We start from the raw sequence: 54,106 nt of genomic DNA, 5'->3' as shown, positions 1-54,106 counted from the left end.
CCGGCAAGGCCTGCCAGCTTTTCCACGGAGCGCCCCGTGGCCACAATCTCCCCGGCAGGGACGTTGCGCTCCAGCAGGGCCTCGATGACGTGGCGGCCCAGCTGGCCGGTTGCTCCGGTGATGACGATGCTCATGAAATTCCTTTCGTAGGGTGTCTGACATGAAGCACAACCACACGCACTCCTGATTACTTCCTAAAAGAGAGTACGCACTTTAAGGTAAGGTACTCACATGAAAGTTAGTGCCAACAGCCGTGCGCCCCAAGCGGCGCCCCTCCCGGTTGACCTTGCCGACGGCGTGTTCCCGGCCGGCTGCCCCAGCCGGACTGTGCTGGACCACGTCACCAGCAAGTGGGGCGTCCTTATCCTGCTTGCGCTTTCGGAAGGCGAGCAGCGGTGGAGCGACCTGCGTCGCCGGGCTGAAGGAATCAGTGAAAAGATGCTGGCGCAGACCCTCAAGACTCTGGAACGGGACGGCCTGGTCCGCCGGGATGCGCAGCCGGTTATTCCGCCCCGCGTGGATTACAGCCTTACCGAACGCGGCTATGAGCTGAGCGCACTGCTGGTTCCGCTGGTGGCATGGGCCTTCGAGAACGCAGAGGACATCGTCAACGGCCAGCGTTGATTCGTTGACGCAAGAGGCAAGTAGCGGGTCCGGCAAAAGCGAGTACCTGTTACTGGTGTGACTGGTGTGAATAGTGCATAGCTTTTACGTAAGGTGCCAGCCGGAATGTGGAGGGCCGCCCTCTGCTGGGAACATTCCGGTTAACCTGCACCGCGAGTGAGCGGCCTGCGCCGCTTCCGAGGAGTTGGTACACATGGCCAAAGCCGTTGTCCGGGACCCATCGAGCATGGGCCGGCCCGTCAGCCTGACCAAGGTTGCAGCCCAAACATGGAACCGCATGCTGAAGCCCTTCGCCCCGCGGTCACCCTATAGAATCGGCGACGCCGTGGTGGCGGATGACCCTTTCAAGGGCCGCCGCGAGGGATTGGTGGTTTTCCAGCAGGGAACATCAGTGGGCGTGGATACCGTCCACGGCGTGTTCTTCTACGACCACCGGCAAATCAAACAGCTGGATTGAGTTTTTGTCCAGATATGCAGGGCTGAAGGCCGCGGACGCCTGCATATCTGGACAAAAACTCCTGTGCCGGGCGGCTAGCGGGCCGACCAGCCGCCATCCATGGTGTAGCTGGCGCCGGTCACCATGCCCGCGTGGTCCGACGCGAGCCATGCCACAAGTGAGGCCACCTCTTCGGGCTCCACCAAGCGTTTCACGGCGGACTCGGTCAGCATGATTTTGGCCAGGACCTCCGATTCCGGGATTCCGTGGACCTTGGCCTGGTCCGCGATCTGCGACTCCACCAGCGGCGTGCGCACATAGCCGGGGTTGATGCAGTTGGAGGTAACGCCGTGCTCCCCGCCCTCCAGCGCCGTCACCTTGCTCAGCCCCTCCAGGCCGTGCTTGGCGGAAACGTAGGCGCTCTTGAAGGGAGAAGCCCGGATCCCGTGCACCGAGGAGAGGTTGATGATCCGGCCGAAATTGTTCGCATACATGTGCGGCAGCGCGGCCCGGATCAGCAGGAACGGCGCTTCCAGCATGAGGGTGACCAGCCGGCGGAAATCGGCTGGCTCGAAGTCCTCGATGGGACTGATGCGCTGGATCCCGGCGTTGTTCACCAGGATGTCGCAGTCAAGGCTCAGGGTGGCGAGCGATTCCACGTCCAGCAGGTCAACGGCCCAGGTGGTGCCGCCCACTTCATCCGCAAGTGCTTCCGCAGCGGCCGCGTCCACGTCCGCGATCACCACCTTGGCACCCCGGGCGGCGAGGGCCCGCGCGCTGGCGGCCCCGATCCCGCCGGCTCCACCGGTAATCAGTGCCTTGCGGCCGTTTAACGTGTTTTCCATGGCAGTCCCCTCGGGCTTTCTAACAGATTTTCCGGTCGCTCATGCAGCGCAGCGCCTACCGGGGCAGGTCCGGCAGCACTATCTGCCGGGCGCTGTCCAGCGCTCATGGGTTTCTCCTCCGTGTCCACGGCGACACGCGCTGTGATCTCCAGCACTAATGGCTCCACTGAGTCTTACTGCACGGACATGCGCCTTCAATAACCAAAGCAGCACGCACTGTGTGCAGAATTGCAGATATGAACGTCAATCCGGATGACCTGCTGGTACTCCTGGCGGTGTCCCGCACCGCCAAATTCACGGCCGCCGCGCAGGCACTGGGCCTGAACCACACCACCGTCTCACGCCGGATCGCCTCCCTGGAGAAGGCACTCGGCGGAAGGGTCCTGGCCCGCGCCCCCGGAGGCTGGGAGCTGACCGACCTCGGAGCCCAGGCCGTCCAGGCCGCTGAACAGGTCGAAGCGGTGGTGGGCGCCCTCGGACCCGCCGGACGGGCACCCGACCCAATTACCGGCGTCGTACGCATGACTGCAACGGACGGCTTCAGTGCCTATATCGCCGCACCCGCCGTGGCGCGGCTGCGGCGGGACCATCCCGGACTGAGCGTTGAGGTGGTGACCATGACGCGGCGGGCGCTGCAGCAGCGCTCCGGCCTGGACATTGAAGTGGTGGTGGGCGAACCGCAGGTGCACCGCGCCGAGGCCATGCGGCTGGGCGAATACATGCTGGGGATGTACGCCTCGCGCGCCTACCTGGCCGAGCACGGCACGCCAGCCACGGTGGCCGAGCTCAATGACCATCCGCTGGTCTATTTCGTGGATTCGATGCTGCAGGTGGATGACCTGGACGCACCCCGCCGGCTGGTGCCCGCCATGCGCGACGGCCTCACCTCAACCAACGTCTTTGTCCACGTGGAGGCAACACGCGCCGGAGCGGGGATCGGCTTCCTGCCCTGTTTCATGGGCGACCTCCACCCTGACCTGGTCCGCCTGCTGCCGGCCGAAATCGCCGAACTGCTGCCCTACTGGATGGTGCTGCGGCCGGATTCGCTGCGCCGTCCGGCAGTGGCAGCGGTGGTCCAGGCGCTGCGGGAACAGATGGCCGAACACCGGGAATGGCTGCTGGGCCGGGGAAAAACCTCGCCGGCTGCTCCGTAACTGTCGTTTTCGGGGGTGAGAACGACAGTTACGGAGCAATCGATGGGGTTGCAGGCGGATCGTGCCGCACCGGTGACCCTGCCGCGAAAGCCCGGACCTGGGCGTCGTCCCACAGGTGTGCCGGGACCGCGCCGCCCAGGAGCCGCCGGTGGAGCTTCGGGTCGTCGCCAAACGGGGTGTCGCTGCCCGCCATCACCATGTTTCCGTAGCGCCGGCCCTTCAACATGGCGGGGTCCGCGATGATCACGGTGTGCTTGAAGGAGGCCGCGATGGTGGCGGCATCCTCCCGGGCGTTCTTCAGGTCCGGCGCGTCACCGGAGTTCACGACGTAAATCCCCCCGGGTGCAAGGACGCGCTTTACGTGCCGGGTGAATTCCGCGGTGGTCAGGGGCCGCGGGGTAAGGGCCCCGGCGAACACATCCCTGATGATGAAGTCGCGGGTGTCCGCCGTCAGGGTCTCGGTAACCTCGCGGGCCTCCCCCACACGGAGCCGCAGCAGGGGCGCCTTGGGCAGGTCGAACCAGCCGCGGACGTACTCAGCCAGCTTGCCGTCCAGCTCCACCACCACCTGCCGCGCATCCGGGTAGGCAGCATGGAAGTACCGCGCCAGCGAGCAGGCTCCGCCGCCCAGGTGAAGCCCGCGGAGCTTCGGCCCGGAGGACGCTTCCGACGGCGGCCAGCGGGACTCGATGAGCGCCGCCATCCACCGCATGTACTCAAAGTCCAGGAACAGCGGGTCGGCGAGGTCGATGTGGGAGCTCATGACGCCGTTGATCTTCAGGAGCCAGCCGGTGGAGTTATCCTGGTCCGCGATCAGCTCGCAGTCGCCGGTATCGATGTAGTAGACGCCCTCAACCGGGCCGTCCGGCCGGGTTCCTTTGGGAACCTCCACCACGCCCGCCGTGGCACGGCTGCCGCGGCCTCCCGGCTTCCCGCGTTTCGCCATTACCCGTGCCCCGCTTCATTCAGCCCAACCAGTCCAGCTCTCAACCCTAGTTGGTCTGCACGGCCCCTTCGCCGTCCCGGATCTTGTTCACCACAGCCGTGGTGGAACGGTCGGCCACGTAGTCCAGGATGGCCACGCGGCCGCCGTACTCCTCCACGGCCGGGGTCTCTGCCAGCATCTCCGGGGCGTAGTCCCCGCCCTTCGCGTAAACCTCGGGACGCAACTGCCGGATCAACGGAGCTGCGGTGGGTGTATCAAAAACGGTCACGTAGTCCACGCAGCTCAGCGCCGCCACCACGGCCGCCCGGTCCGCCACCGCATTGATGGGACGGCCTTCACCTTTGAGCCGCCGCACGGAGCGGTCACTGTTAAGCGCCACCACCAGGATGTCCCCCAGCTGTTTGGCCTGGTTGAGGTAGCGGGTGTGGCCGCTGTGCAGGACGTCGAAGCAGCCGTTGGTCAGCACGATGCGCTGGTCCTGGGCGCGGTGCAGCTCCAGCTGCCGTTCAAGCTCGCCGGCGTCCAGCGCGGTGTCCGCGAACGCCTTCAGGTAGCGGCTGAGCTGCGCCGTACTGCAAACCGACGTGCCCGGCTGGTGCACCACGACGTCGGCGGCTGACTGCGCCAGGTCCAGGCTGGCCGTGAGGGGCAGGCCTGCCGACCTCGCAAGTGTCAGCGCGGCCACGAACGTGTCACCGGCTCCCGACGCCTGCTTCTCGGCGGCCGGGCGTGCCCACGTCCGGTGCGTCACGCCGTCGGGCCTCAGCAGCACCGTTCCGTCACGGTCCAGGGTGACCACCACGGCCCCCGCACCCGTTGCCTCCAGCAGCGCCTCGGCGTGCCTGCCCACCTCCGCCACCCTGTCCCGGCCGTCCGGGAGCCGGATGTCCAGCATCCGCGCCGTTTCCTGCGCGTTGGGGGTTACCAGGTCCGGGTGGAGCGGCGCCCACGGGCGGGGGTCGTGGGAGTCAACCACCAGCAGGGGCCGCCCGCCCGGCTCCCCGCGGCCCCTGCCCGCGAGGGCGTCCACCAGGGCCCGCCGGACGGGATCGGCCAGGACGCCGGTGCCGTAGTCGCAGACCATCACCGCCTGCTGGTGTTCGACGGCGGACCGCACCAACGCCGCAAGTTCGGCCAGCGCTGCGGCGGGCACGGAGCTGGCGGAGTCATCGATGCGAAGCATCACCTGGCCGCCGCTGCTGATCCGGATCTTGGTGGTGGTGACCATGTCCGGGTGGTCGAGCAGGTGCGTGACATCGATCCCGGCTGCCACGAGCTGGTTGCGGAGGTCCACGCCGGCGTCGTCGGTGCCGATGATGCCCGCCACCGAGACACGGGCCCCCAGGGCAGCCAAATTCATGGCTGTATTGGCCGCTCCGCCGGGCACCGACTCGCGGCTCTGCACGTCCACCACCGGGGCGGGGGCCTCCCGGCACAGCCGCTCGATGCTGCCGTTCCACCAGCCGTCCAGCATGACGTCGCCCAGCACCAGGATGGCCGGCCGTTCCGCTGCGATCCGTCCCGGCAGCCACTCCGCAAGGGCACGCTGCTGGGAAAGATCTGCCGCTTCCGGCGACGTAGTCACGGCTGGTCCCTGACCAGGGCAGCCGCCGGCGGCGCCGCAATGTGCACCACTTTCACCCGGCTGAACTCATCCAGGAGTTCGGGACCGTACCCGAAGCCGGCACCGCTGATGCCCCGCGGCTGGGCAGCCCCGCCAGGGGCCCCGCCGAAGACCTCGTTGATTTTCACGGTGCCAACGGGGAGGGCGGCCACTGCCTGCTGGATGTGGGCGATATTGGCGGACAGCACCGTGGCGGCGAGGCCGTACGTGCCGCTGCACGCCAGCCGCAGGCCGTCGTCGAACGATGCCACCACCTGGACCGGCGCAACAGGTCCGAACGTCTCCTCCGTCATGACCTCCATCCGCTCCGTGCATCCGGTCAGCACCGTTGCCGGGTAGAAGGAGCCCGGACCGTCCGGGAGCGTCCCGCCTTCCACCGCATGTGCTCCCTGCTGCAGCGCATCAGCCACGTGGGCGTGGACCGCGTCCCGCATCCGCCCGTCCACCAGCGGGGCCACCGTGCCGTTGCCGTTCCGGAGTGCTGCCTCTGCCTCCAGCGCGGCGCAAAACTCCGCGGCGATGGCTTCATGGACATAGATCCGTTCAACCGCCACACAGATCTGGCCGCTGTTGCTGAAGGCGCCCATGGCGGCCTGTTCTGCCGCCCATACGGGATCGACGTCGCGGTCCACCAGCAGGGGATCGTTTCCTCCGTTTTCCCGGATGACATGTGCACCGGACTGTGCCCCTGCACGGGCAAGATGGGCACCGGCAGCACTGGATCCGACGTGTGCGATGACGTCCACGTCAGACTGTGCCAGGAGCGCGCCGACGCCTGCTCCCCCGGTGATTGTCTGGAACACCCCGGGCGGGAACGCCGGGGCCAGGACCTCCCCCAGCGCCTCGCCGAGGCGCGGGCAGCGCTCGCTGGGCTTGTGCACCACCGTGTTGCCGGTGACCAGCGCGGCACCGATCAGTCCGCAGGCAACAGCGACGGGATCGTTCCAGGGGGTCAGGAGCGCTGCCACTCCCCGGGGCTCCGCCACGGTGTAGTCCGACGCGAGCTGGCTTCCCCGCAGGCTGAGGCCGCGGTGGACAGGGCCAAGCTCGGCATACTGCTCCAGCGTGGACACACCGGCCGCGATCCCAGCCAGCGATTCGTCCACCGGCCGACCCGTTTCGCTGGCGTTGAGCCCGGCCAGTTCCCGGGCGGCGGCATCGAGCGCCCGCGCGGCGGTCCGGAGCGCGGCGCCCCGCTCCGACGGAGCGGTGGAGGCCCAGTCCGAAGCTGCGCTCCGGGCAACGTCCACGGCGCGGGCTACGGTTTCCGGTCCGGCCTCCGGCACGGTCCACAGGACGTCGCCGGTGCGCGGGTTGCGGATGGTGATCCCGTCTCGTTCTGCTGATTCGGTGCCTGTGATTGTTTCGACTGCAGTAGTAGGCATGGTGTTCCTCCCGTCGGTTTCCGGTCTGGTGGTCTGTTGCCTTTAGGGCCAGGAGCCCTCTTCCTCATGGCAGATCAGCATCTCCCGGACCTCGCATCCCGTGGGCTGTGACAGGGCAAAGAGGATTGCCTGCGCCGTATTGGCGGGATCATTGAGGCGCGAATCGTCCTGCGGCTTGTACTGCTCCGTGCGGTCATCGAAGAAGCGGGTCTTCATGCCCCCGGGGATCATGGTGGTCACACCGATTTCCCCGCCCGTTTCTGCTGCCAGCGCGTGGCTGAATCCCACCACGCCGAACTTGGAGGCGCAGTACGCGGTGGCATCGGCGACGGCCCGCTTCCCCAGGGTGGAGGCGACAGTCACCACCCGGCCGTGGCTGGCCTTGAGGTAGGGCAGGGCAGCCCGGACCACAGAGACCGTGCCCATGAGGTTCACTCCGATGACCTTTTCCCACTCCGTGGCTTCGACGTCCGCAAGTTTGCCGCAGCGGTCGATTCCGGCCGCGGTGACCACGGCTTCCAGTCCCCCCAGCGACTCGGCGGCTTCCTTCACCGCCGCTTCCACGGCCGCGCGGTCCGAGACGTCCACTTCGAAGGCCTTCACGGCGGAAACGCTGCTGATATCGCGGTCCAGCACCACCGGCGTGCCGCCTGCCTTGAGGACGGCGTCGACGACGGCGGCCCCGAGTCCGGAGGCACCTCCGGTAACGAGCACGCGGCCGGGGGTGTGGGTTGCGGGCGCATTCACTTCTGCAGTCATGGTGTTCCTTTCAATGGGGAATACGAAAAACCTGGGGCGGAGCGGCGGTCAGCCCACCTTGGCGAGGGCGTCGGCGAGGCCTGTGGTGGAACGGGCAGGGTGGAACGGTACGGTCAGGCAGCGGCCGCCCCACCGCTCCACGAGGTCGGCCTCCGGCAGGCGGGCGCCCTTGTAGTCCCCGCCTTTGACCCAGATGTCAGGGCGGAGGCGCTCCAGGACGGCGACCGGTGTGTCGTCGTCGAAGATCATCACCGCGTCCACGCATTCCAGGGCCAGCAGCAGTTCGGCCCTGTCCTGCTGGCCGATGATGGGACGGTCCGGCCCCTTGAGCCGGCGGACGGATTCGTCGGAGTTGAGGCAGACGATCAGGCAGTCGCCCAGTTCGCGGGCTGCGGCGAGGGACCGGACGTGGCCGGCGTGCAGCAGGTCGAAGCAGCCGCCGGTGGCCACCACTGTTCCGCCGGCGTCCCGCACCGTGCGGGCCAGCAGCAGTGGTTCGCGGGGGCGGCGCCTCGGCGCTGCCTGGTTGTGGGGCGCGGCCTGGTTCAGGGGATCCTGGGCGGGCGCACTGGAGGAAGCGTGGTCCGGCAGTGCGGACACTCCACCGTTGGCGAGGAAATCTGCCGCGTCATGGACTGCCAGCCCCGCAGCCTCGCCGAGGTCGCGGCCGGCCAGGAGGTGGACCGCCAGGCTGGCTGCAAGCCGGTCTCCGGCCCCGCAGGGATCACCGGCTTCCACCCGGGGCGCCGGCACCGCTTGGGGGGAGCCGCTGCCCTTCCGCAGCAGGACCGCTCCCTGTTCGCCCTTGGTCACCAGGACGGCGCGGCTCTGCCACTGTTCCAGCAGGATCCGGCCGGCCTGGGCTGCGGGGTCCTGCAGCGCTGGATCGTGTGTCACTGGATCCTGGAAGCTGGCGCAAGCCTGCGCAGCCTTGCTCGCCTCGGCGGCGTTCGGCGTCACCACGGCCACTCCCGGGACGGGGTCCGGCCCGGATGGATGCGGGTCCCAGATGATGGGAACACTGCCGGCCAGCCGGGCCAGGAGGTCCCTGAGCTGCGGATTTGCCGCCAGTCCCCTGCCGTAGTCGGCCACGATGATCACGCCTGCCTGCTCAACGGCGCGGAGCATGGCTGGGCTGGCATCCGGAACGGGTGCCTTGCCGCAGCCCTGGTCAAAGCGCACTACCGGGTGCGATCCCGCCCTGACCCGGGTCTTGACCGGCGAGGCGTGGCCGCTGGGGCCGGAGACAAGCCGCACCCCGGCGAGGTGCGCTTCAAGCTGGCGCCCGGCGTCGTCATCGCCCAGGACAGTCACCAGGGTGACGGGCCAGCCGTCCTCCGCGAGCATCCGCGCCACCAGGCCGGCGCCGCCGGCGCGGCGTTTGACCCCGGAGACGTCCACCACCGGAACGGGCGCGTCGGGGCTGAGCCGGGTGGCCTCCCCGGACAGGTCCACGTCCAGCATCACGTCGCCCACCACCACGATCCTCATGACCGGCCCCGTCCCTGGAGTCCGGCGTCGGGAGTGCTGCGCCGCCCCACTTCCAGGTCGAAGGCACGGCACATGGCGTGCAGGGCGATCAGGTGCCCTTCCTGCGCGTTGGCGTTAAGGGCGTCAATCATCACTGCCTCGTCACACGCGTCGGATAAGGGGTTGGGGCCGGCCCCGGTGAGCGCCCAGGTGGTGATGTTGAGCCGGGACGCGACCTCCGCGGCCCGCAGCAGGTTGGGGCTCTTGCCGCTGGTGGACAGCAGCATCAGCACGTCGCCGGAGCGGCCGTGGGCACGCACCTGGCGCGCGAAGACGTCGTCGTACCCATAGTCGTTGGCGATCGCCGTGACGGCCGAGGACTCGGCATGCAGGGAGATCGCGGAGAACGGGACACGCTCGCCGTCGAACCTGCCCACCAGCTCGGCAGTCAGGTGCTGCGCCTCCGCGGCTGAACCGCCGTTGCCTGCGGCAAGGAGGCGTTGCCCGCGCAGCAGCCGGTGCGCCAGGTCCACGCCCCACGCGGCGAGGCGGCCGGACTGGCGTCGCAGCGAATCCAGCGCCGGCAGGACGTTGTCCAGGTGGGCCTGCACGATGTCCGCGGTGGCCGGGTCCACAAAGCCGGAACCGGGCAGGACGGCCGGCAGCGCCGGAGGGGCGGCCAGGGTCCTCAGGCCCGCGTCGCGAAGGGACCAGTCCGGAGTCACAGCGCCGCTCCTTCCATTGGGGCAACACCGGCAGGAGCTCCTGCCACCGCCAGCTGGTAGGCCTTTTCGGTTTCGGCGGCCACCCGGTCCCAGGAATACCGGGTGCGGGCGCGGACCTTTCCCGCGTTGCCCAGTTCCGTCCGCAGCGACGGGTTGCGTAGCAGCATGGCCAGGGCGGAAGCGATGGCTTCCGGATCGCGGGGCGGCACGTGCAGCCCCGTTCCATGGTCCACCACGGTGTCACGGAGACCGCCGACGGCGGCAGCCACCACGGGGACGCCGCAGGCCATGGCTTCAAGCGGAACAATGCCGAAGGGCTCGTACCAGGGGGCACAGACAACGGCATCGGCGCTGCGGAAGATCCCGGGCATCTCGCCGCGGGACACCTGGCCCTGCAGCCGTACCTGGTCCGCCACACCGAGTTCGGCGGCAAGGTCCAGCAGGCGGCGCACCTCCGGGTCCGCGTCAAGCACCCCGGAGTCCCCGCCGCCGCCCACGATCAGGAGCTCAACGTCTTCGAACCCTGACTCACGCAGGTAGGGAAGCGACCGGATCACCAGGTCAACACCCTTGCGCGGCACCAGGCGGCCCACGGAGAGGATCCGGCGGCTTGCTGTCCGCGCAGCCGTGGGACCCTCGGCGGAAAAGAATTCCAGGTCCACGCCGCAGGGGGCGATGGAAATCTTCCCGGTGTCGATGCCCATGGCTTTGAGCTCGAACACCTCGTCCGAGCAGGTGGCGATGATCCTGTCCGCGGACCGGCCCACGCCGGGTTCCAGCCAGCGGCGTTCCTGCGGGCTGGTGTCCCCGGCGCCCTGGTGCCGGCGCTTGACCGTTCCCAGCGCGTGGAACGTCTGGATGACCGGGATCCGGTACCCGGAGGCAGGGCGCCTGGCGGCGTCCAGGGCAGCCAGGCCCGACATCCAGAAGTGGCCGTGCACCACGTCCGGGGGCCGCTGGCTCCAGTCCCTGGCCACACCGTCAGCGAGTTCACCCATGAAGGGCAGCAGCCCGTCCTTCGGAACGTGGCGTGCCGGTCCGGCCTCCACGTGGACCACTTCCAGGCGGTGCCCCACCCGGACCCGGGCGGGAAGCTCCGTTGCGTCCCTGCGGGTGTAGACGGTGACGTGGTGGCCGCGCCTGGCCAGCGCTTCGGACAGTGCCGCGACGTGCACGTTCTGCCCGCCGGCGTCCACTCCGCCCAAGGCCGCCAATGGGCTGGCATGTTCTGAAATCATCGAGATTCTCATGGCGTCTTCCTCTCTCGCGCCGGAACAAGGATCCGCTCGTCCGGGCCGTTATTGCCGGCGGCCAGCGGGCGCCGGGGATGGCCGGCCAGGTCCCCCAGCAGCTCGTCCCAGCGTTGCTGGAACCTGGCCAGGCCATAGCGTTCAAGTGCCGCCTCGCGCGCGGCGACGCCACGTCGTCGTGCTTCCTCCGGATTGGCCACCAGCCGCCGCGCACAGCGGAGCAGCTCGTCGATGTCGGCGGACACGGCGCCCGCTTCCGGCGGCACGGCCCGCGGCGCTTCGGTGGTTGCCAGGGCAACCACGGGCATTCCCAGGTGCATGGCTTCCAGGAGGGACAACCCCAGCGAGGTCCAGCGCATCGGGTGCACGTAGACGCGGCATCGTGCCAGTTCGCGGTGCAGTTCCTGTGTCCTGAGGTCGCCGCGGGAGGTCATCCGGGATGCGTCAATGCCGGCGGCGGCAGCCAGGCCGTCCGTCTTCATGCCGAAGACCTGCAGCGGCGCCACGGAGGCGAAGGCCGGCAGCAGGTCGGTTCCGGTGACGCGGCCGCGGCGGACAGGCTCATTGACCACCACGCCCAGCTCCGCCAGCTCGCCAGTGTAGAGCTGGCCGGGGTCCGGTATTCCGTGCTCGACCACCGTTGACACCGCAGATCCGTTGTCCCAGGCGAGCCGGTTGAAGTGCGTTACGTGGACCAGCGGGATGCCGCGCTGGTCCGCGAGCGGGTGCCTTGTGAAGGGGAAGTCGCCCTTGGGGGTGTTGTGCTCCACGTATACGGCCGGCAGGTCCGCGCCGGGCCGGCGGCCCAGGACCCGCGCAACTTCGTCGATCTCCTCCGGGCGTTGCAGGACGACGGCGTCCACGGCGTCGGCGTCCAGCGACGCCAGCTCCACCTCCCGCGCTGATGCGGGCCAGTCCCTGCCGGCACGGCCAAGCCCCCACGGCCCACCGCCGGCCAGGACAGGGAGCAGATACTCGTGACGGCCGCGCACAAAGGCGTCCGTCCAGGAACCGTGGACATGCCAGAGCAGGATTCTCATCTGTTGCGGGCCTTTCTACGGGTACTGACGTGGGTACTGAAAGAGCTCACTCCGCCCATCAGCCGTTCCACTGCTGCCACCACTTCCTCGGGCGAGACGGAGTCCAGGCAGGGATGTCCCGGAACCGGGCAGACGCGGGCGCGGGTCATCCGGCAGGCAGCGTTCTGGTCCCCCAGGAGTTCCAGCGGAACCCCGTAAGGTGCCCAGCGGATGGCCGGCACCACCGGGGAGAAAAGGCAGGCAACGGGAGTGCCGACGGCGGCCGCCAGGTGTGCGGGACCGGTGTTGCCGGTGATGACTGCCCCGGCTCCCGCCATGACGCCGGCCAGCGAGGTGAGGTCCGTCCTGCCGCCCAGGTCCAGCGCCGAGGGACCCGCCACCGTGGCTGTCAGGGACGTTTCGCCGGGACCTCCGGTGACCACCACGCGGTGCCCCGCACCCTGGAGGAGTTCGACGGCGGCCGCGTGGTGCAGCGGCGGCCAGGCCCTTGCAGGGACGGCCGCGCCGGGATGGACCACCACGTACGGGCCGTGCCCCACAAGGTCCGCGACATCGGGCACGGCGGCGAGGCGGAGCTTGCCGTCGTCACCTGCCGGGAGCCTGAACCCTGCCGCCTTCGCGATGCCCAGGGCGCGTTCGGCCTCAGGCTGGTCCTCGGGAAAGTCCTCCCCCGGCTTCAGCCGGACATCAAGGAGGGACCCGGCGTAATCGGTGGACGCCCCGGTAATGCGCTCAACACCCGCCAGCCGCAGCAGCAGCGCCAGAGGAAGGGGTGACTGGTGGAAGGACGTAAGGATGACGGCTTCGGTGATCCTGGAGTTCCGCACATAGTCGATAAGCCTGTCCGCGTGCGGGCCGGTCATTGCCGGTGCCGGGTTCATGATCCACGGGCTGTCCCAGCTGTACACCTCTGCGGCCCCCGGCAGCATGGCTGCGGCAGCTTCCCCCTGCCTGCCGCAGAGCATCAGAACGTGGTTGGGCCTCCTGCCATCCGGACTCCGGCCGTTGGCCACGGCCCTGACGGCAGGACCGGCCAGCAGGACATCGCCCATGCTGTCCAGGCGCGCCACCAGGACGCGGCCCGTCACCGCCCCTCCTGCAGCAGGCGCACGGCGCCGGCCAGGTCCTGCGCCACCAGCGGCGCTTCAGCCACTTCCGCTGCAAGGGTTACGGGAGTGGGGACCAGGACGCCCGTGGCACCGGCTGCTTCCGCAGCCCTGACGTCAGCGCCGATGTCGCCGATCAGGGCAGCCCCGGACTCCGGTATGCCGAGCTTCCGGCACGCGCTGTGGACCATGCCCGGCGCCGGTTTGCGGCACAGGCAGCCGTCCTGCTCAGCGTGGGGACACACTTCCCATACGTCGAAGGGGCCAAGCAGTTCCTCCACCCTGGCATTCACCCGGGCGACGTCGTCGGCGGAGATCATGCCCCGGGCGATGCCGGACTGGTTGCTGACCACCCCGGTGGCTATGCCTGCGGAACGCAGGGCGTCAAGCACCCCTTTGGCGCCGGGCATCGGCCGGACAAGGTCCGGATCCCCGTTGTACGGCACATCGACCACCAGGGTTCCGTCCCGGTCGAACAGCACAGCCCTGAGCCTGGATGTTTCGGTGCTTACCATGCCCTCCCTGTTCCCCTCTGCCGATGTCCCTAAACAGGGCCGGATGGTTTTCTGGACTGTCGTTTGTTATTCGTCCCTGGGCGCTGAACAGGGAAGATAGGGCCGTGGTGGCCTGTGCTTACCTTGAGGTTTTCGCAGTGGGGTGCGGGATGCAGAGGCCCAGGATTCCTGTGCTACGGATTCGGGGTGCTGCGGATTGGTGAGCCCAAGGGAGCCTGTCGGCTAGCTCGCCCGCTTTCGGGCAGTCTTTCCGTGCGAAGTGTTTCCGCGCGCTTCGTCCCCTGATACCGGGAGCGCCCCGCCCTCCAGCCTGCGCTGGAGAGCCACCAGCACCCGGGCAAGCCGGCGCGAGACCTGCATCTGGGACATGCCCAGCCGCTTTCCCAGCTGCACCTGGGTCTCCTCGCAGAAGTAGCGGCGGTACAGGAGCTCCCGGTCCGCGGGATCCAGGTCCTGGATGGCGTCACGCAGGCAGGCGAGTTCCTCCAGGCGTTCCAGCGGCGTCTCGGGGCATGCCAGGACCTCGCCGATCGACGGCGCATCGGAGTGCGGGTTGACGGCGTCCAGCGAGTCCGGGTGCATGCTGCTTGAGGCCGAGATTGCTTCCTGCACGGCGGCGGGATCTTCGTCCAGGGCCCCCGCCAGCTCGGCCACGCTGGGATTCCTTCCCAGCGACTGGGTGAGCTCCGGCTCCGCCCGGAACATCCGGGTGCGTAGGTCCTGGATGTGCCGGGGCGGGCGGACCACCCACGTGCGGTCGCGCAGGTACCGCTTCAGTTCCCCCGTGATGGTGGGGGCAGCATAGGCAGGAAAGCTTTCCCCCTTGGACTGGTCAAAGCCGCGGGCAGCCTTCACGAGCCCCAGGTAGGCCACCTGGTTGAGGTCCGCGCGTTCGCGGCCGCGGGCCTCAAACCGGGCGGCCAGGGCTTCAGCCAGGTCCAGGTAGCGGAGGACCAAATTGTTTTCGAAGGTCTGGTGCAGCCGTCCCGACTTGGTGCCGGGAGGGCTTGTTTCCAAGTGTTCTGGCTGGTGGTGGTGGACGGGCATCGTATCCACGGCAAGTGCGGGAAAGTATTCGGGCATTGTCGTTGGTTCCCTCGGGTAGGGGTCCGAAAGCCTGCGGCAAGACTTAGAAGTAGGAAATCATAAGGTTGCTTATAAAACAATGGTTCCCGGATATAGGCTCGGTATGTCAGCCGTACCGAGAGGCCACGCGGAGGAGTCCCTGCCATGCACATCGCCATCACGGGTGCCAGCGGAAATGCTGGAACAGCACTGCTCCGCAAGCTGCAGGCCCAGCTGTCCGAAAAGCCGGGAAGCCTGAAACTGACGGGGATCAGCAGGCGCCTTCCCGACACTGGCCACGAACCCTACTCCGGCGTTGAATGGCACACCCTGGATATCGGCCTGGATGGTGACCGCACCCAGCTTGATACCGCCCTGGAAGGTGTGGATTCCGTGGTCCACCTGGCCTGGCAGATCCAGCCCAACCGGGATTTGGAAGAGCTGTACCGCACCAATGTGACGGGCACCAGGAATGTGCTCGCGGCAGCGGCCAGGGCCGGGGTGAAACAGGTGGTGTGTGCTTCTTCCGTCGGCGCCTACAGCAAGGCATCCAAGGATCAGCGACGCGACGAATCGTGGCCGGTCCGCGGCATGGCTGGCTCGCACTACAGCCGGCACAAGGCGGAGCAGGAAGCAGCCCTGGACGCGTTCATGGCAGCGGAGCCGGGCATCTCGGTGGCAAGGCTCCGGCCAGGGCTGATTTTCCAGTCCGATGCCGGAAGTGAGATCGGCAGGTATTTCCTCGGCCGGCTCCTGCCGCGTCTGCTGCCGGGGAAACTTCGGATCCCGCTGCTGCCCGCCCCTGACAACCTGGTCTTCCAGGCGGTGCACGCTGATGACGTGGCGGATGCCTACTGGCGTGTGATCGACCAGCGCGCCTCCGGAGCCTTCAATATTGCGGCAGAGCCGGTACTGACGCCCCAGGAACTTGCCCGCATTCTGGGCGCCCGCAGGATCCTCCCCATTCCCATGGGACTGCTTCACAAGATCGTCGGCCTGACGTGGCGGCTGCGGCTCCAACCCACGGACTCCGGATGGGTGGAGATGGCCGCCGGCGCTCCCATCATGGACACCGACCGGGCCCGCCGAATCCTGGGCTGGGAGCCGACGATACCGGCCACGGATGCCGTCCGGGCCGTACTCCAGGGCATGGGAACGGGGGAAGGAGTAGCTCCCTCCCCCGTGCTCAAACCAAGGAAACCGGTACCGCCCGTGGACTAGATGCCCGAGCGGGGTTCCTCCCGGTCACGGCGGCTGCCGCGGGCCGGGTTGGCACCCTGGCCGGGGCGGTCATTCTGCACCCCTTCGTCACGGACGCCGTCATGGGCTACGTCCTTCCGGACGCCGTCGTGGGCCACGTCGTCCCGGACGCCATCCCGGGGCTCGGCCCCGCGGACGCCCCGGTCATCAGCGCCGCGGGCCGCGTCAGTGGTGCCATCCCCCACGCCCTCGTGGCCGGCCCGCTCGCGGTTGCTGCGGTCCCGGCGGTCCGGGTTCACATCACCGCGGCGGTCGCCGTGAACATCGGGGTCGAGCTCATCCGCTTTCCGCGCCCGTTCATTCACATCGTCGCGGAGTGCCTTGGCCTCCATTGCCTGCTGGTCAGCCTGCTGGCGCAGCCTGGCTGCGTCCACCTGGGCCTGCTCTGCATCCGCTTTGGCACGCGTCGCTTTCGCTTCACGCTCCCGGGCGTCAAGTTCCTTCGCCTCGGCCTCGCGGCGGATTTCCGCAGCCTTCTCCCGGTGTTCGTCGTCACGCTTTTGCTGGACCGCCTTCCGGCGCCTTCCGCTGGCCAGCAACAGCAGCACTATCAGCACCACCACAACTACGGCAACGACTACCCAAACCCATGTAGCTGTTTCCACACTACCCACCACTTTCCACTTGACGTGACCGGACCGGCCTGCGCCCTTCCGGCTGACTCTGTTGGAACCGTTTAGAACTCGCTTAGCAAGGGTACTTACCTTTTATTAGTAATCATGCTTATTATTTTACGGCCAGTACTGCTGGTTCTTGATCAACAACCGGCCTTCTTGGAAAGAGAGAGCGAAGATGACAGAGAACCAATGGCCCGAGGATCCCGCTACCACGGCTCCACCGGCCTCTACAGGAATTCCGGGTGAGCGGTCCGCCGCCACTTTCCCGTCAGCCGCCACTCCCCAGTACGGTGCAGGCCAGGCCGGCGACGGCACGGGGACCTCCCGCAAGGATGCGGCCAAGGAAGAAGCGGCTGACGTCGCCCGCACGGCGAAGGGCTCAGCCCAGAACGTTGCCCAGACCGCCAAGGAAGAAGCCGCGAATGTGGCGTCCGAGGCGAAGTCCAGTGCGCAGGATCTTCTGCACCAGGCGAAGTCGGGCCTGACAAGCCAGGCAGGCACCCAGCAGCAGAAGGCCGCAGAAGGCATGCGCAATATCTCCAGCCAGCTGCACAGCATGGCCACCGCCCCGGACCAGCAGGGCATGGCCAGCGACCTGGTCCGGCAGGCTGCGGAGCGCACCTCCTCAATGGCGTCCTGGCTCGAAAACAAGCAGCCGGGCGACATTCTCGGTGAAGTCCAGCGGTTTGCCCGCAACAACCCCGGCACTTTCCTGCTGCTTGCAGCGGGCGCAGGCGTCCTGGCCGGCCGGCTCACCCGCGGCCTCACCGCCGGGGCACCGGAGTCGTCATCCTCCATCGGCACCACCGGCACCACCGGGCTCTACTCCGGTACGCCATACGGCGACCGGGACACCGAATCCTATGTGCCGGCGGGCGGCACCGTACCGCCCCCTCCGGTGCAGCTTCCCAGCCCGGCCACCACAACGGCAGGATACGACGGCGGCGCGCCAGGCAGCAGCTATTCCGACCCCACGCGTCCCGCCAGTCCCCTGGACAGCCCGCAACTGGTCGAAGAACCGTGGTCCGGCAACCGGATTGCCGAGGACCCGCTGGGTGACCGCGACCTTGCCGACGATCCCATGGCAGGCGATCCCCTTACCCGGGACCGTTTCAGGGATGGCCAGTCTGGCGGACTGTGATGAGTAGTTCCATTCCAGAACCTGCTCCGAGTGCGGCGCACCAGAAGGCGGATAACGCCTCGCTGGGTGAGCTGCTCGGGGATGTGACCCGTGACCTGTCCACGCTGATGCGCCAGGAAGTCGAGCTGGCCAAGGCCGAACTGAAGCAGTCGGCCACGAAGGCCGGCAAGGGCTCGGGCATGCTCGCCGGGGCAGGGGTGGCAGGACACTTCGTCCTGGTCTTCCTGTCCCTGGGCCTGATGTTCGCCCTGGGCGCCCTGATGCCGCTGGGCTGGGCCGCCCTGATCGTCGCCGTGATCTGGGGCATCATCGCCGCGGTCCTGGCCTCGATCGGCCGCAAGGAACTCAAACAGGTCAAAGGCCTGCCCCAGACCGGGGAAACCCTGTCCGAAATACCCCCAACCCTAAAACCAGGTGAGGTAAACCGATGAGCGATAACCCGGACGCAATCCGTTCAGACATAGAAGCCACCCGCGCACGCCTGGGCACCAACGTCGACGCCGTGGCCGACAAAGTCACCCCGTCCAACATCGTGAACCGCCAAACCGACAAGGTAAAAGACGCCGTGAGCGGGGTCAAGGAGAAAATCATGGGCGCAGCAGACCACACCACCACCCGTGTCCAGGACACCATGCACACCGGCGCCGGGCACACCGGCAACGCACTGCACTCCACCGGGGACACCCTGCACGGGGCCAAAGACACCGCCGCAGCCAAACTCGGCGACGCCGGAACCGCGATCTCCAACGCACCGGACCAGGTCAAAGCCAAAACCCAGGGCAACCCCCTGGCCGCAGGCCTGATCGCGTTCGGCGCCGGCATGCTGATCTCCTCCCTGATCCCGGCCAGCCAAAAGGAACGCGAGGCCGCGGACCAGCTCAAAACCGCCGCCCAGCCCCTGGCCACCCAGGTCACCGACGCCGCCAAGGACATGGTCCAGGACCTCAAGGAACCCGCCCAGGAAGCCATGGAAAACGTCAAGGCCACCGCCACCGACGCCGCCCAAAACGTCAAAGCCGAAGGCCAACACGCCGCCACCGACGTCAAAGACCGCACCACCGACGCCGCAGGCAACGTCAAAAACACCTAAGCGGCATCCAGTACACCGCGGCACACGCAAGGCACCCAGCACCACCTGACAGGCCGGCCCCGCCAACCGCGGAGCTGGCCTGTCCGTTTTTCGCCCCTTATCGAGAGGACACCCCATGGCCACTCATGACGCATCCGAGAGCAGCACCGCCAAAGCAGGCCAGGCCCCGGCACCCGATGATTCCCGGAAGCCGGAGAGTCCGAAAGACCTCGTCAAGCCGAACTGGAAATACATCACCAAGAAGACCTTTCGGGAATTCAGCAAGGACCAGTGCCCTGACCAGGCCGCAGCCCTGACCTACTTCGCGGTCCTGTCGCTGTTCCCGGCCATCCTGGCACTCATCTCAGTGATCGGGCTATTCGGCGACCCCCAGAAAACCACCAGCGCCCTGCTGCAGATCGTGAGCGGTTTTGCCCCCGCCGAGACGGTCAACACCGTCAGCGGGACTGTCGAAGAATTGGCCAGCGCACCGGCCGCAGGACTGACCCTTGTCCTTGGCCTTGCCACGGCCCTGTGGTCCGCCTCAGGATATGTTGGGGCGTTCGGCCGTGCCATGAACCGGGTCTACGAGGTGGATGAGGGCAGGCCCTTCGTCAAGCTGCGCGGAACCATGCTGGTGGTCACGCTCCTGGCCGTTGTCATCGTTGCCATCCTGGCCGGCATGCTGGTCCTGAGCGGCCCGGTAGCAGAAGCGGTGGGTGGCCTGATCGGCCTCAGCGGCGTCTTCCTCGCTATCTGGGACATCGCTAAATGGCCTGTCATGGTGGGACTGATTATCGTGATCATCGCCGTCCTCTACTACGCCACCCCCAACGTCAAGCAGCCCAAATTCAAGTGGATGAGCCTGGGTTCCGGCATCGCCCTCTTCATCTTCCTGCTTGCATCGCTGGGTTTCGGCTTCTACGTCGGCAACTTCGGCAACTACAACAAGACCTACGGCGCCCTCGGCGGCGTGATCGTGATGCTGCTGTGGCTCTGGATCCTCAACATGTCGCTGCTTTTCGGTGCAGAGTTCGACGCCGAGATGGAGCGCGGCCGGCAGCTCCAGGCGGGCATCAAGGCAGAGGAAACCATCCAGCTGCCGCCAAGGGACACGAAGAAGAGCGAAAAGCTGCAGAAGCAGGAGGAAGAGGACATCCGGCACGGGCGGGAAATCCGTGAGAAGTACAGTGCCGAGAACGGCGGGGATGAGTCCCCGGACGAGGGCCGGGACCAGGACGGGGACCGCGACTCCGACGAGCCCCGGGAACCGCACCGGGACCGGGTCCGGGACAAGGTACGCGACCGCGCCCTTGGCGGGAACGAAGACCGGGGCGGCAACGACGCCCGGTAGGGCATTCCGCGGGGACTAGGCAGGACCTTCAAGATGGGAGAAAATTGTCTTGAAGGTCCTGTTTAGTTTTCCCGGGTTTTAACAAGGGACCCGGGAGCAGGCGGGGCCGGCGGTGAGATGGCCTCTTCTGAGACCGAGGCCAGTCCCCCCAGTCGCCGTCGGCCCCCTCGATCCGTTCGGTCCAGCTGCACCCACGGGCCCAATCAACCGCTGTGACCTCCCCGCCGGCAAGGTTCCCTGCCGGCTGGCATTGCCTGTCCAGGCTGGGCAGCCTGACTGGACAAAGCGAGCCGCCCTGCCATACCTTCATGATTACTCTGTTGAGCCCCTCCGGGGCCGGCAGGGCCGCTGAAGCAGATACGGCGGCATCAAGGTCGAGCCCGAATGAGCGAACATGCCTGCTACACATTTTGAAGATTTTCTTGCCGAAGCAGTCGTCGCGGACAGGGAGCCGGGGCTGGGCCTCGGACGCGATGAGCTATATGGCCTCTACACCAGCTGGTGCCTCCTCCATAAAGCCCAGCTTCAGCCGCCGGAAGCACTGTGGGTGGCGCTGGGAGAACACGGTATCAACCCGGACAGCAACAACCTGTCCATGACCGGTCCTGCCGCAGCGGATTACATCGTCGCAAGCGCCCCCGACCTGGTCTGACAAACCCGGTTTTTCCCTCCTGCCACAGCTCCTCTGCTGCAACCAGCCATCTGTTGAAGCAGCCCTTGGCTGGCTAGCATGGGAGCATGACCTGCGTATCGCCGCAGGTCACCAGCCGAAGGGAGAAATGCCATGGGTTTGGACGACAAGATCGACAACGCCGCCGAGAAGATGGCCGGCAAGGCCAAAGAAGCGACCGGCAAGGCGACTGATGACGAAAGCCTCCGGACCGAAGGCCAAATGGACCAGGCCAAGGCTGACTTGAAGCAGGCCGGCGAGAAGGTCAAGGACGCTTTCCGGAAGGACTAGTCCTGCCGAAAGGGGCTGCTGCCCAACCGCAGCAGCCCCTTTCCCGTTAAGCCACGTTCCCGCATATCCTGCCGCCCTAGGACTGCCCTTCCGGCGCCAATGCGATCTCCCTGCCGAGCGTCCGCAAATAGGCCCCAAAGCCCTTCGGCGCGCGGGCCTGCGTGCGGCCGGACGTCCGCACGCGGATTGTGTCAGTGGCCCTTACATCGAACCCGTGTTCCCGCAGCCGCCCTGCCAGCACCCTGTCCTCATGCGAGAGGTGCCGCGGGAACCCGCCCACCACAAGGTACGCCGAGCCGCGGACACCAAGATTGGCTCCGAAAACATGCGGATGGTCTTCCCCGAAGGAGTGCATCGACTGCCAGCGGCTGAGCAGTTCGGGTGCCATCCCTGCAGGGTCCACCTCAACAGACCCGAGCACTGCATCGGCTCCCGCCGCAGCCAATTCAAGCTGTCCAACGAGCCAGTTGTCCGGAACCACCGAGTCGGCGTCGGTGTTCGCCAGCCACAACCCGGCCTCGGCGCCAGGGCTTGCATCTGCCCCTGCACCCAGGGCCTGCCAGTTTCCCGCCCGCCTGCTCCTTCCCACGCTTCGAAAGGCGACCTCAAGGACAGAGAAGCAGGCGTTCCGGGCGGTGTACGCGGAAGCGATGGCCGCAGAACCGTCCGTGCAGGAGTCAAGGACCACGAGGACCCTGACATCGGTTCCCGGCTGGACCTGCCGGAGTGTCGATGCCGCGGCCTCCACGCCGGCGAGGGCGCGGCCTAGGTGTTCCTCCTCATTGTGGACCGGAATCACCACGGCCACCCTGTCAACGGGAGTCAAGGCGCAGGCACCGCCGCACTGGGCGCAATCAGGGTCTCAAGCAGGAAGTCCCGCTCCCGGTAAAGGCCGGCGGTGGGCCATTTCAACCCGTCACGGACGCGGGTGTGGACTGCTTCGCCGTCCAGCTCCCAGCCGGAAATGGGGTGGCGCCAGTGGCACAGCAGCAGGGTGCCGCCCGGAAGGATCGAGTCCCTGATTTTTTCGACCACGGCATCGAGCTCACCGGCGGCGAGGTAGTACCCCACCTCGGACACCACCACCAGGTCGTAGTTCCCGGCAGGCCACTCGGCGGGCAGCGTCAGCTGCCTGGCGGTGACGCCCGGGAATGGGGCCAGGCGTTCCGCTGCCTGCGCCAACGCTGCACCGCTGGCGTCCACCGCCAGCAGGCTGGTGCACCGCGGGGCAAGATCTTCCGTCAGCGTGCCGATGGAGCAACCGATCTCCAGGGCCGCGGAATAGTGTTCGGAAGGCAGCGCTGCGAGTGTCAGAGCGCGCTTCCGCCGCTCATACCAGCTGGTGGTGTACTTCCAGGGGTCCGGCTCCCGGCTGTGGATGCCGTCAAAGATGCCCTGTGCTTCCCTGCTGGTGCGCGGCATGGTTCCGTGGCCACCTGGTTTTCCGGGAGTGAACTCCTGCGGGGCAGTCCAGGCGAAGGTTTCAAAGGGGCGGGAGAAGTGCCGCAGGAAGGACTCGCTCAGGAGGACCTCGTCACCGGGATGCGGAGAAAGCGGCCTGGTCTGGCTGGCATGCTCCTGCATGGCCCGCTCCTTGACGGACTGTTCTGCGGGCTCCAGCGGAAGCCTCACCCAGGATTGCCATTCGGGGTGCCCGGGGGTGGCCCAGTGCCAGTACCAGATGGGGTATTCCAGCAGTGCGTAACCGTTGTCGGCGGCAACAGCCGCGGCTACGGTGCCGAGGGCGTCGTGGTCGGCATGCCCGTCGGCGCGGTACGGCGCAACAATGGCGAGCCGCCCGGCAGGACCGGCCAGCGCTGCGGCGGTTTCGCTGACCGAACGGCTTATGCCGGCAGTGCGCTCCGCCAGGCCGCTGTCCGGCAGGCCGAGGTACCGCCAGCGGTCTTTCAGCCCCATGCGGTCCAGGGCCGCGGCGAACTCCGCCAGGCGCCTGGCAGTCAGTTCTTCCCGGGAGACGGTTTCCGACCCGGGATGCGAGGCCTCCCCTGCAGTGCACAACAGCACCTGCACCTCTGCGCCGAGGGCGTGCAGCCGCGCCATCAGGCCGCCCGCTCCGAGGGTCTCGTCGTCCGGGTGGGCGGCAAGGACCAGGAACCGCATGGCGGCAAGCTCCTCCGGACCGAGCGGGAGCTCAGGAATGACCGGAAGGCCCCGGGCGGACCAGGCCGACTCGTCAGTCCCCTCGTCAGTGTGCAGGAAGGTCACCATGGCGCGTCACCTTTCAGGGTCAGGGAGCCCAGCTGGGCGTCGTCACGCATGCCGTGGTGTTGGCGGACGTACAGTGCCAGGTCAGCCATCCGCTTGGCATACGTCCGGTCGAAGGCCAGCGGTCCCGGCCCGCGGTTGCTGCCCACTACGGACATCACGCGTTCGACGGCGGCGGCACAGGTTGCGCGCACGCGCAGCGCATCGCTCCAGGGCGTAACCCGCCCGGGATTCCACTGTTGAGGAGACCCCTGGTCAGCGGGCACCTGTTCAGTGGACACCTGTTCAGTGGACGCCTGTCCCTGCCGGTCGATGCCTTCCGCGGTTCCTGCAAGGTACTGCAATGCGGAGGTCAGGGTGCGGTCCAGCTCTCCCAGCGAGGCCAGCGCAACCTGGTCCGGCTCCCGGCCGGAAAGACGTCCGGCACGGAGGGAATCCCGGTAGTCCCGGGCGATGCCCACGGCTCCCCCGAGCCAGCACGCGGCCACCCCCATGCCGCCCCAGGCGAAGCCAGGCCGGCTGAAGTACCAGTTGGTTCCCTGCAACGGCTCAGCGGGGACCCGGTCGAACCGAACGGTTCCGCTGGGGATTTCCTGCAGCCCCCTGGCCACCCACTCCGGTTCCTCGCAGGTCACGCCGGCGTGGCGCAGGTCAACGGCGAAAGCTGCACGGCCGCCGTCGTCCGTGTGGGCGGTGACCACCGCGTGATCAAGCACCTGGGCGAGGGAACACCACGGCTTGGCGCCGCTCAAAAGCACCCCGGAACCGTTGCTTTCGGCAGCGAGCCGCATTCCTGGTCCTTCCGCTGCAAAAACACCCCAGGCGCCGCTGGCACGGGCGGGGTCATGCCCTGCCTGGGCCAGGATCGCCAAGGCATCCAGGTGCGGTTCGAAGACCCGGGCAGCGGCAACGTCGAGGGCGGCAACAGTGGCCAGGAGCTCCCAGAGAAGCGCGGTGTTCCCTTCGCCGGGCCGCGGCCACTCTTTTCCGGCTTCCTGCGCCAGGCCGAGCAAAGCCGGCACGTTGCCGGCGCTGGCGGAGACTGCCTGGAACAAAGGATCCAGGCCGTCCGGGCCTTCCCGGGCGGCGGAGAGCCGGACCACTGCCTTGGTGCCGGGCACCGCGTCCCCGGCGGATGGTGCGCTGTGTTCTTTGGAGAGTTCCTGCATCGTGATGGCGGCGCCTACGTGCCGGCCGGCTCGGTGACGGAGGCCGTGGGTGCCATGGTTTCGGCATTGACCATCCAGGCCAGCTGTTCCAGCCGCTCGATGGCAGCGTGGAGCAGGTCGGCGCTGGTGGGGTCTTCCTCATCCACCTCATCGTGGACATCCCGCATGGTCTGGACTGTCCGCTCCAGCCGGGCGGTGATGAGTTTGACGGTCTGCTTCGTGGAGGTCAGGCCTTCGGGAAACCCGTCCAGCCGGGTGCCGGCGGACACGGTGCTGCTGCGGCCGTCCGGAAGGGCGTGGAGCGCGCGCATCCTCTCCGCGGCCTGGTCCGCGAAGAGCCGGGCGGCAGCGATGATCTCGTCGAGCAGCAGGTGCAGGTCGCGGAAGTTTGTGCCCACGAGGTTCCAGTGCGCCTGCTTTCCCTGCAGGTGCAGCTCAATGAGGTCCGTAAGCACCGTCTGAAGATTGCCGGCAAGGGTGGGTGACGCTTTCATCAGTTTCCTCCACTGCTGCTGTTGGTCCGGCTGATCGCCAGCCGGATTCTGATTCTAAGCATACTTAGCAGTTTGATGGGCAGGAAGTTTCCCCCGGCACGGGTGCTACCGGATGCGTGCAAGCGCGAAGCCGTCCCAGCCTTTGGAGCCAACGGTCTGGATGACGGTGGCGTCCAGCCGCGGGTGCCCGCCCAGGAGCCTGAGTGCCTCAATGATTCCCGGCGCGTTGACCGGGTCCATTCCGGGGTCCAGGATTGCACCCTCCCAGACGGCGTTGTCCAGGACCACCGTGGCCCCCGGCCTTCCCAGCCGGACGGCCCAGTCCAGGTAGCGGCTGTTGTTCTCCTTGTCCGCGTCAATGAAGATGAAGTCGAAGGGCTCCCGGCCTTCCTCCTCAAGTGCCGCCAGGGTCTCCAGCGCAGGCCCCAGCCGGATCTCCACCTTTTCGCCCAGGCCGGCGGCATCAATGTTGGCCCACGCGACTTCCGCGTGCTTGGGCAGGAATTCGCAGGTGACCAGGGTCCCGTCAGAAGGGAGGCCACGGCCCATCCAAATGGTGCTGAAGCCGGCGAGCGTGCCAATTTCGAGCACGCGCCGGGCCCTGGACAGCTGGACCAGAAGCTTGAGGAGCTTGCCTGCGTTGGGAGACACTTCGATGGCCGGCATCCCTGCCTCGGCGGCGGAACTGATGGCCTGTTCCAGCGCAGGATCCGGATGGACCACAACGCGGGACAGGAACTCTTCCGCCGCAATCCACTCCGGACGGGGATGGTGCTCAAACATTGCCACAGTTTGGCACGGGGTGGCGTTGGAATCCAGAGAAGTTGGGTGCCGGCCGAAGGCGGGTGCCGGCGGACAACCTGGTGCCGGCGAAAGGCCGACGGCGGGCCGGGGGCTGCGCAGGTCAGGAACCGTCTGCGAGCGCTTCTTCCAGGCGGTCCACTTTTGCGGTCAGTTCCCCTGTGTAACCCGGCCGGATATCAGCCTTAATCACCAGGGAGACGCGGCTGCCGTACCGTCCCACTGCCTCCGTTGCCCGCTTGACGACGTCGAAGACCTCGTCCCATTCACCTTCGATGGTGGTGAACATCGAGTCCGTTGTGTTGGGCAGGCCCGACTCCCGGACGATTTTGACGGCGGCGGCAACGGCGTCGTGCACTGACGCGTCAGTTGGCCGGGAACCTTCGCTGGGGGCGCCCGACGGGGCGACAGAAAACGCAAGCAACATGAGGCCAGTCTTCCACGCCTTGCGCGCGGCGGCAGGGCAGGATGGCGCCCGTGAGCGTCATATAACCCCCTACCGCGCAGTAACGATGTTCGCTGAAAGCTCCGTTGCTAACCTTTTCGCATGAGCCTCGCTGTCGCCCGTAAGCCCCTCCGTGCCGACGCAGCGCGGAATGTGGACAAGATCATCACGGCGGCCCGGCAATGCTTCCGCGAATTTGGACCCGAAGTACCGCTGCAGACCATCGCGGCTACCGCAGGGGTTGGCCCGGCCACCCTCTTCCGCAATTTCGCGGACAAGGAAGAGCTGGTACTGGCCGCCCTAAACCGGCAGCTGCGCCTCACAGTGGATCCCGTGGTGGACGGCGCCCTGGCGGACATCGACGGGGCTGCCGGATTGCTGCGGGTCCTGGAGGCACTCATGGACGCGGCCAGCGCTGACGCCAACCTGCTGGGAGCCGTCGCGGGGCGGCGCGAACTCCTGACCGGCATTACCGGCTCACTCATGGAATCCATCAGCGTGCTGCTGGTGCGCGGGCAGGGGCAAGGAAGCCTGCGGGCGGACATTTCCATGACGGACATGTTCAGGTTGCTCGCCATGCTCATCGGAGTGGTGGACACCATGGAGCCCGGTTCCGACGCCTGGCGCCGTCCGCTGGCACTGGTTGAGGACGCCATCCGGACAACGCGGCCCACCCGCCCCCTGCCGGCCCACGTGCCGGTCCCGTCCACACCCGGCACCAGCCCGCACCTGGGCTAAGGCATGCAGTAGAACGGCGCTGCACAGGGCGCAGCCACGGCTCCCGACTGCCGGGGCCGTCAGCGGGGCTGGTGCGCGGACAGCACCATTGTGGGCGTCCCGCGGGTGGAATACACTTCAGGAGGGGTTACGCAGCCAGCCTCCCAACTTTTGGGATGGAGTGACCCATGAAGCAATCCCGGCAATTCCGGCGCATTCTGGCAGCGGCATAATGAACAGTTCAAAACTGAACCGCTACCTTAACGATCCGCGCGGTCCCGAAGAAGTCCTTCCCTCGCTGACCGCGGAAGAACTCGCAAACCTCCTGGACGCCCTGTACCAGAACCTGGATACTCCTGAACCCGAATTCGGGGCGGAGGCGTGGTACGAGATGGCCGTCGAAGAAAGCTGCCGGAGGGCCGGTTCGCCCGATGGCGCAGCCCACGGCGTAGCCTAGCCAGCAGGCCCTGATTCTCCTGGCCAGCAGGCTGCACCTCCCGCAGAAGCTGGCAACCTCACCCCGGCGGCCCACCTTTTCCTGCTACCGGTTTTCGTCCGGCCGCTGTCCGCCAGCCCTAGCGGGACGGGCCCTCCCCGCCGTCGCCGCCGCCGTCGGGCTCATTGTGCCCGGGCTGCCCCGGCTGGTCGTCGCGCTCATTGGGGACGTGGTCTTTGGCTTCATTGAGGTGCTGCTGCAGCTTTTCCTCGGCATCCCGGCGGCGCCGGGCTGTATCCCGCATCTCCCGGGTGGATTCCGAACCCCTCGGGTCAAGATAGCCTTGCCGCGGCTTCCCCTGCTGCTCCGGACGTGACTGATCGTTCATCTCGGTTCCTCCTTTGTGGCCGCCGCAGTGGACTTGCGGCCCTGGTGCCAGTCCACCACATAACGGTTCCGGGATGCGGTTTGCTACGTGCCGCCGGCCTCGCCCCTGCTGCGAAGTTCCTGATGAACCAGTGCCTGCAGTACCGGAATGTTGGATGCCGGATCCAGGTCCAGCGACGTCCGCAGGCTCCGGGAAAGCAATTCCAGGTCCTCCTCCGGAACGTCGGCGAGGCGGGCAAACCGGGTGAAGAAACGCTTGGCAGGGAGTCCCGCCCGTCGTCTCGAATTCTTGTGGTGAAGACGCCCGGATCTTTCCCCGGCTGCATGCAGTTGATTTTCCATGGTCACCATTCATGCGAAATTCCACGGCCGACTGCATAGCCGCTTTCATAGTACAACCGGGAAAGCACAATGAACGTGAGCGGCATCACATGGCGGGGCCGTGTGCTTGTCCCGGCCACGCCCTCAGTTCCAGCCAAGGATCCTCAGCAGCGCAGCCGTTCCCGCGCCGGCGAGGACCACCACCAGGAACGGCGCACGGAGCGCCAGGGCTATGGCGGCGGCCACCAGCGCACCCAGCCTGGCATCGGCAGCGAGCGACTGTCCTGTGGCAAACGTGTTCACCACAGTCAGGGAGGCGAGCAGCCCGATGGTCATGGTGCCCGCCACCCGCGACATGCGAGGGTCTTCGAGCAGCCGGGCCGGAACGAAGTAGCCCACCAGCTTCCATGCATAGGCCAGCGCACAGGCAATCAGCAGCCAGATCCAGAGACTCATTTGCCGGCCCCCGGACCGGTGTCCCCTGCGCGGTGCGCCCCGTGGTGGTGGCGTTCCCGGAAGGGGTCCACGTCCGGCTCCAGGCCTTCGTCACGCCGGCCGTGGCTGAACCAGCCGATCACCGCCGCCACCACGGCCGCCACCAGGATTGGCACGCCCGCGGGAACGAACGGCACAGCGATGACGGTGGCCACGGCACATACAGCGGCAATGGCCACCGGCTCGCGTCCCTTGAGCCGCGGCCAGAGCAGCCCCAGGAACGCGGCCACGGCCGCACCGTCCAGCCCCCACTGCTTGGGGTCGCCCAGGCCGCTCCCGGCGAGCGCACCGATGGCGGTGAACAGGTTCCACAGCACGTAGATGCCGATGCCCGCCGCCCAGAACCCCCGGCGCTGTTCAGCGGGATCGGTCTGGCCGGAGCTGGTTGCTGTGGACTCGTCAATGGTGAGCTGGGCTGCGACGTACCTGCGCCAGCCGGTGGGATGCAGGAGCGCGTTGAGCTGCATGCCGTAGATCCCGTTGCGCATGCCCAGCAGGGTGGCGGCGCTCATGGCCGCGATGCCGGACCCGCCGCCGGCCACCACGCCGATGAACGCGAACTGCGAGCCGCCGCTGAACAGGAGCAGGCTCAGTGCCATCGTTTGCCAGAAGTCGAGCCCGGACGTCACTGAGAGCGCCCCGAAGGATACGCCGTACAGTCCGGTGGCTATGCTGATGGAGATCCCCATCCGCACCGCCGGGGATGCCAGCAGGGTCACGGACGCGCTCCCCCGGCCGGCCGGCGCAGGCTCCACGCCCACGCAATGAGCGGCGCCTGCAGCGGCAGGCGGACGGTGTGCACCTTCCGCTGCGCCCGCGTTCCCCGCGGTCTGTACGCCCGCTGGAGCGCATCCACGTGTCCGGCCAGGAACGCGGTGAACATCACTGCGGTGCCCGTGGCGGCCACCTTCCGCGTTCCGGGGACAAGGATTCCGACGGCGGCTGCCAGTTCCACCAGCCCGCTCAGGGCGATCCATTCCTCCCGGGAGAGGAGGGCAAGCGGACGCGCGGGAGCGGCATCCCGGCCGGGTTCATCGTCACGGCAGAGGTAGCCCGGGACCACCTGGCGGTAGAAGGCGGGGTCGCGGAAGTGTTTCATGGCGCTGGCCAGGAGCAGTGCGCTCATGGCTGCAGCGGAGAGGGTCTGGGCGGCCCGGCCGGAGCGGGGAAAAGGCATGGCTCCACTCAACCACAGGCGCGGCGGGCTCCTGTAACCGTCAGGCCCAGGGGAGGCACGCCGTCCGGGACCTCCTCCATGCGCCCCTACCTTCCCTGCGGCGAGGCAACCTGCAGCTGGCCCAGGACCCGGGCCGGCACGTTGGTGGTGATCTCCTGGATTCCCAGTCCCGCACACAGCGCAACGTCCTGCTCCGAATCCACCGTCCACACCCGGAAGCGCCGGCCGGACGCGAGCCAGCGCTGGACGGCAGCGGGGTGCCGGCGGACATACTCGATGCCGGGCCCGGCCAGGCCAACATCGCCGTTGTCCAGGATCCTCTCGCCCTCGGCCTGGGTTGCCCTCATCAGGTTGGCAATTGCGCCGCCGGTGATCATCCCGAACCCCAGCCCGCCGCGGATCGCCCGGATGTCCACGTCGTCCACCAACTGGCAGATGTACTCCGGCGGAACCGAGCTGAGCACATGCCGGACGGAGTCCGGGCTGAAACTCATGAAGGTCACCGCCACGTTGTCCACGGAGGAGCTTTTGGGGTCCCACCCCTCGCTGCGGAGCACCTCGAGGACCCGGTCCTCCAGTTTGAGCTGGTACGGGCTGGGGTGCTTGAGCTCGATCGCCAGTTTCACCGGCCGGCCGGCACCACGCAGGATGTCCAGGAGTTCCGGCAGCGTCAGGAGCTGCTCTGACCGGGCACCGTATGCCTCCGGGATGCGGACGCCCTTCCATGACGAGACATCCAGGTGCCGCAGTTCCCGGAGGGTGCGTTCAGCAACGGGTCCCGTTCCGTCCGAGGTCCGGTCCAGGTTCGCGTCATGCAGGAGGACAACGTGCTGGTCACGCGTGAGGTGGACGTCGCACTCCACGCCGTCGGCGCCGTCTGCCAGGGCCTGCAGGTAGGCGGCGCGGGTGTGTTCGGCGAACGCGGCGCTGGAGCCGCGGTGGGCAAAGACCAACGGCCGTTGCGGCGCTGACTCATCAGTAGTCATGCAGACACGGTAGCCGACCGGCCCCGCGCTGCGGGACTAGGCTTGGCACATGCAGGTGAACTCTGAGCCAACTACCCGGGAATCACCCGGCGGGCCCACCCCTTCCACACCACCGCCCTCGAGGGGCCATGCGGAGGCGCGGGCCGCCGTCGGCCACCAGCTGAGTGAGGGCGACGCCGAAAAGGCGGCAGCGCTGCGGAAAATGAAGCTGGTGGCCCTGGGGCTGCTGCTGGTGATGGCCGTGATCTTCGTCTTCGCGTTCGCGCTGCAGAAGGAGTATCCGTGGCTCCAGTACGTGCGCGCGGCGGCCGAAGGCGGCATGGTGGGCGCATTGGCTGACTGGTTCGCGGTCACGGCGCTGTTCAAATACCCCATGGGCATCAAGATCCCGCACACTGCCATCATTCCGCGCCGGAAGGACCAGATCGGCGCCTCGCTGGGCGAGTTCGTGGAGACCAACTTCCTCTCGGAGCAGGTGGTCCAGGACAAGCTCGCCAGCGTGAATATCGCCCGCAGGGCGGGCGAGTGGCTTGCCACGCCCGCCGGTTCCGAGCGGGTGGCCAAGGAAGGCGCCGCCGTCATCCGCGGCCTGTTCAAAGTACTGAACGACGACGACGTCCAGGCGGTCATCGAGGGAATGGTGCGTAAGCACCTGCTGACTCCGCCGTGGGGGCCGCCGGTGGGCAAGATGGCCGAACGGATCTTCCGCGACGGGCACCACCACAACCTGGTGGACCTGCTGGTGGACCGCGCCGCCGACTGGGTGGACGACAACCACGACACGGTCACCCACCTGGTGTCCGACCGCTCCCCCACATGGGTCCCGCAGTTCGTGGACGGCCTGGTGGGCGACAAGGTCTATGTGGAGATCCTCAAGTTCGTCCGGGCTGTCCAGGCAGACCCCAACCACCAGGTCCGGCAGTCCATCGACAAGTACCTGAACGACCTTGCCCAGGACCTCCAGCATGATCCTGCGATGATCGCCCGCGCCGAGGACATCAAGGCCCAGGTGCTGGGCGACCCCGAGGTGCGCGAACTGGCCTCCCGCACCTGGGGCACCGTCAAGAACGCGCTTCTGGGCGCCGTGGACGATCCCGACAGCGAACTGACCGTGAAGTTCAAGGCGGCCGTGCGGGACTTCGGCTCCCGGCTGGTCAGCGACCCCGAACTGGCCGGCAAGGTCAACGCGTGGATCGGCGACGCTGCGGGCTACCTGGTGCGGACCTACCGTTCGGACATTGCGGGGGTCATCACGGACACCGTGGCCCGCTGGGATGCCAAGGAAACGTCGCAGAAGATCGAGCTCCAGGTGGGCAAGGACCTGCAGTTCATCCGGATCAACGGCACCGTGGTGGGGGCGCTGGCCGGGCTTGCCATCTTTACGGTGGCACACCTGATTTTCGGCTAGGCGAAGGACTCCAGTTCAATGCCGGCCGCTTCCAGTCCTGCCCGGACGGCGGCAGCCATCCCCACCGCGCCCGGCGTATCGCCGTGGATGCACAGGGAATCGGGCCTGACCTGGACCACTGTTCCGTCCACGGCCACCACTTCGCCCTTGGCAGCCAGCCGCACGGCCCGCTCAACAATCGCGTCGACGTCCTGCAGCACGGCACCCTCCTCCGAGCGCGGAACCAGCGTGCCGTCCGCCCGGTAGGCGCGGTCCACGAACGCCTCGATGAACACCGGATGCCCGGCGTCCGTGGCCTGCTTCAGGAGCTCGGAATCCGGGAGCCCCAGGATGGGCAGGCCGGGATCGTACGCGTTTACCGCGGCCACCACGGCCGACGCCTGTTCGGCATCGTGGACCAGCCGGTTGTACAGGGCCCCGTGCGGCTTCACGTAGTCCACGGAGGCACCCACGGCGTGGGCAACGCCGTCGAGCGCTCCCAGCTGGTACAGCACGTCGCCGAAGAGCTCGTCGAAGCTCATGTCCAGCGAGCGGCGGCCGAAACCGGCCAGGTCCCGGTACCCCACGTGGGCGCCGACAGTCACATCGAGCTCGTAGGCTGCCCGGCAGCTGTCCAGCATGGTGACGGGGTCCCCCGCGTGGAAGCCGCACGCCACGTTGGCACTGGTGACCAGCTGGAACATTGCGGCGTCGTCCCCCATCCGCCAGGAGCCGAATGATTCGCCAAGGTCAGCGTTGAGATCCAAAAGTTTTGCCTTCCAGCGTCGGGGTGTCCTGGGCCGCCGCGGCGGCTGTGAGCTCTCCGGGGATGGTGTCCGGCATGGGCCCAAACGCCTCCTTGGCGTTGGACACCACCGCACGGCCCATCATGAGGTTACCGGCTCCGCCCACCACCGCGCCGATGCCGAACGGCAGCGCCCGGCCGAACAGCGCGGAGCCCTGCCGCTTGAGGAGGTTCTTGAGGAACGCCTTCTGGATCCTGTTCCGGATGCTGCCGAAGCCCGGCACGGCCATGGACTTGGACAGGGCATTGCCCCAGGCCTTGTTGGCGTTCACTTCCCTGCCGGCAGCCTGGCCGCTGAGGGTCCCCAAAAGCGCCGTCCCTTCCTCACCCAGCATGATGGCCATGACCATGGTGCTGGCCTTCTCGGGGTTGGTCAGCCGGATCCCGTGCAGTTCGGCCAGCGAGGTGGAGTAGAGGGCTGTTGCTTCCAGGAACCCGACGGTTGCGGCGGCGGACAGTCCGAGGGATGCCACGGTGCCCACGCCGGGCACGACGGCGGTAGCACCTACCAGCGCACCGCCCCCGGTGACCGCGCGGAGGTAGTCGCGTTCAAGGATGTCGGCAAGCTGGGCGGCTGTGGCCCGGGGGTGCTTCCTCTGCAGCCGGCGGATGTAGGCCACCACCAGCGGGCGCTGGATCTCCACCGCCTTCAGGAGCATGTTGTGGACGCCCGGTTTGGGCTTCCCGTCTGCGTCGAACACCGCGTTGTGGGCAGTTTCCTGCGCTATCCGTACTGCGGGATTGCTGCGCTTGGCCATGGTCACCTCTGCTTGTCTCGCCGGCACGCCTGTGCCGGAATTCCTCATACTAAGGTTGCTTAACATTAGGCCACCGCACGAGCGGCCACCCACCCGCCGCGTCCCATCCGGGACAGGCCTGCGGGGCTCCTCCGGAGCGCGCCCAAAGCCTAGACTTAGCCTATGCCCACCCCCAAGGCCCTGCGGCCCTTTGCCCACCGCGAGTACAGGGTACTGATCGCAGCGCTGGCCATCTCAATCTTTGGTTCCGGCATGTGGGCCGTGGCCATGGTCTACCAGGTGATCCATTTGGGCGGCGGTCCGCTGGAACTGTCCATGGTGGCCGCCGCCGGCAGCGTGGGCCTGGTGGCGTTCGTCCTCGCCGGCGGCATCGCTGCCGACCGGATCCCCCAGCGCCGGCTGATCATTGCCGTGGAGGGCGCCAACCTCGCAGTGATAGCGGCCGTCAGCGGACTCGCCATGACGGGCCTGCTCCAGCTGTGGCACGTCGCGGCGGGTTCCTTCGTCCTGGGTGTCGGCGCGGCGTTCTTCTTTCCTGCCTACTCCGCAATCCTGCCGCGCATCCTTCCCGCCCAGGACCTGCTGGCTGCCAACGGAATGGAAGGGTCCATGCGTCCCGTCCTCCAGCAGGCGGCCGGTCCGGCCGTGGCTGGAATCGTGGTGGCTGCCCTCTCGCCGTCGCACGCGGTCACGGCGGTGGCGGTGTGCCACCTCCTGGCGTTCATCGTCCTGAATTTCCTGGGCCAGCACGCACTGGCCGCTCCCGCCAACGGAGCGGCGGACGGTGCAGGCGGGCCGGAGGGCGGCGCCGCAGCCGATGGCACTCCCGGTGCCGAGGGCGGTGAGGTGCGCAGGCGGTCCTTCTTCCACGACCTGCGCGAAGGGGTCATCTACACGCTTGGCACCCCGTGGCTGTTGTGGACGCTGGTGTGGGCCTGCATCTCGGTCCTGTTCCTGATCGGCCCCATCGAGGTCCTGCTGCCGTTCGTGGTCCGCGACCAGCTGGCGGGTGATTCCCGCATGTTCGGCTTCCTGCTGGCCGTGATGGGGGTCGGCGCCGCGCTGGGCTCGCTGTTGACCGCGTCCTTCCGGCTGCCGCGCCGCTACCTCACGGTGATGATGGTGTCCTGGGGTGCGGGCAGCCTGCCGCTGGCCGCCGTCGGCGTTATGGACAGTTTCTGGGCAATCGCAGCGGCGCTGTTCATCTTCGGTGCCACCGGCAGCGTGGGCATGGTCATCTGGGGCACCCTGCTCCAGCGGCGGGTTCCGCCGCACCTCCTGGGCCGTGTCTCCAGCCTGGATTTCTTCGTCTCACTGGCCCTGATGCCGGTGTCCATGGCGCTGGCCGGGCCGGCCGCCGAGGTGCTGCCCATCTGGCTGATCTTCCTGGTGGCCGGCGGCGTATGCCCTGTGATGGCAGTCATCGCCATGGCTATTGCGCGGATGCCCGCCGACGAACTGGCCCACCCCCTGGACCAGGAACCTGCGCTGGAACGCACGACGGCGGCGGGAGACTAGGCCCCCGCCGCCCCGCACTCAGCTGTTGGCACGCACCACCGGGATGCTCGCCGTCGGATGTCCGCTGGGGAACACCGTGGGTTCCGGCTGCGGCACGGGCTCCAGTGCCACCTTGACGGGTTCTGCGCCCACCGTGAGCTGCTGGCCGCGGACGTCCACCGCCAACGGCTCCCCTTCGGGGACGGTCAGCGTGATGGAGCCGGTCTCGAGTTCCACCAGCAGCAGGCGGCCCTGGATCTTGAGGTGGAAGGCCAGTCCGTCCCACTCCGCCGGGAGGCGCGGATCGAAGTACGGAACCGGGCCCTGGTCCCGCAAACCGGCAAACCCGCAAACCAGCGAGCTCCACACCCCGCCGGTGGAGGCAATGTGCACGCCGTCGATGGTGTTGCCGTGGGTGTCGTCAAGGTCGATGAACACGGCGTTGGTGAAGTGTTCCAGCGCCTCGCGGGAGTACCCCACCTCGGCGGCCATGATGCCCTGGACGCAGGCGGACAGTGTCGAATCGCCGGTTGTCAGGGGATCGTAGAAGTCGAAGGCCCGGTGTTTCTCCTCAGCCGTGAAATCCTGCCACTGCAGGAACATCGCCAGGACGGTGTCCGCCTGCTTCAGGACCTGGTGGCGGTAGATCACCAGGGGGTGGAAGTGCAGCAGCAAAGGGTACTTTGACCGGGGCGTGTTCCAGTCCCACGGCTCCAGGTGCATGAAGTCGTTGTCCTGGGAATGCACCTGCATCCGTTCATCGAACGGCAGCTGCATGCGGTTCGCAGCCGCTTCCCACAACTGCCGCTCCTCGTCGCTGATGCCGGCATGCTCCAGGGCCGCGGCGGCGCGCAGATTAAACCGCGCCATCACATTGGTGTACAGGTTGTCGTTGACCACGGCGGTGTACTCGTCAGGGCCGGTGACGCCGTGGATGTGGAAGAGCCCGTCCTTGCCGAAGAAGCCCAGGGAGATCCACATGCGCGCCGTTTCAATGAGCAGTTCGGCGCCCATCCCGTCGCGGAAACCGGCGTCCTTCGTGGCCCACACGTACCGGTTGGTGGCGAAGGCGATCGCGGCCGCAATGTGGAACTGGGCCGTGCCTGCGGCGTAGTAGGCACTGGCCTCGAGCCCGTTGATGGTGCGCCACGGGAACAGCGCGCCGTCCACGCTCAGTTCCTTGGCCCGGACCTGGGCTTCGGGGAGCATGCCGTGGCGGAACTCGAGAACCTTTCGGGCGCCGTCGGGGTTGGTGTAGGTGAGGTAGGGCAGGAGGTAAACCTCCTGGTCCCAGAAATAGTGGCCCTCGTAGCCGGAGCCCGTCACGCCCTTCGCGGGAATTCCGGCGACGTCGGCGCGGGCCGTTGCCTGGGCGAGCTGGAACAGGTTCCACCGGATGGCCTGCTGCAGCACGGACTGGCTGGTCACCACGATGTCCGAGGCGGCCCAGTAGTCCCGGTAGTGCGCCTTGCTCTCGGCAAAGATGTCACCGACCGGGCGCAGGCCCTCCTCGGCGACGGCGGCCGGGTCCACGGACGGTTCCTGGATGGCCCGTCCTGCGGCATAGCTGACGCTCTTTTCCAGGCGGAACGGCTCGCCGGGGCTGACCGCCAGGACGTAGCGGACGCTGCTGTAGTCCTGGTCCACAAGCGTCTCGAACGGCTGATGGCCCGCTGAGGTCCAGTGGTCCACCGCGACCCCCACCCGCTGCTTTGATTCGGCGGCTTCCCAGGCCAGCCGGAGCGACCCGTCGCCGCCGTCAAGGCGCAGGGGCAGCAGGACGCGTCCGGCGTGCCGGCCCGCACGGCGGGGATCGTGGACGGAGTGGTCCTCCACGGGCTGGTCCTGCCGGTTGACCAGGGAGGAGGTCACGTCCACGGAGACCTCGCGGTCCGTGGACACCTCCAGCGAGATGCCAAGGCTTCCCCGGGACGCGAATCCGACGGCACGCCGTTCGGTGGTGGTGACGACGGCGCCGGAACGGCACTGCCAGGTGACCCGGCATTCGTAGACGCCGGTGGAAAAGTCAACGGAGCGCCGGTAGTCCAGCACCTCGGACTCCGCAAGGCTGAGGGACTCCCCGTCAAGGACGACGCTGAAGTTGTTGGCGTCCGGGATGTAGAGGATGCGCTGGCCGGTGCGGGCGAACCCGAAGGCGTTTTCGGCGTGCTTGATGTCCCAGATTTCGTGCAGCCCGTTGATGAAGCTGCCTGGGAGGTCTGAGTCGGCTGCCGCCCAGTGGGCGCCGCGGATTCCCAGGTGGCCGTTTCCCAGGGCGAAGAGGGTTTCCAGGGTGCCCTCGTTGCCCTGTTCGTGGCGGGTTTCCACGAGCTGCCAGGGGTTGTTGGGGAATCTTTCGCGGTCCGCGGAGATCAGGGCCATGGTGTTGGGTCCTTCGAAGTGTGGCCGGGCAGCTGGTTTGCTGCCGGCCTGGGGATGATTTTTGGGGGATGAAGGGTACTGAAACAAGCTGCCGGGGCAGCGTGACTGCCTCGGGGAGGGCAGCGGTTTCTTAGGGAAGCAGTTCCTCGAGGTCATTGACCACAAGGGTGGCGCCGGCTTCGAGCAGGGTCTGCCGGCCGGCGCCCCGGTCCACGCCGATAACGGAGTGGAAGGATCCGGCCTCCCCGGCCTGGACACCGGAGACCGCGTCCTCCACCACCACGCATTCCTCGCTGGGGAGATCCAGCAGGCGTGCGGCGTACTCGTAGGTGGCGGGGCTCGGCTTGCCGGGCAGGCCTTCGCTGGCAGCCACCACGCCGTCCACCACCACAGGGAAGCGGTCCGCGAGCCCGGCCGCCGCCAGGACGGCGGGTGCGTTGCGGGAGGAGGAGACGACGGCGACCTTCAGTCCGCGCTGCATGACGGCTTTGAGGAAGCGTACGGAACCTTCGAAGGGCTCGACGCCGGTGCTGACGATGTCGTTGAAGATCCGGTTCTTCCGGTTGCCCAGGCCCTGCACCGTGGTGTTGGCGGGGTCGTCGTCAGTGGGCCCCTCCGGGAGCACAATCCCGCGCGAGGCCAGGAAGTCGCGTACGCCGTCGAAACGCGGTTTGCCGTCGATGTGGTCGAAGTAGTCGCTTTCGCTGTAGCCAGGCACCTGCGGTTGGGCCGCGAGGAAGCCCTCGAACAGTTCCTGCCAGGCCCGCTCGTGGACGGTTGCCGTGGGGGTCAGCACCCCGTCCAGGTCAAAGAGGATTGCCGACGCGCCGGCCCAGGCGGAGAGGCCGCCGGCTGCATGGCCTGTTGCCGTGGTGTCGCTCATGGGTGGTGGGGTGTCCTTTCAGGACGGCGGGCAGCCCTAGTGAAGGGTGCCGTGAAGTGTGGAGGCGACGATGCCCGGATGACCTGGAAGTGCGGCAGGTGCCCGCCCGCGGAAAACGCGGCGGCTTTGACGCTGCCGATCGATGCAGTTCTACCATCATGGGCATGCCGGCGCATCCAGACAAGCCGGCGGATCGGCCGGCTCCTTGCAGGCCAGGCAAGAGCATCAGGCCGTGGCCGGCTGCAGTACATCGTCCGCACCGCACTGCTCTCCTTGTTCGCCCAGTTCAGTGCCGCTATAACGGCCGAAGAAGAGTGTAAGCGCTTACAAATTTAGCTGGCAACTGTTTTTTCTTCGGGCACCGATGTGACGCATTTCTCAACCCGCAACGTCACCGCCGGTTGCTGGCTGATATTTCCGGCCGCAGCACGTAGTGGCGCAGGAATGAGCTCACGTCCACCATTTCCGTCTTGGACATGGCGTGGCCCATCCCCGGGTACGTCCTGGCGGTGAGCAGGGTGTTCTCCTGCAGCCATTCCTCCGTATAGGCAATGGCGTCCTCATTGATGACCAGGTCCGCCTTGTCCCGCCCCCAGAAAAAGGGCGGCCGGGTATCAAAGGATTCGGTGAGGGACAGCAGCTCGTTCTGCAGCACGAACCCGGACAGCCCCACCACCGCCTCATAGTCCTTGGGATGGAGGCGCAGCAGGGTGCTGGCCATCGCCATGCCCTGGGAATACCCGAGCAGGCTCACGCTGCTGTGCTGGCCCTTGACGCTGTTGATCCAGGCCTGGACGGCGGCAGCAGCCTTGATGACGTCGGCGAAGTCGTTGGCAAGGAAGTAGTCGAGCAGGAACCAGCCGTAGTGGTCACCGATGGGCATCGGTGCACGGAGCGCCGCGCAGGTGAATTCCGACGGCAGGTATTCAAACAGGCGCACCATGCGGGACTCGTCCGTACCGTAGCCATGCATCATGACCAGCAGCGGGGTATCCGCCCGCTGGTCTTCCGGCTTGGACCAAACAACAGTTTCCATCGGATCAGCCTAGCGAGGCAGGCCGGGAAGAAGCCCGACGCCGTGCCGGGCCGGCCGCGGTCGGCCCGGCACGGTGTCGGGAGCGGCTGGCTGGACCGACGCAGCTGCCGCCCCACCATTCACAGGGGCCACAGCGCAACAAATGGGTTACGCACTGTCCCGAAACGTTGAACACGGCAACTCCGCGCTGTAGCGTGACGCTTAACGGTCAGCATGCTTAGCAACCGTCAACGGGTGATGACCACGCCCGGCCCCCAAACAAGGAGCACCTCATGAGAATCGGATCTTCCATTTTCCTTATCGCCCTCGGCGCCATCCTCGCGTGGGCGGTGGCTCCGGGCCTCATCCCCGCCGTGGACCAGGTCCTGATCGGCTACATCCTGATGGCCGTAGGCGTCATCGGCCTCATTGCCTCCCTGATCCTCGCCTCGCCCGGCCGCAGCCGCCGCGTCAGCGAGACCCGGTCGGTAGTGGATCCCAACACCGGCGAACGCATCACCCGGAACGAAAGCCGCGACGGCGGGCTGTAGCACCAGGGAAGGTCCTGGCCTGGCTGCCTGACTGGACAACGAATGAACCCGACGAGCCGGGCCGGACCATTGCGGTCGGGCCCGGCTTTTTCGTCCCCCGGAGAGTTTTTGGGCAGATATGCAGGGTTCCCGGGCCGGCAACCCTGCATATCTGCCCAAAAACTCCCGTTGGTACCAGTGGGGAGCGGCGGGCTCATTTTGTTTCGTGTGGGTTTCCATTGACAAACCAACATAAGCAAAGATAAAGTCAAGTAACTCAACATCATGTGATGCCAGTCACGCGGCTCTGGACACCGCAGCACGTGGGCACCGCAGGACCACCGCACCAACTGAACTTACGCAACGGAGGGTACGTGTTCGCCGAGGAGCGCCAGCAAAAGATTGCCGAGCTTGTTGCCGGCAGCGGCCGGGTCAGCGTGACCCTCCTGGCCGAGCGCTTCCGCATCACCACCGAAACCGTCCGCCGCGACCTTGCCACCCTCGAAAGCGCCGGCACCGTCCGCCGGGTCCACGGCGGGGCCGTTGCAGCCGACCGGTTCAGTACCACCGAGGAAAGCGTCAACGAACGCGCCATCCAACGGCCCGACCAAAAGATCCGCATCGCCGAGGCCGCCCTGGCCCTCATCCCGCGGAACTCTGCGGGAAGCGTCCTGATCGACGGCGGAACCACCACCGAAGTCCTGGCCGACATGCTCGCCCGCCGCGCCGCCGTCGAACCTTCCGACGCAACGGAACCGCGGGCGGAACTGGTCGCCATCACCCACGCCGTTCCCATCGCCGGCAAACTGTCCAGCGTTCCCGGGATCGCCCTTGACGTCCTGGGCGGCCGGGTACGCGGCATCACCCAGGTTGCCGTAGGCCAGGGAACCGTGGAGGCCGCCGGCAGGCTCCGTCCTGACATTGCCTTCATCGGCACCAACGGCATCCACGCAAGCTTTGGCCTGAGCACTCCCGATCCTGAAGAAGCCGCCGTCAAGGCAGCCTTCGTCCGTTCGGCCCGCCGCATTGTGGTGCTGGCCGATTCCTCCAAGCTGGACACGGAAACCTTGGTCCAGTTCGCCTCCCTGAAAGATCTGGATACCTTGATTACAGACAGCGAACCAGGCCCGGAACTCGCAGCCGCCCTGGAAGAAGCCGGCGTTGACGTGGTGATCGCATGATAGTCACCTTCACCGCCAACCCAAGCCTGGACCGCACGGTCGCGCTTCCCGGCCCCCTGGAACGGGGCGAAGTGCAGCGTGCTGTCTCCGTCCGCCAGGAATCGGGAGGCAAGGGCGTCAATGTCTCCCGGGCACTGGTTGCCTCCGGCCTGGAATCCGTAGCGGTACTTCCCGGCGCGGACAGTGATCCGGTGCTCGCCGGACTCCGCGAAACCGGCGTGCCGTTCGTATCGCTCCCCATCGATGAGCCGCTGCGCACCAACGTCGCACTCACCGAGCCCGGCGGCGTGACCACCAAGATCAACGAACCCGGGCCCGCCCTGGATGCGGACCAGCAGGAAGCCCTCATCAAGCTGCTGCTGGAAAGCTCGCGCGGTGCGAGCTGGGTGGTCCTGGCCGGTTCACTCCCGCCGGGGTTCCCTGCAGACTTCTACGCCACGGTGGCCCGCCGGATCCGCGCAGCCGGAAACGGCAGCGCCCCGCACATCGCCGTGGACTCCTCCGGCGCCCCGCTCGCGGCGGCAATGTCCGGAGACGGTGCCGGCGCTGACGGTACCGCCACTGGTTCCGGGAAACCGGACCTCCTCAAACCCAACGCCGAAGAACTGGCGGAACTGGCTGCTGCAGCCGGCTTCGCCTCGGCCACCGCTGACGAACTGGAAGCGGATCCGGTGGCTGCCGCGGCAGCCGCTGCCGCCGTCGTGCGTTCCGGTGTGGGTGCTGTGCTGGCAACTCTCGGATCCAAGGGAGCTGTCCTGGTAACGGCCGACGGCGCGTGGCTGGCCACGCATCCGCCGGTCGCCGCGGTCAGCACGGTAGGCGCGGGGGATTCCGCGCTTGCCGGCTACCTGCTCGCCCACGGCCAGGGCGCCGCCCCGGCCGACTGCCTTCGCCAGGCTGTGGCCCACGGTGCCGCAGCCGCCTCCCTGCCCGGTTCCACAGTTCCGGCAGTACACCAAACCACCCCGGATGCCGTAACCATCACGGCCCTTCGAAAGGATTGACAGTGACTCAGCTCATCACCACGGAACTGGTCGAGCTCGACCAGAACCTGGGCAACACGCCCGAGGCGGTGATCCGGCATCTGGCAAGCAAGGTCGCTGCCGCCGGACGCGCAACAGAAGTCGAAGGCCTCTTCGCCGACGCCTTCGCCCGCGAACAGAAAACCGCCACCGGCATCCCCGGCGGCATCGCCATCCCGCACTGCCGCTCGGCCGCCGTCACGGAACCCACCCTGGCCATGGCCCGCCTGAACCCCAAGGTGGACTTCGGCGCGAAGGACGGCCCGGCGGACCTGATTTTCTTCATCGCGGCCCCGGACGGAGCAGACCAGGCCCACCTGAAGCTGCTCTCCAAGCTCGCCCGGTCCCTGATCAAGAAGGACTTCACCGCTGCCCTGCGCAACGCCTCCTCCCGCGAGGAGATCGTGGAACTGGTGGACGGCGCACTGGCTGACAAGCCCGCCGCCCACGCAGCCGCAGTTCCTTCAGACGCTGCAGCCGCCGCTGCTGCCGGTGGCGCCACCGGCGCCGCCGGGGCTTCCGCGGTGGCAGGCGCCGGCGCGCCGGCAGCCTCCTCCGGGCCCAGGCGCCTCGTGGCTGTCACTGCCTGCCCCACCGGCATCGCCCACACCTACATGGCTGCTGACTCCCTCGTTGCCGCGGCCCAGGAGGCCGGCGTCGACCTGCAGGTGGAAACCCAGGGTTCCTCCGGCGCCAAGCCGCTGGACCCCGCCGTGATCGCCGCTGCCGACGCCGTGATCTTCGCGGTGGACGTTGACGTGCGCGGCAAGGAACGCTTCGCCGGCAAGCCCGTCATCAACGCCCCCGTCAAGCGCGGCATCGATGAACCCGCCAAGATGGTCCAGGAAGCGCTCGCCGCTGCGGACAACCCGAATGCCCGGCGGGTCCCGCACTTCGGTGCCGAGGAACAGGCAGAGCACGAGGCGGAGGAGAAGGGCGAGCACATCGGCCAGAAGCTGAAGCGGGCCCTGCTCACCGGCGTCAGCTACATGATCCCGTTCGTCGCCGGCGGCGGCCTGCTGATTGCGCTCGGCTTCCTGCTGGGTGGCTACGACATCACCGACGTAGCGGACACCGTGGTGGTGGAGAACAACTTCGGGAACCTGCCCGAAGGCGGCCTCGCCATCTACCTCGGTGCCGTGCTGTTCAAGATCGGCGCCCTGTCCATGGGCTTCCTGGTCCCTGCGCTGGCCGGCTACATCGCCTACGCCATCGCCGACCGTCCGGGCATCGCCCCCGGCTTCGTGGCCGGTGCAGTCTCCGGCTTCATGGGTGCAGGCTTCCTGGGAGGCATCGTGGGCGGCCTGCTGGCCGGCTACATGGCACACCTGATCGGAACCTGGTCGGTTCCCCGCTGGCTGCGCGGCCTGATGCCGGTTGTCATCATCCCGCTGCTCGCATCAATTTTCGCCTCCGGCCTGATGTTCCTGGTCCTCGGCGGACCCATCGCCGGCCTCACGGAAGCACTGAACAACTGGCTGTCCGGCATGACCGGCGCCTCCGCCGTCGTCCTGGGCATCATCCTGGGCCTCATGATGTGCTTCGACCTCGGCGGCCCTGTCAACAAAGTGGCCTACGCCTTCGCCGTGGCCGGCCTGAGCGCCGGCGCGGCCGACAACCAGGCACCGTGGCAGATCATGGCAACCGTTATGGCAGCGGGCATGGTTCCGCCGCTGGCGATGGCCCTGGCCACGGTCCTGGACAAGAAGCTCTTCAGCCTGGCTGAGCGCGAAAACGGCAAGGCTGCCTGGCTGCTGGGTGCATCCTTCATCTCCGAAGGTGCCATCCCGTTCGCTGCCGCCGATCCGCTGCGCGTTATTCCTGCCAGCATGCTGGGCGGCGCCCTCACCGGCGCGCTGACCATGGCCTTCGGCGTCACATCGCAGGCACCCCACGGCGGCATCTTCGTGTTCTTCGCCATCGGCAACGTGCTGATGTTCGTCCTCTCGATCATTGCCGGTACCATCGTCACTGCCCTGGCCGTGGTGGCACTGAAGCGCTGGGCAGCCCCCAAGACCGCTGATACCGTGGAATCCGTTCCCGCAACGGTCTGACCCTGACCACCAAGCTATCCGGCACTGGACCTACAGCAAGCCGCAAGACAAAGGAGCAACAATGCCAGAACGCACCGCAACCGTCGCCAGCCGAGTAGGCCTGCACGCCCGCCCCGCCGCCATCTTTGCCGAGGCCGCAGGAGAATACGACCTGGACATCACCATCGCCCGTGAAGGCGAGCCGGCGGACGAGGCCATGGATGCTGCCAGCATCCTGTCCCTCATGAGCCTGGGCGCCTCGCACGGCGACGTTGTAGTCCTCCGCGCAGAGGGCGACGGCGCGGACGATGCGCTGAACCACCTGGTCCAGATCCTGGAAACGGATCACGACGCCGAGTAGCGCACCAGCCTCAGCGGCCGCCGTCGGGCCTTCCCTTCCGGGAAACGCCCGACGGCGGCCGCTGGCTTTTAAGCTTCCCCTTGCCCATGTAGGTAGCAGCAAGTGTCGTTATGGACGTCCATAACGACACTTGCTGCTACCTGGTTGGGGGGATCTACTTGGCCTTCTTCGCCGTGAACAGCAGGTACTCCCACTCCATCTGGAAGGGAGAGTCGCCGTGGGCATCACCGAAGGAATCAGCCAGCTCCGTCAGTGCCTGGTCCAGGGCTTTGACTTTGTCCGCGTCCTCCCCGATGTATTTGTAGACGGAGATGGTGGGACCGTAGTGGGACTTGAAGTAGCGGACAAAGTCGCCGGGCTGGTGGAAGCTCCGCACGGCCAGGGTCTGCTTGCGTGCTGCGGTGTCCGTGATCCTGTCCCCCAGCAGTTCCCGGACGTGGTCCTCGGTTCCCCACAGCGGAGCCGGCTGGGCGCCGGGGGGAGGCGGCGGGGCGAAGGGCTTCATGGTGGCGAACATCTTGCCGATGAATCCCTCCGGCGTCCAGTGGAGTAGTCCGATGGTACCGCCCGGTTTGCACACCCTCAGGAGTTCGTCAGCCGCCTGCTGGTGGTGGGGAGCAAACATGACGCCGAGGCAGGACATCACGACGTCGAACCCGGCGTCAGCGAAGGGCAGGGCCTCCGCGTCGGCCTCCTGCCAGTCCAGGCTGACTCCGCGGTTGGCTGCCTCACGGCGGCCGGCATCGAAAAGCTCAGGAGTGAGATCGCTGGCCACCACCTTTGCCCCCATCATCGCCGCGGGAATGGCCGCGTTGCCTGATCCGGCGGCAACGTCCAGCACGTTGTGGCGGGATGTGATGCCACAGGCTTCCACCAGGATGGCGCCCAGTTCCAGGAGCATCTCATCTGCGAGCGCCGGGTAGTCGCCGGAGGCCCACATGGCCCGGTGCTTCTGTTTGAGTTCCCGGTCCGCCTTCGCTGCATCCGTCTGGCCGTTCGCCTTGGCTGTGCCGGTCTGGTCGTTCATGTCCGCGCCCCTCTCAGGTGGCAGGTCAGAGTGAATGACAGCACGCTGTGAGGCCACAGCGGAGGCTGTGATGCGACTCATTGTGGACGCACCGGGCGCCGCTGTAAAGGACCCGGACTAAACAGGTCCCCGCTACTTAAGCAGGTGCCTGCTACCGGAAAGCAAGCAAGCTTAGTAGTTTCTTAGTCATGGCATCGAGCAACGAAGCATGCACCGCAGTCAGCGTTCCATCACGCCGGCTTGCGCGCCCGCGTGCCGGCAGCCTTGCCGGCGGCGGTTTTCGCGGCAGGTTTTTCGGCGGTGGACTTGGCTGCTGCGGACTTGGACGCCGCGGACTTGCTTGCCGCGCCCTTGGCCTCCGAGGACTTGGCGGCGCCAGCCTTGTCCCCGGCCGATTTCGCGGCACTGGTTTTGCGGGCAGCAGGTTTGTCCGCGGACTCGGCTGCATCGGACTTGGATGCGGCGGGCTTGGCGGCCGTGGACCGCTTGCGCGCCGGCTTGGCTTCTTCTTCACCGTCCCCGGCGGCGTCGCCGGAGTCCCCGCCGGCCTCGTCATCAGGGGTGCCGGCCGAACCGGACCCGCGTTTCCGGTCGAGGCTCCGCTTCAAGGCCTCCATCAGGTCGATGACTTCGCCCTTACTGCCCTCGCCGGCTTCCACCCCAAAGGTTTCCTCCGTGTCCAGCGACTCGCCCTGTTCCAGCTTCGCCTCGATGAGCTGGCGGAGCTGCACCTGGTAGTCGTCCGTGAAGGAAGCGGGATCGAAATCCGCAGCCATGGACTCCACCAGCGCTGCGGACATGTCCCGTTCCTGCGCGCTGATCCGGACATCGGCCTCCAAGGACGCGAAGTTCGCCTCGCGCACCTCGTCCGGCCAGAGGAGGGACTGGAGCACCAGGACATCGTCCTTGATCCGCAAAGCGCCCAGCCGGGTCTTCTCCCGCAGCGCGAACTGGACGATTGCCACCCTGTCCGTGTCCTCCAGCGCCCTGCGAAGCAGCACGTAGGCCTTGGGCGACTTGGAGTCCGGCTCCAGGTAGTAGCTCTTCTCGAACATCATGGGCTCGAGCTGCTCCGACGGAACGAACTGCACCACGTCGATCTCGTGGCTGTTCTCGGCCGGAATGGCCTTGAGCTCGTCTTTGGACAGGACCACCGTCCGGCCGTCCTCCTCAAAGGCCTTCTCGATGTCCGAGTAATCAATGACCTGGCTGCAGACCTCGCACCGGCGCTGATAGCGGATCCGGCCGCCGTCCGCATTGTGGACCTGGTGCAGACTGATGTCATGATCCTCAGTGGCGCTGTAGACCTTCACGGGCACGTTGACCAGGCCGAACGCGATGGCACCCTTCCAAATGGCTCTCATTCATCAAGTGAACATCACGCAACGCCGCAGGTGAAGCCCCATGCCTGCCGCTAAGGACCGTGTCCGGGTTGCCGGGCGGGAACTGACCCTCACCAACTTGGACAAGGTCATCTATCCGGAGACCGGCACCACCAAGGCGGACGTCCTGGCCTACTACGCCGCCGTGGCCCACGTCCTGGTCCCCGCAGCGTACAACAGGCCGGCCACCAGGAAGCGGTGGGTGAACGGCGTAGGAACCGCGGACAAGCCCGGCGAAGTGTTCTTCCAGAAGAACCTGGAGGACTCGGCCCCGGGGTGGCTCCCCCGGGCCGCCATCACCCACAAGGACCGCACCATCCACTACCCGATGGTCAACGACCCCGCCACGCTCACCTGGTTCGGCCAGATCAACTCGCTGGAAATCCATGTGCCCCAGTGGCAGGTGGACTCGCACGGGAGCCAGCTGAACCCCGACAGGCTGGTCCTGGACCTGGATCCCGGGGAAGGCGCAGGCCTGGAGGCCTGCGTGGAAGTGGCACTCTTGGCCCGCACCATCCTCCAGGACGTGGGCATGGACCCGGTCCCCGTCACGAGTGGCAGCAAGGGCATCCACCTGTACGCCGCCCTGGACCGGTCCCAAACCTCGGAGCAGATCTCCGCCTTCGCCCGCGAGCTCGCGCGGGCCCTTGAAGCCGACCACCCGGACCTGGCCGTCAGCGACATGAAAAAGGCCCTGCGCAAGGGCAAGGTGCTGGTGGACTGGAGCCAGAATAACGCGGCCAAAACCACCATCGTGCCCTATTCCCTCCGCGGCCGCCCCACGCCCATGGTGGCTGCGCCCCGGACCTGGGAGGAGATCAGTTCACCCGGACTAAAGCACCTGGACTACAAGGAGGTCATGACGCGGGTGCAGGACGGCACGGACCCGTTCGCCGTCGTCGTCCACGCCGGCGGCGACCCCCGCCTGGGCAAGTACCGCTCCATGCGCGATCCCGCCAAGACCCCCGAGCCCTTCACGGGTGCTCCCGGCAGCGGGGACACATTCGTGATCCAGGAGCACCACGCCAGCCGCCTGCACTATGACTTCCGGCTGGAGCACGAGGGCGTGCTGGTGTCCTGGGCGCTGCCAAAAGGTGTCCCGGAATCAAGCGGCAAGAACCACCTGGCTGTCCAGACCGAGGACCATCCTCTTGACTACGCCGGTTTCGAAGGGACCATCCCCAAGGGCGAGTACGGTGCCGGCGAGGTCACCATCTGGGACCACGGGACCTATGAGCTGCACAAGTGGATCAACGGCAGGGAAGTCATCGCCACCCTGACCGGCTCGGAGGGAGGCGGTCTGGGCGGAACGAGGAAGTTCGCGCTCATCCACACCGGCCGCGGCCAGGGAAAAGATCCAGAGGGGCAGTGGCTCATCCACCTGATGGACCCGGAGCGCCACGGCGGTCGGCGGAAACAGGCAGTTCCGGGGCAGGCACATCCCCGTCCTTCAGTTCCAGGACCGGAAAAGGAAGACGGCGGGACGCTGACCAAGGCGGGAACGTCCGCCGCACCCGGTCCCGAGGATTACCGGCCCATGATGGCCACCCCCGGCGACGTTGCTGCCCTGCAGGGCAGCAATTGGCAGTTCGAACTTAAGTGGGACGGGGTGCGCGCCATCCTTGTGGCCGACGAAGAAGCAGTCAGGATCTTCAGCCGCAACGGAAACGACGTCACCCGGACCTACCCTGAACTGGCCGACAGGCAGTGCTGGCCGGACCAGCCGTTCGTGGCGGATGGCGAGATCATCGCCGTCGGGCCGTCCGGCCGGCCCGACTTCGGCCTGCTCCAGGGACGGATGAAGCTCACCCGTCCGGCGGACGTGGCACGGGCCCGGACTGCCATCCCCGTTCAACTGATGTTGTTCGACCTCCTGAACGACGGCGGCACGGACCTCCGGCGGCTGCCGCTCGCCACGCGCCGGGAACGGCTGGAGGGCTTCTTCACGCCGTCCGACTCCCCCATTGGGCTCTCCCCGGTACTGGAGGAACAGGTGGAACACATCCTGGAGAGCGCGCGGGAACTGGGCCTGGAAGGGGTGATGGCAAAGCGGACGGACAGCCGCTACGTGAGCGGGCAGCGGACCCGCACCTGGACCAAACTGAAAGTGGAGCAGACGCAGGAGGTGGTGGTGGGCGGCTGGCGCCCCGGCAAGGGCGGCCGGGAGGACACCGTGGGCTCCCTGCTGGTGGGCATCCCGGACGGCAGGAAGTTGCAGTACGCCGGCCGGGTGGGCAGCGGGTTCAGCTCCCGGGAACTGGCGGAGCTCCGCCAGACGGTTGAACGCCTGGCCAGGAAAACCTCGCCGTTCCAGGACGTCCCGCGCGAGGATGCCGCTGATGCGCACTGGATCTCGCCCGAACTGGTTGGCGAAGTGACGTACAGCGAGTGGACGGGGACGGGGCGGCTCCGGCACCCCGTGTGGCGCGGCTGGCGGCTGGACAAGGAGCCGTCGGAGGTAGTGCGCGAAGACTGAGCCCGAGGCTGCGAACCAGACCCAGGGGAGACGTCCTGTACAGCTCAAAGGGCCGGGAACACCTGGTTTCCGGTGTTCCCAGCCCTTGTGTGCATCCTCGGAGGATGGGTTTCTAGGATGAGTGGGGCATTTGCGGCCGGCTGGTGCGGTGGATGGCCGTCACTGCGGCCCCCTGCCCCATGCGGCCGTGGCTTGCATCCCGCTCCTTCGGGTGCCGCCGCTTTCCGTTGCCGTCCGGCCAGGTGCGCTGCCCGGGTCCCGCCATCGGGGCAAGCGGTGCTTCCGCGCCAGGCATGTCAGGGGTGTTCATTGCCTCGGCGAGGTGGCTCGCCACCTCCGGTTGGATGTGCTTTTCCATGTTGTCGTCAGCCATTTGTTCTTCCTTTCCGCGGTGAAATGAAGTGCTACCAAGAGTGGCCGCTCAGGGCCTTGTACGACTGAAAGAGAGGCGGGCCGGGCGCGGGCCGCAGGCGTCCGCCTAAATGAAAGAGAGTGTTCCCATGGCACAACCTTAGGGAGGCGCGGCGCACCTGTGAACCCCCCTTTTTGCCGGGGCGGAAAACGGCCGGCGACGACGTCCCGCCGGTTGCGCGGACCGGCCGGAAACGCCGTGGCCCCCATCACAATGAGCCCTCAAACCGGCGCAAAAAGCGGCGCTGTGGCGCATACCACTTAAATACTTGGGCAGCGGGTGCGCCCGTGGCGGGCTTTCCCAGTGCTGGCAAGGGAATCGGCGGGGCCGGGAAACTCCGCTGCATCTTTCCGGAAGACCCCGAAAAGGGCCGATCCTACGGCATCACAAGGCCGTCCGCTGCGCCGTTCGCGTAAAATTGAAGGCCTGCCCAGAGCGGGGCAGCTACAAGTCGCAAGCAAATGACCTCCACAGGAGTTGCCCAAATGCCCACAGACCGAAGCGTGAACGACTCTTCCGCAGGCCTTAATACCGCCTCCGGAACCAACCCAGCTGCACCCCCTGGAGCGACGTCTCCGACGGCTTCCAGGAATACCCGGAAACCAAAAATACTCGCACGGCGCCGGCTCAAGGAGTCGGACGTCAACGTGGTTGACCAGCCCATGCTGAAGAAAGCCCTCGGCGGAACCATCGTGGGCAACACCATGGAGTGGTACGACGTCGGCGTGTTCGGCTACCTCATCACCACGATGGGTCCGGTCTTCCTTCCGGAGTCCGATCCCACCACCCAGACCTTGTTCCTGCTGGGTACCTTCGCCGCCACGTTCATCGCCCGGCCCCTGGGCGGCGTGATCTTCGGCTGGCTGGGTGACAAAATGGGCCGGCAGAAGGTCCTTGCCGCCACGCTGATGCTGATGGCAGCGAGCACGTTTGCCATCGGCCTCCTGCCCGGATACGCGCAGATCGGGCTGTGGGCCGCCGGGCTCCTGGTGCTCCTGAAGATCATCCAGGGCTTCTCCACCGGCGGTGAGTACGCCGGCGCCACGACATTCGTCAGCGAGTACTCCCCCGACAAACGCCGCGGCTTCTTTGCCAGCTTCCTGGACCTGGGCAGCTACATGGGCTTCGCCATCGGCGCCGCCCTCGTCTCGGTCCTGCAGCTGACGCTCGGCCAGGCAGCCATGGAGGAATGGGGCTGGCGGATTCCCTTCCTGATCGCAGGCCCGCTGGGGCTGATCGCCGTTTACTTCCGGAGCAGGATCGAGGAATCCCCGCAGTTCCAGGCCACCCTGGATGCCCAGGAGGACCTTGCGAAGAATGCTGCCGCTTCTGACCAGGCAACGGCCAAGGGTCCGGTGGGAATCGTCAAGGCCTACTGGCGCTCCATCATTGTCGCCATGGTCCTGGTGGCCGCCGCCAACACTGCCGGCTACGCCCTAACGTCCTACATGCCCACCTACCTCACCGAGTCCAAGGGCTACGATCCGGTGCACGGCACCCTGCTGACCATCCCCGTGCTGGTGGTCATGAGCCTCTGCATTCCGCTCACCGGAAAGTTGTCGGACCGGATCGGCCGCAGGCCCGTCCTGTGGATCGGGGCAGTCAGCACGGTGGTCCTGGCCATTCCGGCCTTCCAGCTGATCGGCATCGGTGAGATCTGGTCCACCCTGGCCGGCCTGGCGCTGATTGCGTTCCCCGTGACCTTCTACGTTGCCAACCTGGCCTCGGCCCTCCCGGCGCAGTTCCCCACCTCCAGCCGGTACGGAGCCATGGGCATTGCCTACAACTTCTCGGTGGCGATCTTTGGCGGCACCACGCCGTTCATCGTCGCGGCCCTCATCGGCGCCACGGGCAACGACATGATGCCCGCGTACTACCTGATGGCAACCTCGCTGGTGGGTGCTGTTGCCATCTACTTCCTGAAGGAGTCAGCCCGGCGTCCGCTGCCCGGATCCATGCCCAGCGTGGATACCCAGGCTGAGGCCCGCGAACTTGTTGCCACGCAGGACGAGAACCCGCTGATCAACCTGGACGAACTCCCGTTCGACGAACAGGACATCACCGATTCACGGGACACCGGGAAGGTTGCTGCCGGCGTCTAGCCGGTCCTGCCGCGGCACCGCCTGCGGCACAACCCTTCCGGGGCACGTCATGCAGCCCCGCTCAGAAGGCCCGTCCCGCGTGTTTCCTTGGGGGAAGCACGCTGGGCGGGCCTTTGGCGTGCCAGTCACAATGACGCCCCATGTCCCCTGGCCCCTGCCGGAAATGACCGGCTGTGGCAGCCGGTGGTAACTTCCAGATGGCCGGTCAGGAAAGCAGCAGGAGGTGGGTGCCATGGAACGCGTCCTCCTGCAGGTGCGCGCGCTCCACCGGCTGGAGCCGGCCAACAATGACCATCTCGCCGCCGCGCGCGTGGCCCTCAGCGTGGCGGTTCCATCGCTCCTGCTCCTGGCGGCGGGCCGCACCGACCTGATGATCTACGCCGTCTTTGGTGCCCTGGCCGGCATGTACGGCCGGTCCGAGACGCATCAGCTGCGGCTCCGGCACCAGTCCCAGGCCGCCGTCGTCCTGCTCACGGGCGTGGCTGTGGGCGTGTTCCTGTCCGTGAACCACCTCCACTCGTGGTGGCTGGTGGGCGTGGAGGCCGCCCTGGCCGGCGTCGGATCGGTCTTTGCGGACCGGGTACGGCTCAAGCCCAACGGACCGTTTTTCGGGATCCTGGCACTGGGCGCCTGCGCCTCGGTACCAACGGTGGTGCCGTGGCAGGTTGCCATGCTCATCGCCGCGGGCTCCGCCGCGTTTTCCATGCTGGTGGGTTTCGGCGGCTGGTTCCGCCGGAGGTCCTGGCAGCGCGGCGCCGTCCGGGCTGCTCCCGGGGTGACCCCCGCCGGGCACCGGGAGCTGCTGGTGCACGCCGCCCGCTACATCCTGGCGGTAGGCGCCGCCGGCACCGCAGGCGTCCTGACCGGCAGCGGCCATCCGCACTGGGCGATGGCGGCCGCTGCTGTGCCGCTCGCGGGCGCTGACCTCCCCAGCAGCGTCCGGCGCGGCATCCACCGCATCGTGGGAACGTTCCTGGGGCTGGCGATGACCGCCGTCGTCATCCTTCCCGTTCCGTGGTCCCTGGCGGGCCTCTTCCCCGGCGGGCAGGCCGTGGTGCTGGCCCTCCTGGTGATCCTCTTCCAGTTCACCACCGAGCTCTTCATGACCCGCCACTACGGCCTGGCCATGGTTTCCTTTACGCCCGTGATCCTGCTGATGACACAGCTTGCCCACCCCATTGATCCCGCGGTCCTGATCCTGGAGCGCGGCGTGGAGACCCTGGTGGGGGCGCTGGTGGGGATCGCAGTAGTGGTGGCTGTCCGGCGGGCGGGGACCCGGACGCCGGCCGCCCTACTGGGGCGTGCGCGCATCCTTCGGCTTCCGCGCAGGCCCCGCCACTAGCCTTGCCGGAGCGATCCGTGCCACGGCCGCCACCACCTTGTATCGCCTGGACGGGATGGAAACTGCCCTGCCCCGCGCGTTGTCCGCCAGGCCCTCACGCACCACCCGCCCGGCGTGCAACCAGGCCCACGACGGCGCCACGGACTTGTCCATTCCCATCCGGTCGTGGAACTCCGTGTGGGTGAAGCCGGGGCAGACGGCAGTGACCTTGATGCCCTGCCTGCCGTACGCGAGGTTCGCCCACCTGCTGAAACTCACCAGCCAGGCCTTGGCAGCAGAGTACGTTCCCCGCGGGAGGAAGGCCGCAATGCTGGCCACGTTGATGATCCGGCCGGAGCGGCGCTCCAGCATCCCCTTCAAGGCTGCGTGGGTCAGCTCCATGGCCGTTTCCCCGTGCAGCTTCAGGTGCTTTTTCTCCTCCGAGATGGGGTTGTCCTCGAAGTTGTGCAGCAGCCCGATCCCGGCGTTGTTCACCAGGATTTCCACCGGCCGCTGCGGATCGGACAGGCGT

Annotated in this window: 57 protein-coding genes (1 of these 57 only partly in view); 22 read left to right on the top strand and 35 right to left on the bottom strand. The window is 67.2% G+C overall.

The window, feature by feature from the left end:
• Nucleotides 1–134, bottom strand: partial view of an SDR family oxidoreductase gene (locus IEX43_RS09090; RefSeq protein ID WP_188810328.1) — the 5' end (the start) only. The gene continues 730 nt to the left of window position 1, outside the view; 134 of the gene's 864 nt are visible here — the first part of the coding sequence; the start codon lies at nt 132–134; the stop codon falls past the left edge of the window.
• 97 nt (nt 135–231) lie between these two features.
• Here IEX43_RS09090 and IEX43_RS09085 point away from each other — a divergent pair, with 97 nt between their 5' ends.
• Together IEX43_RS09085 and IEX43_RS09080 are read left to right on the top strand one after the other, a co-directional pair.
• Nucleotides 232–624, top strand: a complete 393-nt coding sequence (locus tag IEX43_RS09085) for a winged helix-turn-helix transcriptional regulator (protein WP_188810327.1) — start codon at nt 232–234, stop codon at nt 622–624.
• Between the two features lie 193 nt (nt 625–817).
• Complete coding sequence (locus tag IEX43_RS09080) at nt 818–1,081, top strand: hypothetical protein (RefSeq protein ID WP_188810325.1); 264 nt, start codon at nt 818–820, stop codon at nt 1,079–1,081.
• Nucleotides 1,082–1,155: 74 nt separating this feature from the next.
• On the opposite strand, the gene IEX43_RS09075 is transcribed toward IEX43_RS09080, so the two are convergent.
• Nucleotides 1,156–1,905 carry a 3-hydroxybutyrate dehydrogenase gene (locus IEX43_RS09075; protein ID WP_188810323.1) on the bottom strand — a complete coding sequence of 250 codons (750 nt, stop codon included), beginning with the start codon at nt 1,903–1,905 and terminating at the stop codon, nt 1,156–1,158.
• 236 nt (nt 1,906–2,141) lie between these two features.
• On the opposite strand from IEX43_RS09075, the gene IEX43_RS09070 reads away from it, so the two are divergent.
• On the top strand, nt 2,142–3,059 hold the full coding sequence (locus IEX43_RS09070; RefSeq protein ID WP_188810321.1) for a LysR family transcriptional regulator: 918 nt from the start codon (nt 2,142–2,144) through the stop codon (nt 3,057–3,059).
• 28 nt (nt 3,060–3,087) lie between these two features.
• Here the strand turns inward: IEX43_RS09070 and IEX43_RS09065 are convergent, their stop codons facing one another.
• The 11 genes from IEX43_RS09065 to IEX43_RS09015 form a co-directional block, all read right to left on the bottom strand.
• Nucleotides 3,088–4,005 carry a spermidine synthase gene (locus IEX43_RS09065; RefSeq protein ID WP_188810319.1) on the bottom strand — a complete coding sequence of 306 codons (918 nt, stop codon included), beginning with the start codon at nt 4,003–4,005 and terminating at the stop codon, nt 3,088–3,090.
• Nucleotides 4,006–4,051: 46 nt separating this feature from the next.
• A complete protein-coding gene (rfaE2, locus tag IEX43_RS09060) occupies nt 4,052–5,590 on the bottom strand; it encodes a D-glycero-beta-D-manno-heptose 1-phosphate adenylyltransferase (protein WP_188810317.1) in 1,539 nt (512 codons plus the stop codon).
• Nucleotides 5,587–7,014: an aldehyde dehydrogenase family protein gene (locus IEX43_RS09055; protein WP_188810315.1), complete on the bottom strand. Its 1,428-nt coding sequence runs from the start codon at nt 7,012–7,014 to the stop codon at nt 5,587–5,589. The genes rfaE2 (IEX43_RS09060) and IEX43_RS09055 overlap by 4 nt, the downstream gene beginning before the upstream one ends.
• 42 nt (nt 7,015–7,056) lie before the next feature.
• Nucleotides 7,057–7,773, bottom strand: coding sequence for an SDR family oxidoreductase (locus IEX43_RS09050; RefSeq protein ID WP_188810313.1), 717 nt, complete (start codon nt 7,771–7,773; stop codon nt 7,057–7,059).
• 48 nt (nt 7,774–7,821) lie between these two features.
• Complete coding sequence (gene rfaE2, locus IEX43_RS09045; protein WP_188810311.1) at nt 7,822–9,264, bottom strand: D-glycero-beta-D-manno-heptose 1-phosphate adenylyltransferase; 1,443 nt, start codon at nt 9,262–9,264, stop codon at nt 7,822–7,824.
• Entirely contained in the window at nt 9,261–9,968 is a 708-nt protein-coding gene (locus tag IEX43_RS09040) for a D-sedoheptulose-7-phosphate isomerase (RefSeq protein WP_188810309.1), read from the bottom strand. The genes rfaE2 (IEX43_RS09045) and IEX43_RS09040 overlap by 4 nt, the downstream gene beginning before the upstream one ends.
• Nucleotides 9,965–11,218 (bottom strand): glycosyltransferase, encoded by a 1,254-nt coding sequence (locus IEX43_RS09035; RefSeq protein WP_188810307.1) that lies wholly within the window; start codon nt 11,216–11,218, stop codon nt 9,965–9,967. The genes IEX43_RS09040 and IEX43_RS09035 overlap by 4 nt, the downstream gene beginning before the upstream one ends.
• The gene (locus IEX43_RS09030) at nt 11,215–12,258 is read right to left on the bottom strand and encodes a glycosyltransferase (RefSeq protein WP_188810305.1); all 1,044 of its coding nucleotides are present in this window, start codon (nt 12,256–12,258) and stop codon (nt 11,215–11,217) included. The genes IEX43_RS09035 and IEX43_RS09030 overlap by 4 nt, the downstream gene beginning before the upstream one ends.
• Nucleotides 12,255–13,310, bottom strand: a complete 1,056-nt coding sequence (locus IEX43_RS09025) for a glycosyltransferase family 9 protein (RefSeq protein WP_188810433.1) — start codon at nt 13,308–13,310, stop codon at nt 12,255–12,257. The genes IEX43_RS09030 and IEX43_RS09025 overlap by 4 nt, the downstream gene beginning before the upstream one ends.
• A gap of 32 nt (nt 13,311–13,342) precedes the next feature.
• Nucleotides 13,343–13,879, bottom strand: coding sequence for a D-glycero-alpha-D-manno-heptose-1,7-bisphosphate 7-phosphatase (locus tag IEX43_RS09020; protein WP_188810303.1), 537 nt, complete (start codon nt 13,877–13,879; stop codon nt 13,343–13,345).
• A 222-nt stretch (nt 13,880–14,101) separates the two neighbouring features.
• Entirely contained in the window at nt 14,102–14,962 is an 861-nt protein-coding gene (locus tag IEX43_RS09015; RefSeq protein ID WP_188810301.1) for a sigma-70 family RNA polymerase sigma factor, read from the bottom strand.
• Nucleotides 14,963–15,109: 147 nt separating this feature from the next.
• Between IEX43_RS09015 and IEX43_RS09010 the strand changes: the two genes are divergently transcribed.
• Nucleotides 15,110–16,165 carry an NAD-dependent epimerase/dehydratase family protein gene (locus IEX43_RS09010; RefSeq protein WP_188810299.1) on the top strand — a complete coding sequence of 352 codons (1,056 nt, stop codon included), beginning with the start codon at nt 15,110–15,112 and terminating at the stop codon, nt 16,163–16,165.
• Here IEX43_RS09010 and IEX43_RS09005 read toward each other — a convergent pair.
• Nucleotides 16,162–16,809: a hypothetical protein gene (locus IEX43_RS09005; RefSeq protein WP_188810297.1), complete on the bottom strand. Its 648-nt coding sequence runs from the start codon at nt 16,807–16,809 to the stop codon at nt 16,162–16,164. The two genes, IEX43_RS09010 and IEX43_RS09005, sit on opposite strands and share 4 nt — an antisense overlap.
• Nucleotides 16,810–16,996: 187 nt before the next feature.
• On the opposite strand from IEX43_RS09005, the gene IEX43_RS09000 reads away from it, so the two are divergent.
• The 6 genes from IEX43_RS09000 (at nt 16,997) to IEX43_RS08975 (ending at nt 21,346) form a co-directional block, all read left to right on the top strand.
• Complete coding sequence (locus IEX43_RS09000) at nt 16,997–17,962, top strand: hypothetical protein (protein WP_188810295.1); 966 nt, start codon at nt 16,997–16,999, stop codon at nt 17,960–17,962.
• Nucleotides 17,962–18,393, top strand: coding sequence for a phage holin family protein (locus IEX43_RS08995; protein WP_188810293.1), 432 nt, complete (start codon nt 17,962–17,964; stop codon nt 18,391–18,393). The genes IEX43_RS09000 and IEX43_RS08995 overlap by 1 nt, the downstream gene beginning before the upstream one ends.
• Nucleotides 18,390–19,052 (top strand): DUF3618 domain-containing protein, encoded by a 663-nt coding sequence (locus IEX43_RS08990; protein WP_188810290.1) that lies wholly within the window; start codon nt 18,390–18,392, stop codon nt 19,050–19,052. The genes IEX43_RS08995 and IEX43_RS08990 overlap by 4 nt, the downstream gene beginning before the upstream one ends.
• A gap of 115 nt (nt 19,053–19,167) precedes the next feature.
• Entirely contained in the window at nt 19,168–20,385 is a 1,218-nt protein-coding gene (locus IEX43_RS08985) for a YihY/virulence factor BrkB family protein (RefSeq protein WP_188810288.1), read from the top strand.
• Between the two features lie 394 nt (nt 20,386–20,779).
• Complete coding sequence (locus IEX43_RS08980) at nt 20,780–21,037, top strand: hypothetical protein (protein ID WP_188810286.1); 258 nt, start codon at nt 20,780–20,782, stop codon at nt 21,035–21,037.
• Nucleotides 21,038–21,169: 132 nt separating this feature from the next.
• Entirely contained in the window at nt 21,170–21,346 is a 177-nt protein-coding gene (locus IEX43_RS08975; RefSeq protein ID WP_066273419.1) for a CsbD family protein, read from the top strand.
• Between the two features lie 76 nt (nt 21,347–21,422).
• On the opposite strand, the gene IEX43_RS08970 is transcribed toward IEX43_RS08975, so the two are convergent.
• The 6 genes from IEX43_RS08970 to IEX43_RS08945 form a co-directional block, all read right to left on the bottom strand.
• Nucleotides 21,423–22,172 carry a glycosyltransferase family 2 protein gene (locus tag IEX43_RS08970; RefSeq protein WP_194734856.1) on the bottom strand — a complete coding sequence of 250 codons (750 nt, stop codon included), beginning with the start codon at nt 22,170–22,172 and terminating at the stop codon, nt 21,423–21,425.
• On the bottom strand, nt 22,169–23,575 hold the full coding sequence (locus IEX43_RS08965; protein WP_188810284.1) for a bifunctional PIG-L family deacetylase/class I SAM-dependent methyltransferase: 1,407 nt from the start codon (nt 23,573–23,575) through the stop codon (nt 22,169–22,171). Before IEX43_RS08965 ends, IEX43_RS08970 begins: the two co-directional genes overlap by 4 nt.
• Entirely contained in the window at nt 23,569–24,741 is a 1,173-nt protein-coding gene (locus IEX43_RS08960; protein ID WP_229666376.1) for an acyl-CoA dehydrogenase family protein, read from the bottom strand. The genes IEX43_RS08965 and IEX43_RS08960 overlap by 7 nt, the downstream gene beginning before the upstream one ends.
• A 14-nt stretch (nt 24,742–24,755) precedes the next feature.
• On the bottom strand, nt 24,756–25,235 hold the full coding sequence (locus tag IEX43_RS08955; RefSeq protein WP_188810282.1) for a Dps family protein: 480 nt from the start codon (nt 25,233–25,235) through the stop codon (nt 24,756–24,758).
• Between the two features lie 105 nt (nt 25,236–25,340).
• Nucleotides 25,341–26,018 carry an O-methyltransferase gene (locus IEX43_RS08950; protein WP_188810280.1) on the bottom strand — a complete coding sequence of 226 codons (678 nt, stop codon included), beginning with the start codon at nt 26,016–26,018 and terminating at the stop codon, nt 25,341–25,343.
• A gap of 121 nt (nt 26,019–26,139) precedes the next feature.
• Nucleotides 26,140–26,463 carry a thiamine-binding protein gene (locus tag IEX43_RS08945; protein WP_174182222.1) on the bottom strand — a complete coding sequence of 108 codons (324 nt, stop codon included), beginning with the start codon at nt 26,461–26,463 and terminating at the stop codon, nt 26,140–26,142.
• Nucleotides 26,464–26,583: 120 nt separating this feature from the next.
• On the opposite strand from IEX43_RS08945, the gene IEX43_RS08940 reads away from it, so the two are divergent.
• A complete protein-coding gene (locus tag IEX43_RS08940) occupies nt 26,584–27,219 on the top strand; it encodes a TetR/AcrR family transcriptional regulator (protein ID WP_188810279.1) in 636 nt (211 codons plus the stop codon).
• Between the two features lie 211 nt (nt 27,220–27,430).
• A complete protein-coding gene (locus tag IEX43_RS08935) occupies nt 27,431–27,655 on the top strand; it encodes a hypothetical protein (protein ID WP_188729113.1) in 225 nt (74 codons plus the stop codon).
• A 118-nt stretch (nt 27,656–27,773) separates the two neighbouring features.
• On the opposite strand, the gene IEX43_RS08930 is transcribed toward IEX43_RS08935, so the two are convergent.
• The 6 genes from IEX43_RS08930 to IEX43_RS08905 all read right to left on the bottom strand — a co-directional run bounded on the left by IEX43_RS08930 (nt 27,774) and on the right by IEX43_RS08905 (nt 31,000).
• Complete coding sequence (locus IEX43_RS08930; RefSeq protein WP_188810446.1) at nt 27,774–28,022, bottom strand: hypothetical protein; 249 nt, start codon at nt 28,020–28,022, stop codon at nt 27,774–27,776.
• Nucleotides 28,023–28,105: 83 nt separating this feature from the next.
• Complete coding sequence (locus tag IEX43_RS08925; RefSeq protein WP_188810278.1) at nt 28,106–28,363, bottom strand: hypothetical protein; 258 nt, start codon at nt 28,361–28,363, stop codon at nt 28,106–28,108.
• A 123-nt stretch (nt 28,364–28,486) separates the two neighbouring features.
• Nucleotides 28,487–28,798: an AzlD domain-containing protein gene (locus tag IEX43_RS08920; RefSeq protein ID WP_104185558.1), complete on the bottom strand. Its 312-nt coding sequence runs from the start codon at nt 28,796–28,798 to the stop codon at nt 28,487–28,489.
• Nucleotides 28,795–29,526, bottom strand: coding sequence for an AzlC family ABC transporter permease (locus IEX43_RS08915; protein ID WP_194734869.1), 732 nt, complete (start codon nt 29,524–29,526; stop codon nt 28,795–28,797). Before IEX43_RS08915 ends, IEX43_RS08920 begins: the two co-directional genes overlap by 4 nt.
• Before the next feature lie 26 nt (nt 29,527–29,552).
• Entirely contained in the window at nt 29,553–30,014 is a 462-nt protein-coding gene (locus tag IEX43_RS08910; protein WP_188810276.1) for a DoxX family protein, read from the bottom strand.
• Nucleotides 30,015–30,100: 86 nt separating this feature from the next.
• Nucleotides 30,101–31,000, bottom strand: coding sequence for a glycerophosphodiester phosphodiesterase family protein (locus tag IEX43_RS08905; RefSeq protein ID WP_188810275.1), 900 nt, complete (start codon nt 30,998–31,000; stop codon nt 30,101–30,103).
• A gap of 49 nt (nt 31,001–31,049) precedes the next feature.
• Here IEX43_RS08905 and IEX43_RS08900 point away from each other — a divergent pair, with 49 nt between their 5' ends.
• Nucleotides 31,050–32,408, top strand: a complete 1,359-nt coding sequence (locus IEX43_RS08900; RefSeq protein WP_188810274.1) for a DUF445 domain-containing protein — start codon at nt 31,050–31,052, stop codon at nt 32,406–32,408.
• Here the strand turns inward: IEX43_RS08900 and IEX43_RS08895 are convergent.
• Nucleotides 32,405–33,154: a LamB/YcsF family protein gene (locus tag IEX43_RS08895; RefSeq protein WP_188810273.1), complete on the bottom strand. Its 750-nt coding sequence runs from the start codon at nt 33,152–33,154 to the stop codon at nt 32,405–32,407. The genes IEX43_RS08900 and IEX43_RS08895 overlap by 4 nt on opposite strands.
• Nucleotides 33,138–33,950 carry a hypothetical protein gene (locus IEX43_RS08890; protein ID WP_188810271.1) on the bottom strand — a complete coding sequence of 271 codons (813 nt, stop codon included), beginning with the start codon at nt 33,948–33,950 and terminating at the stop codon, nt 33,138–33,140. The genes IEX43_RS08895 and IEX43_RS08890 overlap by 17 nt, the downstream gene beginning before the upstream one ends.
• Nucleotides 33,951–34,112: 162 nt before the next feature.
• Between IEX43_RS08890 and IEX43_RS08885 the strand changes: the two genes are divergently transcribed.
• Nucleotides 34,113–35,468 carry an MFS transporter gene (locus IEX43_RS08885; RefSeq protein ID WP_188810269.1) on the top strand — a complete coding sequence of 452 codons (1,356 nt, stop codon included), beginning with the start codon at nt 34,113–34,115 and terminating at the stop codon, nt 35,466–35,468.
• An 18-nt stretch (nt 35,469–35,486) separates the two neighbouring features.
• Here the strand turns inward: IEX43_RS08885 and IEX43_RS08880 are convergent, their stop codons facing one another.
• The 3 genes from IEX43_RS08880 to IEX43_RS08870 all read right to left on the bottom strand — a co-directional run bounded on the left by IEX43_RS08880 (nt 35,487) and on the right by IEX43_RS08870 (nt 39,748).
• Complete coding sequence (locus IEX43_RS08880) at nt 35,487–37,829, bottom strand: glycoside hydrolase family 65 protein (protein WP_188810267.1); 2,343 nt, start codon at nt 37,827–37,829, stop codon at nt 35,487–35,489.
• A gap of 130 nt (nt 37,830–37,959) precedes the next feature.
• Entirely contained in the window at nt 37,960–38,712 is a 753-nt protein-coding gene (locus IEX43_RS08875) for an HAD family hydrolase (protein ID WP_188810265.1), read from the bottom strand.
• 391 nt (nt 38,713–39,103) lie between these two features.
• A complete protein-coding gene (locus IEX43_RS08870) occupies nt 39,104–39,748 on the bottom strand; it encodes an alpha/beta hydrolase (protein ID WP_188810263.1) in 645 nt (214 codons plus the stop codon).
• Nucleotides 39,749–40,020: 272 nt separating this feature from the next.
• Between IEX43_RS08870 and IEX43_RS08865 the strand changes: the two genes are divergently transcribed.
• From IEX43_RS08865 to IEX43_RS08845, 5 genes are all read left to right on the top strand, one after another.
• On the top strand, nt 40,021–40,278 hold the full coding sequence (locus tag IEX43_RS08865) for a DUF6458 family protein (protein ID WP_104185568.1): 258 nt from the start codon (nt 40,021–40,023) through the stop codon (nt 40,276–40,278).
• A gap of 353 nt (nt 40,279–40,631) precedes the next feature.
• A complete protein-coding gene (locus tag IEX43_RS08860; RefSeq protein WP_188810426.1) occupies nt 40,632–41,438 on the top strand; it encodes a DeoR/GlpR family DNA-binding transcription regulator in 807 nt (268 codons plus the stop codon).
• Nucleotides 41,435–42,442: a 1-phosphofructokinase family hexose kinase gene (locus tag IEX43_RS08855; RefSeq protein WP_188810261.1), complete on the top strand. Its 1,008-nt coding sequence runs from the start codon at nt 41,435–41,437 to the stop codon at nt 42,440–42,442. The genes IEX43_RS08860 and IEX43_RS08855 overlap by 4 nt, the downstream gene beginning before the upstream one ends.
• A 2-nt stretch (nt 42,443–42,444) precedes the next feature.
• The gene (locus IEX43_RS08850) at nt 42,445–44,514 is read left to right on the top strand and encodes a PTS fructose transporter subunit IIABC (protein WP_188810259.1); all 2,070 of its coding nucleotides are present in this window, start codon (nt 42,445–42,447) and stop codon (nt 44,512–44,514) included.
• Nucleotides 44,515–44,575: 61 nt separating this feature from the next.
• Nucleotides 44,576–44,854, top strand: a complete 279-nt coding sequence (locus IEX43_RS08845; protein WP_104185572.1) for an HPr family phosphocarrier protein — start codon at nt 44,576–44,578, stop codon at nt 44,852–44,854.
• 154 nt (nt 44,855–45,008) lie between these two features.
• Here the strand turns inward: IEX43_RS08845 and IEX43_RS08840 are convergent, their stop codons facing one another.
• Nucleotides 45,009–45,881 carry a class I SAM-dependent methyltransferase gene (locus IEX43_RS08840; RefSeq protein WP_188810257.1) on the bottom strand — a complete coding sequence of 291 codons (873 nt, stop codon included), beginning with the start codon at nt 45,879–45,881 and terminating at the stop codon, nt 45,009–45,011.
• Nucleotides 45,882–46,111: 230 nt separating this feature from the next.
• Nucleotides 46,112–47,245: a non-homologous end joining protein Ku gene (gene ku, locus IEX43_RS08835; RefSeq protein WP_188810255.1), complete on the bottom strand. Its 1,134-nt coding sequence runs from the start codon at nt 47,243–47,245 to the stop codon at nt 46,112–46,114.
• Nucleotides 47,246–47,285: 40 nt separating this feature from the next.
• On the opposite strand from ku, the gene IEX43_RS08830 reads away from it, so the two are divergent.
• Complete coding sequence (locus IEX43_RS08830) at nt 47,286–49,739, top strand: ATP-dependent DNA ligase (RefSeq protein WP_188810253.1); 2,454 nt, start codon at nt 47,286–47,288, stop codon at nt 49,737–49,739.
• A 112-nt stretch (nt 49,740–49,851) separates the two neighbouring features.
• Here the strand turns inward: IEX43_RS08830 and IEX43_RS08825 are convergent, their stop codons facing one another.
• Nucleotides 49,852–50,112 (bottom strand): hypothetical protein, encoded by a 261-nt coding sequence (locus IEX43_RS08825; protein ID WP_188810251.1) that lies wholly within the window; start codon nt 50,110–50,112, stop codon nt 49,852–49,854.
• A 524-nt stretch (nt 50,113–50,636) separates the two neighbouring features.
• Here IEX43_RS08825 and IEX43_RS08820 point away from each other — a divergent pair.
• Nucleotides 50,637–52,253 (top strand): MFS transporter, encoded by a 1,617-nt coding sequence (locus IEX43_RS08820; protein WP_188810249.1) that lies wholly within the window; start codon nt 50,637–50,639, stop codon nt 52,251–52,253.
• A 232-nt stretch (nt 52,254–52,485) separates the two neighbouring features.
• Entirely contained in the window at nt 52,486–53,595 is a 1,110-nt protein-coding gene (locus IEX43_RS08815; RefSeq protein WP_188810247.1) for an FUSC family protein, read from the top strand.
• Here IEX43_RS08815 and IEX43_RS08810 read toward each other — a convergent pair.
• On the bottom strand, nt 53,545–54,106 hold a 562-nt coding region (locus IEX43_RS08810), incomplete at its 5' end, for an SDR family NAD(P)-dependent oxidoreductase (protein WP_229666375.1). The genes IEX43_RS08815 and IEX43_RS08810 overlap by 51 nt on opposite strands.

The organism is Pseudarthrobacter polychromogenes, assembly GCF_014644495.1.
Lineage (GTDB): Bacteria > Actinomycetota > Actinomycetes > Actinomycetales > Micrococcaceae > Arthrobacter > Arthrobacter polychromogenes.
This window is presented reverse-complemented; position numbering and strand designations above follow the sequence as displayed.

Excerpts from the sequence above, each read along its gene's own strand:
- IEX43_RS08890 (WP_188810271.1), bottom strand. The coding sequence starts at position 33,950 with ATGGCCAAGCGCAGCAATCCCGCAGTACGGATAGCGCAGGAAACTGCC.
- IEX43_RS09070 (WP_188810321.1), top strand. The coding sequence starts at position 2,142 with ATGAACGTCAATCCGGATGACCTGCTGGTACTCCTGGCGGTGTCCCGC.
- IEX43_RS08825 (WP_188810251.1), bottom strand. The coding sequence starts at position 50,112 with ATGGCTGACGACAACATGGAAAAGCACATCCAACCGGAGGTGGCGAGC.
- IEX43_RS09010 (WP_188810299.1), top strand. The coding sequence starts at position 15,110 with ATGCACATCGCCATCACGGGTGCCAGCGGAAATGCTGGAACAGCACTG.
- IEX43_RS09080 (WP_188810325.1), top strand. The coding sequence starts at position 818 with ATGGCCAAAGCCGTTGTCCGGGACCCATCGAGCATGGGCCGGCCCGTC.
- IEX43_RS08855 (WP_188810261.1), top strand. The coding sequence starts at position 41,435 with ATGATAGTCACCTTCACCGCCAACCCAAGCCTGGACCGCACGGTCGCG.
- IEX43_RS08965 (WP_188810284.1), bottom strand. The coding sequence starts at position 23,575 with ATGGTGACCTTCCTGCACACTGACGAGGGGACTGACGAGTCGGCCTGG.
- IEX43_RS09025 (WP_188810433.1), bottom strand. The coding sequence starts at position 13,310 with ATGGGCGATGTCCTGCTGGCCGGTCCTGCCGTCAGGGCCGTGGCCAAC.
- IEX43_RS08950 (WP_188810280.1), bottom strand. The coding sequence starts at position 26,018 with ATGTTTGAGCACCATCCCCGTCCGGAGTGGATTGCGGCGGAAGAGTTC.
- IEX43_RS08955 (WP_188810282.1), bottom strand. The coding sequence starts at position 25,235 with ATGAAAGCGTCACCCACCCTTGCCGGCAATCTTCAGACGGTGCTTACG.
- IEX43_RS08945 (WP_174182222.1), bottom strand. The coding sequence starts at position 26,463 with ATGTTGCTTGCGTTTTCTGTCGCCCCGTCGGGCGCCCCCAGCGAAGGT.
- IEX43_RS08980 (WP_188810286.1), top strand. The coding sequence starts at position 20,780 with ATGCCTGCTACACATTTTGAAGATTTTCTTGCCGAAGCAGTCGTCGCG.
- IEX43_RS09035 (WP_188810307.1), bottom strand. The coding sequence starts at position 11,218 with ATGAGAATCTCGATGATTTCAGAACATGCCAGCCCATTGGCGGCCTTG.
- IEX43_RS09085 (WP_188810327.1), top strand. The coding sequence starts at position 232 with ATGAAAGTTAGTGCCAACAGCCGTGCGCCCCAAGCGGCGCCCCTCCCG.
- IEX43_RS08880 (WP_188810267.1), bottom strand. The coding sequence starts at position 37,829 with ATGGCCCTGATCTCCGCGGACCGCGAAAGATTCCCCAACAACCCCTGG.
- ku (WP_188810255.1), bottom strand. The coding sequence starts at position 47,245 with ATGAGAGCCATTTGGAAGGGTGCCATCGCGTTCGGCCTGGTCAACGTG.
- IEX43_RS09015 (WP_188810301.1), bottom strand. The coding sequence starts at position 14,962 with ATGCCCGAATACTTTCCCGCACTTGCCGTGGATACGATGCCCGTCCAC.
- IEX43_RS09075 (WP_188810323.1), bottom strand. The coding sequence starts at position 1,905 with ATGGAAAACACGTTAAACGGCCGCAAGGCACTGATTACCGGTGGAGCC.
- rfaE2 (WP_188810311.1), bottom strand. The coding sequence starts at position 9,264 with ATGAGGATCGTGGTGGTGGGCGACGTGATGCTGGACGTGGACCTGTCC.
- IEX43_RS08840 (WP_188810257.1), bottom strand. The coding sequence starts at position 45,881 with ATGAACGACCAGACCGGCACAGCCAAGGCGAACGGCCAGACGGATGCA.
- IEX43_RS09050 (WP_188810313.1), bottom strand. The coding sequence starts at position 7,773 with ATGACTGCAGAAGTGAATGCGCCCGCAACCCACACCCCCGGCCGCGTG.
- IEX43_RS08820 (WP_188810249.1), top strand. The coding sequence starts at position 50,637 with ATGCCCACAGACCGAAGCGTGAACGACTCTTCCGCAGGCCTTAATACC.
- IEX43_RS09065 (WP_188810319.1), bottom strand. The coding sequence starts at position 4,005 with ATGGCGAAACGCGGGAAGCCGGGAGGCCGCGGCAGCCGTGCCACGGCG.
- IEX43_RS08995 (WP_188810293.1), top strand. The coding sequence starts at position 17,962 with ATGAGTAGTTCCATTCCAGAACCTGCTCCGAGTGCGGCGCACCAGAAG.
- IEX43_RS09020 (WP_188810303.1), bottom strand. The coding sequence starts at position 13,879 with ATGGTAAGCACCGAAACATCCAGGCTCAGGGCTGTGCTGTTCGACCGG.
- IEX43_RS08940 (WP_188810279.1), top strand. The coding sequence starts at position 26,584 with ATGAGCCTCGCTGTCGCCCGTAAGCCCCTCCGTGCCGACGCAGCGCGG.
- IEX43_RS09055 (WP_188810315.1), bottom strand. The coding sequence starts at position 7,014 with ATGCCTACTACTGCAGTCGAAACAATCACAGGCACCGAATCAGCAGAA.
- IEX43_RS09030 (WP_188810305.1), bottom strand. The coding sequence starts at position 12,258 with ATGAGAATCCTGCTCTGGCATGTCCACGGTTCCTGGACGGACGCCTTT.
- IEX43_RS08815 (WP_188810247.1), top strand. The coding sequence starts at position 52,486 with ATGGAACGCGTCCTCCTGCAGGTGCGCGCGCTCCACCGGCTGGAGCCG.
- IEX43_RS08830 (WP_188810253.1), top strand. The coding sequence starts at position 47,286 with ATGCCTGCCGCTAAGGACCGTGTCCGGGTTGCCGGGCGGGAACTGACC.
- IEX43_RS08845 (WP_104185572.1), top strand. The coding sequence starts at position 44,576 with ATGCCAGAACGCACCGCAACCGTCGCCAGCCGAGTAGGCCTGCACGCC.
- IEX43_RS08865 (WP_104185568.1), top strand. The coding sequence starts at position 40,021 with ATGAGAATCGGATCTTCCATTTTCCTTATCGCCCTCGGCGCCATCCTC.
- IEX43_RS08930 (WP_188810446.1), bottom strand. The coding sequence starts at position 28,022 with ATGAACGATCAGTCACGTCCGGAGCAGCAGGGGAAGCCGCGGCAAGGC.
- IEX43_RS08925 (WP_188810278.1), bottom strand. The coding sequence starts at position 28,363 with ATGGAAAATCAACTGCATGCAGCCGGGGAAAGATCCGGGCGTCTTCAC.
- IEX43_RS08935 (WP_188729113.1), top strand. The coding sequence starts at position 27,431 with ATGAACAGTTCAAAACTGAACCGCTACCTTAACGATCCGCGCGGTCCC.
- IEX43_RS08960 (WP_229666376.1), bottom strand. The coding sequence starts at position 24,741 with ATGCAGGAACTCTCCAAAGAACACAGCGCACCATCCGCCGGGGACGCG.
- IEX43_RS08900 (WP_188810274.1), top strand. The coding sequence starts at position 31,050 with ATGCAGGTGAACTCTGAGCCAACTACCCGGGAATCACCCGGCGGGCCC.
- IEX43_RS08990 (WP_188810290.1), top strand. The coding sequence starts at position 18,390 with ATGAGCGATAACCCGGACGCAATCCGTTCAGACATAGAAGCCACCCGC.
- IEX43_RS08915 (WP_194734869.1), bottom strand. The coding sequence starts at position 29,526 with ATGGGGATCTCCATCAGCATAGCCACCGGACTGTACGGCGTATCCTTC.
- IEX43_RS08910 (WP_188810276.1), bottom strand. The coding sequence starts at position 30,014 with ATGCCTTTTCCCCGCTCCGGCCGGGCCGCCCAGACCCTCTCCGCTGCA.
- IEX43_RS08875 (WP_188810265.1), bottom strand. The coding sequence starts at position 38,712 with ATGAGCGACACCACGGCAACAGGCCATGCAGCCGGCGGCCTCTCCGCC.
- IEX43_RS08920 (WP_104185558.1), bottom strand. The coding sequence starts at position 28,798 with ATGAGTCTCTGGATCTGGCTGCTGATTGCCTGTGCGCTGGCCTATGCA.
- IEX43_RS08985 (WP_188810288.1), top strand. The coding sequence starts at position 19,168 with ATGGCCACTCATGACGCATCCGAGAGCAGCACCGCCAAAGCAGGCCAG.
- IEX43_RS09000 (WP_188810295.1), top strand. The coding sequence starts at position 16,997 with ATGACAGAGAACCAATGGCCCGAGGATCCCGCTACCACGGCTCCACCG.
- IEX43_RS08885 (WP_188810269.1), top strand. The coding sequence starts at position 34,113 with ATGCCCACCCCCAAGGCCCTGCGGCCCTTTGCCCACCGCGAGTACAGG.
- IEX43_RS08870 (WP_188810263.1), bottom strand. The coding sequence starts at position 39,748 with ATGGAAACTGTTGTTTGGTCCAAGCCGGAAGACCAGCGGGCGGATACC.
- IEX43_RS08975 (WP_066273419.1), top strand. The coding sequence starts at position 21,170 with ATGGGTTTGGACGACAAGATCGACAACGCCGCCGAGAAGATGGCCGGC.
- IEX43_RS08905 (WP_188810275.1), bottom strand. The coding sequence starts at position 31,000 with ATGACTACTGATGAGTCAGCGCCGCAACGGCCGTTGGTCTTTGCCCAC.